Origin of the sequence: Paenibacillus xylanilyticus (assembly GCF_047246825.1) — a bacterium.
Lineage (GTDB): Bacteria > Bacillota > Bacilli > Paenibacillales > Paenibacillaceae > Paenibacillus > Paenibacillus xylanilyticus_B.
On record NZ_JBFOLB010000007.1, the window covers coordinates 115344 to 172891 of the forward strand.

At 47.4% G+C, this 57548-nt stretch carries 59 protein-coding genes (1 of these 59 only partly in view); 19 read left to right on the forward strand and 40 right to left on the reverse strand.

The window, feature by feature from the left end; translation table 11 throughout:
• Window positions 1–79: 79 nt before the first annotated feature.
• The 3 genes from AB3N00_RS26855 to AB3N00_RS26865 all read right to left on the reverse strand — a co-directional run bounded on the left by AB3N00_RS26855 (window position 80) and on the right by AB3N00_RS26865 (window position 1846).
• The gene (locus AB3N00_RS26855) at window positions 80–247 is read right to left on the reverse strand and encodes a hypothetical protein (protein ID WP_175395278.1); all 168 of its coding nucleotides are present in this window, start codon (window positions 245–247) and stop codon (window positions 80–82) included.
• A 195-nt stretch (window positions 248–442) separates the two neighbouring features.
• Entirely contained in the window at window positions 443–1186 is a 744-nt protein-coding gene (gpmA, locus tag AB3N00_RS26860; protein ID WP_413037297.1) for a 2,3-diphosphoglycerate-dependent phosphoglycerate mutase, read from the reverse strand.
• Window positions 1187–1261: 75 nt separating this feature from the next.
• Window positions 1262–1846 carry a DUF420 domain-containing protein gene (locus AB3N00_RS26865; protein WP_175395276.1) on the reverse strand — a complete coding sequence of 195 codons (585 nt, stop codon included), beginning with the start codon at window positions 1844–1846 and terminating at the stop codon, window positions 1262–1264.
• 378 nt (window positions 1847–2224) lie between these two features.
• Between AB3N00_RS26865 and AB3N00_RS26870 the strand changes: the two genes are divergently transcribed.
• Window positions 2225–3415, forward strand: a complete 1191-nt coding sequence (locus AB3N00_RS26870) for a cation:proton antiporter (protein WP_413037298.1) — start codon at window positions 2225–2227, stop codon at window positions 3413–3415.
• A 307-nt stretch (window positions 3416–3722) separates the two neighbouring features.
• Here the strand turns inward: AB3N00_RS26870 and AB3N00_RS26875 are convergent, their stop codons facing one another.
• From AB3N00_RS26875 to AB3N00_RS26920, 10 genes are all read right to left on the reverse strand, one after another.
• Window positions 3723–4208: a DedA family protein gene (locus tag AB3N00_RS26875; RefSeq protein WP_413037299.1), complete on the reverse strand. Its 486-nt coding sequence runs from the start codon at window positions 4206–4208 to the stop codon at window positions 3723–3725.
• A gap of 14 nt (window positions 4209–4222) precedes the next feature.
• Entirely contained in the window at window positions 4223–4768 is a 546-nt protein-coding gene (pssA, locus tag AB3N00_RS26880) for a CDP-diacylglycerol--serine O-phosphatidyltransferase (protein ID WP_413037300.1), read from the reverse strand.
• Between the two features lie 21 nt (window positions 4769–4789).
• Window positions 4790–6547 carry a sensor histidine kinase gene (locus AB3N00_RS26885; RefSeq protein ID WP_413037301.1) on the reverse strand — a complete coding sequence of 586 codons (1758 nt, stop codon included), beginning with the start codon at window positions 6545–6547 and terminating at the stop codon, window positions 4790–4792.
• Window positions 6544–7224, reverse strand: coding sequence for a response regulator transcription factor (locus AB3N00_RS26890; RefSeq protein WP_413037302.1), 681 nt, complete (start codon window positions 7222–7224; stop codon window positions 6544–6546). The genes AB3N00_RS26885 and AB3N00_RS26890 overlap by 4 nt, the downstream gene beginning before the upstream one ends.
• 238 nt (window positions 7225–7462) lie before the next feature.
• The gene (gene thiD / locus AB3N00_RS26895) at window positions 7463–8275 is read right to left on the reverse strand and encodes a bifunctional hydroxymethylpyrimidine kinase/phosphomethylpyrimidine kinase (RefSeq protein WP_175395270.1); all 813 of its coding nucleotides are present in this window, start codon (window positions 8273–8275) and stop codon (window positions 7463–7465) included.
• Between the two features lie 105 nt (window positions 8276–8380).
• Entirely contained in the window at window positions 8381–9082 is a 702-nt protein-coding gene (locus tag AB3N00_RS26900) for an ABC transporter permease (protein ID WP_413037303.1), read from the reverse strand.
• Window positions 9072–9995, reverse strand: a complete 924-nt coding sequence (locus AB3N00_RS26905; RefSeq protein WP_413037304.1) for an ABC transporter ATP-binding protein — start codon at window positions 9993–9995, stop codon at window positions 9072–9074. The genes AB3N00_RS26900 and AB3N00_RS26905 overlap by 11 nt, the downstream gene beginning before the upstream one ends.
• A gap of 127 nt (window positions 9996–10122) precedes the next feature.
• Entirely contained in the window at window positions 10123–11037 is a 915-nt protein-coding gene (locus AB3N00_RS26910; protein WP_413037366.1) for a sensor histidine kinase, read from the reverse strand.
• A 14-nt stretch (window positions 11038–11051) separates the two neighbouring features.
• Window positions 11052–11720 (reverse strand): response regulator transcription factor, encoded by a 669-nt coding sequence (locus AB3N00_RS26915; RefSeq protein WP_413037367.1) that lies wholly within the window; start codon window positions 11718–11720, stop codon window positions 11052–11054.
• Between the two features lie 223 nt (window positions 11721–11943).
• Window positions 11944–12786 carry a DegV family protein gene (locus AB3N00_RS26920; RefSeq protein WP_413037305.1) on the reverse strand — a complete coding sequence of 281 codons (843 nt, stop codon included), beginning with the start codon at window positions 12784–12786 and terminating at the stop codon, window positions 11944–11946.
• A gap of 305 nt (window positions 12787–13091) precedes the next feature.
• Here AB3N00_RS26920 and AB3N00_RS26925 point away from each other — a divergent pair, with 305 nt between their 5' ends.
• The 4 genes from AB3N00_RS26925 to AB3N00_RS26940 all read left to right on the forward strand — a co-directional run bounded on the left by AB3N00_RS26925 (window position 13092) and on the right by AB3N00_RS26940 (window position 16429).
• Window positions 13092–13868 (forward strand): ABC transporter permease, encoded by a 777-nt coding sequence (locus AB3N00_RS26925; protein ID WP_413037306.1) that lies wholly within the window; start codon window positions 13092–13094, stop codon window positions 13866–13868.
• Complete coding sequence (locus AB3N00_RS26930; protein ID WP_413037307.1) at window positions 13865–14665, forward strand: ABC transporter permease; 801 nt, start codon at window positions 13865–13867, stop codon at window positions 14663–14665. Before AB3N00_RS26925 ends, AB3N00_RS26930 begins: the two co-directional genes overlap by 4 nt.
• A 22-nt stretch (window positions 14666–14687) precedes the next feature.
• Window positions 14688–15656, forward strand: a complete 969-nt coding sequence (locus AB3N00_RS26935) for an ATP-binding cassette domain-containing protein (protein ID WP_413037368.1) — start codon at window positions 14688–14690, stop codon at window positions 15654–15656.
• A gap of 95 nt (window positions 15657–15751) precedes the next feature.
• Window positions 15752–16429 (forward strand): succinylglutamate desuccinylase/aspartoacylase family protein, encoded by a 678-nt coding sequence (locus AB3N00_RS26940; protein WP_413037308.1) that lies wholly within the window; start codon window positions 15752–15754, stop codon window positions 16427–16429.
• A 94-nt stretch (window positions 16430–16523) separates the two neighbouring features.
• Here the strand turns inward: AB3N00_RS26940 and AB3N00_RS26945 are convergent, their stop codons facing one another.
• The 5 genes from AB3N00_RS26945 to AB3N00_RS26965 all read right to left on the reverse strand — a co-directional run bounded on the left by AB3N00_RS26945 (window position 16524) and on the right by AB3N00_RS26965 (window position 19987).
• Entirely contained in the window at window positions 16524–17579 is a 1056-nt protein-coding gene (locus tag AB3N00_RS26945) for a serine hydrolase domain-containing protein (protein ID WP_413037309.1), read from the reverse strand.
• A 45-nt stretch (window positions 17580–17624) separates the two neighbouring features.
• Window positions 17625–18041: a MerR family transcriptional regulator gene (locus AB3N00_RS26950; RefSeq protein ID WP_413037369.1), complete on the reverse strand. Its 417-nt coding sequence runs from the start codon at window positions 18039–18041 to the stop codon at window positions 17625–17627.
• Between the two features lie 555 nt (window positions 18042–18596).
• Entirely contained in the window at window positions 18597–19037 is a 441-nt protein-coding gene (locus tag AB3N00_RS26955) for a FixH family protein (RefSeq protein WP_413037310.1), read from the reverse strand.
• Window positions 19038–19058: 21 nt separating this feature from the next.
• Window positions 19059–19508 carry a disulfide oxidoreductase gene (locus tag AB3N00_RS26960; RefSeq protein ID WP_145325871.1) on the reverse strand — a complete coding sequence of 150 codons (450 nt, stop codon included), beginning with the start codon at window positions 19506–19508 and terminating at the stop codon, window positions 19059–19061.
• A 128-nt stretch (window positions 19509–19636) separates the two neighbouring features.
• Window positions 19637–19987, reverse strand: a complete 351-nt coding sequence (locus AB3N00_RS26965) for a winged helix-turn-helix transcriptional regulator (protein ID WP_413037311.1) — start codon at window positions 19985–19987, stop codon at window positions 19637–19639.
• A gap of 125 nt (window positions 19988–20112) precedes the next feature.
• On the opposite strand from AB3N00_RS26965, the gene AB3N00_RS26970 reads away from it, so the two are divergent.
• Window positions 20113–20748 (forward strand): nitroreductase family protein, encoded by a 636-nt coding sequence (locus tag AB3N00_RS26970; protein ID WP_413037312.1) that lies wholly within the window; start codon window positions 20113–20115, stop codon window positions 20746–20748.
• A gap of 328 nt (window positions 20749–21076) precedes the next feature.
• Complete coding sequence (locus AB3N00_RS26975) at window positions 21077–21283, forward strand: hypothetical protein (protein WP_413037313.1); 207 nt, start codon at window positions 21077–21079, stop codon at window positions 21281–21283.
• An 11-nt stretch (window positions 21284–21294) separates the two neighbouring features.
• On the opposite strand, the gene AB3N00_RS26980 is transcribed toward AB3N00_RS26975, so the two are convergent.
• On the reverse strand, window positions 21295–22170 hold the full coding sequence (locus AB3N00_RS26980; RefSeq protein ID WP_413037314.1) for a phosphotransferase: 876 nt from the start codon (window positions 22168–22170) through the stop codon (window positions 21295–21297).
• Between the two features lie 221 nt (window positions 22171–22391).
• Between AB3N00_RS26980 and AB3N00_RS26985 the strand changes: the two genes are divergently transcribed.
• Window positions 22392–23495 (forward strand): stalk domain-containing protein, encoded by a 1104-nt coding sequence (locus AB3N00_RS26985; RefSeq protein WP_413037315.1) that lies wholly within the window; start codon window positions 22392–22394, stop codon window positions 23493–23495.
• Between the two features lie 197 nt (window positions 23496–23692).
• Window positions 23693–23968, forward strand: coding sequence for a WXG100 family type VII secretion target (locus tag AB3N00_RS26990; RefSeq protein WP_175395257.1), 276 nt, complete (start codon window positions 23693–23695; stop codon window positions 23966–23968).
• A gap of 72 nt (window positions 23969–24040) precedes the next feature.
• On the opposite strand, the gene AB3N00_RS26995 is transcribed toward AB3N00_RS26990, so the two are convergent.
• The 8 genes from AB3N00_RS26995 to AB3N00_RS27030 form a co-directional block, all read right to left on the reverse strand.
• Window positions 24041–24307: a DUF4176 domain-containing protein gene (locus AB3N00_RS26995; RefSeq protein WP_413037316.1), complete on the reverse strand. Its 267-nt coding sequence runs from the start codon at window positions 24305–24307 to the stop codon at window positions 24041–24043.
• 13 nt (window positions 24308–24320) lie between these two features.
• Window positions 24321–25058: a hypothetical protein gene (locus AB3N00_RS27000; protein WP_413037317.1), complete on the reverse strand. Its 738-nt coding sequence runs from the start codon at window positions 25056–25058 to the stop codon at window positions 24321–24323.
• Window positions 25059–26021, reverse strand: a complete 963-nt coding sequence (locus AB3N00_RS27005) for a hypothetical protein (protein ID WP_246310824.1) — start codon at window positions 26019–26021, stop codon at window positions 25059–25061.
• A 39-nt stretch (window positions 26022–26060) separates the two neighbouring features.
• On the reverse strand, window positions 26061–26885 hold the full coding sequence (locus tag AB3N00_RS27010) for a hypothetical protein (protein WP_413037318.1): 825 nt from the start codon (window positions 26883–26885) through the stop codon (window positions 26061–26063).
• 211 nt (window positions 26886–27096) lie between these two features.
• Window positions 27097–28791 carry a DUF6138 family protein gene (locus AB3N00_RS27015; protein WP_413037319.1) on the reverse strand — a complete coding sequence of 565 codons (1695 nt, stop codon included), beginning with the start codon at window positions 28789–28791 and terminating at the stop codon, window positions 27097–27099.
• 530 nt (window positions 28792–29321) lie between these two features.
• Complete coding sequence (locus tag AB3N00_RS27020; RefSeq protein WP_413037320.1) at window positions 29322–30974, reverse strand: extracellular solute-binding protein; 1653 nt, start codon at window positions 30972–30974, stop codon at window positions 29322–29324.
• 138 nt (window positions 30975–31112) lie between these two features.
• A complete protein-coding gene (locus AB3N00_RS27025; protein ID WP_413037321.1) occupies window positions 31113–32705 on the reverse strand; it encodes a response regulator transcription factor in 1593 nt (530 codons plus the stop codon).
• Window positions 32680–34440 carry a sensor histidine kinase gene (locus AB3N00_RS27030; protein WP_413037322.1) on the reverse strand — a complete coding sequence of 587 codons (1761 nt, stop codon included), beginning with the start codon at window positions 34438–34440 and terminating at the stop codon, window positions 32680–32682. The genes AB3N00_RS27025 and AB3N00_RS27030 overlap by 26 nt, the downstream gene beginning before the upstream one ends.
• A 248-nt stretch (window positions 34441–34688) precedes the next feature.
• Here AB3N00_RS27030 and AB3N00_RS27035 point away from each other — a divergent pair, with 248 nt between their 5' ends.
• A complete protein-coding gene (locus AB3N00_RS27035; RefSeq protein ID WP_413037323.1) occupies window positions 34689–35654 on the forward strand; it encodes an ABC transporter permease in 966 nt (321 codons plus the stop codon).
• A gap of 34 nt (window positions 35655–35688) precedes the next feature.
• Window positions 35689–36567: a carbohydrate ABC transporter permease gene (locus AB3N00_RS27040; RefSeq protein ID WP_183526211.1), complete on the forward strand. Its 879-nt coding sequence runs from the start codon at window positions 35689–35691 to the stop codon at window positions 36565–36567.
• 22 nt (window positions 36568–36589) lie between these two features.
• Here AB3N00_RS27040 and AB3N00_RS27045 read toward each other — a convergent pair whose 3' ends face one another.
• The 6 genes from AB3N00_RS27045 to AB3N00_RS27070 form a co-directional block, all read right to left on the reverse strand.
• Complete coding sequence (locus AB3N00_RS27045; RefSeq protein WP_413037324.1) at window positions 36590–36793, reverse strand: Spo0E family sporulation regulatory protein-aspartic acid phosphatase; 204 nt, start codon at window positions 36791–36793, stop codon at window positions 36590–36592.
• Between the two features lie 238 nt (window positions 36794–37031).
• Entirely contained in the window at window positions 37032–38048 is a 1017-nt protein-coding gene (locus AB3N00_RS27050; protein ID WP_413037325.1) for a hypothetical protein, read from the reverse strand.
• Window positions 38049–38067: 19 nt separating this feature from the next.
• Entirely contained in the window at window positions 38068–39066 is a 999-nt protein-coding gene (locus AB3N00_RS27055) for a hypothetical protein (RefSeq protein ID WP_413037326.1), read from the reverse strand.
• 27 nt (window positions 39067–39093) lie between these two features.
• Entirely contained in the window at window positions 39094–40014 is a 921-nt protein-coding gene (locus AB3N00_RS27060) for a helix-turn-helix transcriptional regulator (protein WP_413037327.1), read from the reverse strand.
• A gap of 89 nt (window positions 40015–40103) precedes the next feature.
• Complete coding sequence (locus AB3N00_RS27065; protein ID WP_413037328.1) at window positions 40104–40292, reverse strand: hypothetical protein; 189 nt, start codon at window positions 40290–40292, stop codon at window positions 40104–40106.
• Between the two features lie 140 nt (window positions 40293–40432).
• Window positions 40433–40756, reverse strand: coding sequence for an ArsR/SmtB family transcription factor (locus AB3N00_RS27070; RefSeq protein WP_175395244.1), 324 nt, complete (start codon window positions 40754–40756; stop codon window positions 40433–40435).
• 211 nt (window positions 40757–40967) lie between these two features.
• Between AB3N00_RS27070 and AB3N00_RS27075 the strand changes: the two genes are divergently transcribed.
• Complete coding sequence (locus AB3N00_RS27075) at window positions 40968–42359, forward strand: MFS transporter (RefSeq protein ID WP_413037329.1); 1392 nt, start codon at window positions 40968–40970, stop codon at window positions 42357–42359.
• 104 nt (window positions 42360–42463) lie between these two features.
• On the opposite strand, the gene AB3N00_RS27080 is transcribed toward AB3N00_RS27075, so the two are convergent.
• From AB3N00_RS27080 to AB3N00_RS27090, 3 genes are all read right to left on the reverse strand, one after another.
• Window positions 42464–42913, reverse strand: coding sequence for a nuclear transport factor 2 family protein (locus AB3N00_RS27080; RefSeq protein WP_127539728.1), 450 nt, complete (start codon window positions 42911–42913; stop codon window positions 42464–42466).
• Window positions 42914–43203: 290 nt separating this feature from the next.
• Window positions 43204–43611, reverse strand: a complete 408-nt coding sequence (locus AB3N00_RS27085) for an RrF2 family transcriptional regulator (protein WP_413037330.1) — start codon at window positions 43609–43611, stop codon at window positions 43204–43206.
• Between the two features lie 111 nt (window positions 43612–43722).
• Window positions 43723–44559 (reverse strand): helix-turn-helix domain-containing protein, encoded by an 837-nt coding sequence (locus AB3N00_RS27090; protein WP_413037331.1) that lies wholly within the window; start codon window positions 44557–44559, stop codon window positions 43723–43725.
• A gap of 118 nt (window positions 44560–44677) precedes the next feature.
• Between AB3N00_RS27090 and AB3N00_RS27095 the strand changes: the two genes are divergently transcribed.
• Both AB3N00_RS27095 and AB3N00_RS27100 read left to right on the forward strand, forming a co-directional pair.
• On the forward strand, window positions 44678–45682 hold the full coding sequence (locus AB3N00_RS27095) for a Gfo/Idh/MocA family protein (RefSeq protein ID WP_175395240.1): 1005 nt from the start codon (window positions 44678–44680) through the stop codon (window positions 45680–45682).
• 18 nt (window positions 45683–45700) lie between these two features.
• Window positions 45701–46651: an aldo/keto reductase gene (locus AB3N00_RS27100; protein WP_413037370.1), complete on the forward strand. Its 951-nt coding sequence runs from the start codon at window positions 45701–45703 to the stop codon at window positions 46649–46651.
• Window positions 46652–46898: 247 nt separating this feature from the next.
• Here AB3N00_RS27100 and AB3N00_RS27105 read toward each other — a convergent pair whose 3' ends face one another.
• Window positions 46899–47918 carry a Gfo/Idh/MocA family protein gene (locus AB3N00_RS27105; protein WP_413037332.1) on the reverse strand — a complete coding sequence of 340 codons (1020 nt, stop codon included), beginning with the start codon at window positions 47916–47918 and terminating at the stop codon, window positions 46899–46901.
• Window positions 47919–47984: 66 nt separating this feature from the next.
• The gene (locus AB3N00_RS27110) at window positions 47985–48761 is read right to left on the reverse strand and encodes a sugar phosphate isomerase/epimerase family protein (protein ID WP_413037333.1); all 777 of its coding nucleotides are present in this window, start codon (window positions 48759–48761) and stop codon (window positions 47985–47987) included.
• A gap of 206 nt (window positions 48762–48967) precedes the next feature.
• Between AB3N00_RS27110 and AB3N00_RS27115 the strand changes: the two genes are divergently transcribed.
• The 5 genes from AB3N00_RS27115 (at window position 48968) to AB3N00_RS27135 (ending at window position 55421) form a co-directional block, all read left to right on the forward strand.
• Window positions 48968–49786 (forward strand): helix-turn-helix domain-containing protein, encoded by an 819-nt coding sequence (locus AB3N00_RS27115; protein ID WP_175395366.1) that lies wholly within the window; start codon window positions 48968–48970, stop codon window positions 49784–49786.
• A 186-nt stretch (window positions 49787–49972) separates the two neighbouring features.
• Window positions 49973–50671, forward strand: a complete 699-nt coding sequence (locus AB3N00_RS27120) for a response regulator transcription factor (RefSeq protein ID WP_413037334.1) — start codon at window positions 49973–49975, stop codon at window positions 50669–50671.
• A gap of 24 nt (window positions 50672–50695) precedes the next feature.
• Entirely contained in the window at window positions 50696–52135 is a 1440-nt protein-coding gene (locus AB3N00_RS27125; protein ID WP_413037335.1) for a sensor histidine kinase, read from the forward strand.
• 122 nt (window positions 52136–52257) lie between these two features.
• Window positions 52258–53016, forward strand: a complete 759-nt coding sequence (locus AB3N00_RS27130; protein WP_413037336.1) for an ABC transporter ATP-binding protein — start codon at window positions 52258–52260, stop codon at window positions 53014–53016.
• 2 nt (window positions 53017–53018) lie between these two features.
• Complete coding sequence (locus AB3N00_RS27135) at window positions 53019–55421, forward strand: ABC transporter permease (RefSeq protein WP_413037337.1); 2403 nt, start codon at window positions 53019–53021, stop codon at window positions 55419–55421.
• Window positions 55422–55498: 77 nt separating this feature from the next.
• Here the strand turns inward: AB3N00_RS27135 and AB3N00_RS27140 are convergent, their stop codons facing one another.
• Window positions 55499–56698: a Ger(x)C family spore germination protein gene (locus tag AB3N00_RS27140; RefSeq protein ID WP_413037338.1), complete on the reverse strand. Its 1200-nt coding sequence runs from the start codon at window positions 56696–56698 to the stop codon at window positions 55499–55501.
• Window positions 56695–57548, reverse strand: the 3' portion of a protein-coding gene (locus AB3N00_RS27145; protein ID WP_413037339.1) for a GerAB/ArcD/ProY family transporter. It continues 244 nt past the right edge of the window; 854 of the gene's 1098 nt are visible here — the last part of the coding sequence; its start codon lies beyond the right edge, outside the window; its stop codon occupies window positions 56695–56697. The genes AB3N00_RS27140 and AB3N00_RS27145 overlap by 4 nt, the downstream gene beginning before the upstream one ends.

Here is a 57548-nt window from a genome sequence, read left to right on the forward strand (position 1 = left end):
ATAATGAAACAGAATCACGGAAAAACCCGGAACCTTGACAGCTCCGGGCTTCACTTTTGTAATCACTTTGTGACAGAAACTAATTTACATCTACACGTTGGACCTTTTTACTTCCATTAGACGAACTTGAGCTTTTCATCATTCCGGAAACCGTTGAGAACAGCTTATCCCTTGCCTGCTTGTTTCTCATCAGGTAGGTAACGCCTGCCCCTATGGCCGTCATAATAATTCCGCTTTTTTTAGACATGTGTTTTTCCTCCTTTAGGGATTAATGTACATCGTGTCTTGCTTGAAATTTACCCTTTGTGGGGAAAACGAAACGCAGTATGTAAGACCATCCATATCCTATGAGATTAGAAGAAGAACATGATTTGTGACCATGAAACGAAAAAAGATGACCTCTAAAATTCAGAGGTCACCTGCAATGCACATCGCCATTTGATTAATCCGACGGAGGTGCTACATGGGTCATTTCTTCATGTTTGTAAGTGGAACCATCAGCAGTCAGGTAAAAGTGACCAATAGGATGAAGGTTTTCATCCAACTCGTAAACCAGCGGAATGCCCGTCGGAATGTTGAGTGCCATGACATCAGCTTCCGACATTTCGTCCAGATGCATGACCAGTGAACGGAGTGTATTACCGTGCGCAGAGATCAGCACCCTTTTGCCAGCCGAAACCATGGGTTTGATCTCGCTGTTCCAATACTCCAGCACCCGCTTGGACGTATCCATCAGGTTTTCGGTACGTGGAATCGTGCAGCCAAGCCGCTTGTACTTGTCCAGATCCTGCATATAACGCTCATCCTTCTCATTCAAAGGCGGTGGAGATACGCTAACGGAGCGCCTCCACTCCATGACCTGGTCTTCCCCGTACTTGACTGCAGTCTGCTGTTTATTCAATCCCTGCAGTGCACCGTAATGGCGTTCATTTAGCTTCCACGTCTTCGTAATTGGAATCCACATCCGGTCCATTTCATCAAGCGCAATGTCCAGTGTTCGTATGGAACGTTTGAGCACCGAAGCATAGGCGTAGTCAAAATCAAAACCCTGTTCCTTTAAAATCTTGCCGGCTTTACGGGCTTCACCGTATCCGTCCTTTGTCAGATCGACATCGGTCCAACCGGTAAAACGGTTCTCTACATTCCACATACTCTGTCCATGGCGAATCAATACCACTCTGTACATAGCCGTACCTCCTTCCTTGAAACCATTACCCGCAAGCCCTGCGAGATATAACTTTATGAACTACAAGCTACATTATTAATAGTAAGGAGCCATCATCAGATAAACGACTACACCTGTGGAACTGACGTACAACCAGATCGGCATCGTCCAGCGTGCAATTTTGCGGTGTTTCTTCAGTTGATTTGTCCAGCCCCAGACGAGAGTGAACAAAGCCAGCGGCACAATAATGGCCGCAAGGATACTGTGAGTAATCAAAATGAAGAAATAGATGGAGCGAACGATACCTTCCCCGCCGTATTTGGACGTTTCGGGAGAAAGATAGTGAAACGACAGATATGTGACAAGAAACAGAAGGGTTGTTGAGAACGCGGCAAGAATAAATCTTTTATGCAGCTTTACATTCTTTTTGATAATGGCAATCAGTGCCGCAAGCAGGAAGATAAACGTGAAGCTGTTAAACACGGCATTGAATCGCGGCAGCACCGTAATATCAAAGGCCACATCCCCTTTGTAACCGATCGAAGGTGCGAAGAACAACAATAAAATAATGACATTGGCGAGAATGGAAATGGTAATAATGAGACCTGCAAAATTTTTATTACTGGTCGGGGCAGCCGAATTGGATTGAATATTCGAATCCCCTTTGTTATGTTTGCCCAATGCAAAATCCTCCTCATATACTAACTTCTATGTTCTATGTCATTATATCTCGCCACCTGTCGACTGTTAAGTGACAACACTCTGAACAAAAGCGCTTCATATCCATATAAAATGCCCTTAACAGCTCGTTTTCATCCGATTGCCTGCTGCTAATGGTTTACCCAAAAGAGTCTTTATGGTATAATTAATGCAATTAATCACATACGCGTTGAAATCGGAGGAGCCTGTCACCAAGGGCCCCTCTTTGTCTTTTTTATGGCATATTAGGGCACTGTTATTCACGCCTTTCTATGCCATTTTTTTGTTTTGTATGCATGGAATGAAGCGCCCTTGGTGGAGGCAACCTTATAAACGCTACTGCTGGAGAGGAGCACACCTATGGAATTTATTTTGTCTCTTGCTTTAATTCTGATTTTCACCAAGCTTGCTGGAGATCTCTCCGTAAGACTTGGTCAGCCCTCGGTGCTAGGGAAGCTCATTATCGGTGTTGTTCTCGGGCCTGCTATTCTGGGTTGGGTTCAACAAACCGACTTTGTCCACTACATGGCAGAGATCGGTGTTCTGTTGTTAATGTTTATCGCCGGACTTGAGACAGATCTGGAGCAGTTGAAGAAGAACTGGAAGGCTGCTTTTGCCGTTGCAGTCGGTGGAATCATTCTTCCATTTATCGGGGGATACGGTTCTGCTATCGCTTTTGGCATGTCCCAAACTCATGCTCTTTTCTTCGGACTTCTATTCTGCGCCACATCTGTAAGTATTTCTGTTCAGACATTGAAGGACATGGATCAGCTCAGTTCACGTGAAGGTACAACTATACTTGGTGCAGCTGTTGTTGATGACGTCCTGGTCGTTGTATTACTCGCTGTCATGATGAGCTTGCTGGGTACAGGAGCAGGTGACACTTCCATTAGTCTGCTTATTGGTAAGAAGCTGCTGTTCTTTATTATTATTATCGCTGCAAGCTGGTTCCTTGTTCCTCGAATCATGAAATGGATGGCGCCGCTTAAGGTTACTGAAACAGTCATTACGACTGGGCTGATTATCTGTTTCGGATTTTCCTATTTTGCAGAATGGATGGGTGTAGCGGGTATTATTGGAGCATTTGCTGCCGGTATTGCAATTTCCCAAACCACTTTCAAACATGAAGTCGAAAGCAAAGTGGAACCCATTGCCTACAGTATTTTTGTCCCCGTATTTTTTGTAAGTATCGGTCTGAATGTTACGTTTGACGGTGTCGGTTCCCAGATCTGGTTTATCATCGTGATTAGTTTAATCGCTGTGGTGACCAAGCTGCTTGGCGGCGGAGCAGGTGCACGGCTTACAGGGTTTGATCGGACTTCGTCCTTGGCCATCGGGTCTGGCATGATCTCTCGGGGTGAAGTGGCATTGATTATTGCTTCAACCGGACTCGCTTCCGGCTTGCTCGACTCTGAATATTTCACCAGCGTAGTCATCATGGTAATCGTCACTACACTGGTTACTCCACCTCTGCTCAAAATAACCTTTGCCCGCAAAAAAGGGGAAGCCCGTGTTGAAAAAGGGATTGAAGAAGCTCATCTAAATGGATAGTTAATCAATATCACCGGGAATGAAACCACTGTTGAATTCAGTGAAGTTTAAAGCTATGATTTCATCAGATTAACCATTTAGATCGTGAAGCACACGCCGCTTTGAACCATGGTTCACCTTCGAAGCCGAAGGAAGGAACATGTTCAAGGCGGCTTTTTGTATTGGCTTGGCATACTCCTTACATTCACTTTTTCTCGAAATAAACATTCTCAAGTTCGTTAAACGTCCACAGGCAACAAAAAAAGACCGCTCCATTTACAAGAGGTCTTTATTACCCTTAACCTGGATCTTACACAGGTTGTCCATTTTAAGTTAATACGCCTACGTAGAAACCAATCGAGATAAACACGACACACCAGATGAAGGCCCCGATACCGGAAATGAGTACATATCTCCCTAATGCCATTCGGCTGATGCCGGAGAAACAACACATCAGATGACGGATGCCTGGAATGAAGTATCCCAGAATGATGGACCAGTACCCATACTTCAGGAACCAGCCCTCCACCCTTCCCAGCCGTTTGGGGTTCACGCCTACCCATTTCCCGTACTTCACTACGAGAGGTCTGCCTGCCTTCTTGCCGATCGCATAGCTGAGCAGCCCACCCGTAAATGCACCACCAAAACTGACAATAATAGATATTGAATAATTAAGGACCGAGATGGATGCGAGATAACCGACAAAGGTCATCATCACCTCATCCGGAATGGGCATGCCAATGACACCAAGAGCGAGCAATCCATAGATTGCAAAATATCCATATTGACCAATAAATTCTTTAGCAATTTCCATGACTGACTCGCTCCTTATTTCGGTTCCACGACGTCCTTCTCATGAGGCGCCAACACCTGTTTCAGAGATGGGAATCGAATTTGGCTAACCATTAGACCGGATAATACAACGATAACAAGATAGGCTACACCATGGGTGAAATAAGGACTCCAGAGTGCGAAAAAGGACATCAGTCCGCCTGCGAATGTAATTGGCATTCCGACAAAACCCGTGCTTGCTGTCTTCTGACAGTTGTAACGGGCCAGACGCAGCGCGCCGCACACCGGAAATAACGCCGTCAGTGCCATGCCGAGCACACTCACTTCGTTCATGGAATTCAGATACAGAATCAGCACAGGGGCTGTTCCGAAGGAAATAACATCAGCCAGGGAATCCAGCGCCTTGCCAAACTCCCCCTCACAATGCAATTTTCGTGCGGCAAAGCCGTCAAACAAATCAAAGAACATGGCAACCCAGATCATGGTCACCGCCAGCGCGAACTCGCCATGAATAGCCATAATGACTGCGAGCATGCCTGATGTTAAATTGCCCAAAGTTAAGATGGACGGTAAAGATTTCATAAGACTTGACTCCCTTTCTTACTAAGCATTAGGAAAAATGATATAGAAGCGGACTCCGTCCGGCGTGTTCTCTACTCCATAACTGCACCCATGCAGATCCAGAATCTGCTTTGCTATGGCCAGGCCCAGCCCGGTTCCCCCCATTTTGCGATTACGTGATCGCTCTACCCGATAAAACCTTTCCCAGATATACTGGCGTTCAGCTTCCGAGATCCCTTCACCTTTATTCTCGATGGAGATTCTTACCTGGCCTTCCAGTCTGCTGATCTCAATCATTATATCGGTCTGTGGCAGCGCATGACGTATAGCATTCATCATCATGTTATAAAACACTTGCTCCAGCTTGCTGCGATCTCCCTCAACCGTCTGCTCTGTGGTGGAGACAAGCACGATATCCAGCCCTTTTTCCTTCAGCTGCGGGGCGAGACGACCGGCGATTTCCTCGATCATGTCTCCAAGGACAACAGCACCGGTATTTAGCTTGATGGCCTGGGACTCCAACCTAACCAGATCCAGCATTTCTTCTACCATGGTTTCCATTTTGACCGCTTCATCGGCAATGACCTCAATGTAACGTTCGCGCTTGTTCTCGCTGACTCCATCCTTCAGACCTTCCGAATACCCTTTGATGATGCTGATGGGTGTTTTGAGTTCATGTGATGCATCCGCAAAAAATTCACGCTGCCGCTGTTCAATTCGCTGCTTCATTTCCATATCCGTCCGCATTTGGCGATTTGCCTGCCTGAGTTCTTCCAAGGTCTGCCCAAGCGTAGTTGAAAGAGCGTTCAAGCTGTCGGACAAACTGCCAATTTCATCATTGCGTTTGATCGGTGATTTTACAGTGAAATCAAGGGTCGACATCTTTTTGGCAACATGGTTCAAGGCCAGCAGAGGTTTCGTGACAATTCTGGACAATAGCAGGGACAGGAACAGGATCAACACAAACGCACCCATACCAAAGTATGCATAAAACAAACGAGTTGCTTCATTCGCCTCTCTCATTTCCTGCAGGGACGTCAGGGAGAAAATAAGCTGCTGCTGTGGCCCGTTCTTATGGACCGGAGCTATAGTAATCACATTCCGGACTCCACTCCAGCTATCGGTCCATTCTTCCGTAAGCATTTTACCGTTGGCCAAACTTAGCTGGTCCTCCGTAGTGAGCGGGAAGCGGCTGTTCAGTGCCTGCACAAGCAAGCCCTGTCTCTGACTCCATGTGCCCAGATTGGGAAGCACCACTTCGGTTAACACACCAGACCATTCCTGAACCGGCTCAGAGAGCTCCATGAAATCCTCTGTACCTCGCACAGCAGAGTTTGCGTCCTGGATTTTCACCGGATAGACCATCGGTTTGTTCAACCCACTGGCTGGACCAGTGACGGTCAGTTCCTGACCGTACTTCAGATGTGTCGCAATCCAGCCCGCATTCTCACTATTAATAAACAGGGACAGCGACACGTTCACCTGACTGCCGTCCTCACGGAGCAGTGTAATGTGAAACGGGTCATTGACCAGTTTTCCCGTGCTCGTCAGAATCACCAGATGTGACTGATTTTGACGCATAAATTTCCCGGTTTCCTTGGCCAGCTGTACACTATCCCAATGCGCGGTAGAATATTGCTGTTCAAATTTCGCCAGTTTTTTCTTCATACTGCTGATCTTCTGATGCTGATAAAAGTCCGGGAACCAGACTAACTGGGCAGTCACCGTTGTTCCGTATAGCAGGAGCAGGAAACCCGCCATCACCAGAAACAGCTTCATCGTTACACCATTACGTCTCATGCCTCAGCCTCGAATCGATATCCCGTGCCGATGACTGTACGGATACACTTGGCCTCATCTCCGAGTTTGCTGCGCAGCTTCTTGATATGTGTATCTACAACGCGAGAGTCACCGTCAAAATCATATCCCCATACCCGGTTGAGGATGGCATCCCGGGATAAAACGATTCCCTGATTGCGTGTCAGGTAGAGCAGCATTTCATACTCTTTCGGAGCAAGCTCTACCTCCACTCCGTCCTTCTCCAGTCGTCTTGCCCAAGGATCAAGCACCGCGTGACCAAACCGGATCACGCCCTGTTCCCTGGTGATCGCACCTTCGACTCGCTTCATTAATGTCTCCGCACGCGCGACCAGCACACGAGGGCTGAACGGTTTCGTTACATAGTCATCCACACCAAGGTTAAATCCATGGATCTTGTCATCATCTTCAGACCTTGCGGTCAGCATTATAATAGGTACGGTGGATTGGGACCGAATATGCCCGCATAGCGTCCATCCATCCATTTCAGGCATCAGCACATCCAGAATGACCAGATCCACTTCATGCAGATCCAGCAATTGGAGTGCTTCAACTCCATGTTCCGCCTCAATCACATTCCATTGTTCCTTTATAAAATAATCGGCCACAATTTCACGAATGCGGCTTTCGTCTTCCACGAGAAGCACTGTTCTAACCATGGCCGACTCTCCTTTTATCTTTCTTTTGTTAACATAACGATTTCATGTGTCGTTCGTGTGTCCATCCATGTTCTGGAATGAACTCCATCTTATATACGATTAATAACCATCATAAGTTACCGAATTTTCAACAATCCACACAAAAAGGCGGTTACCAACGAGCCACCTTCGCCCATTGACAACCACCCTTTAGCTGAATCCTAAGTTCTCTTTCCGGTACTACCTACAGCATCCGCTATTAGCGTTGGTGCTCCATGCGGTGTGCCGCGTGCAACGTCGGGCCGACAAAACGATTAAGCGGGAATCCGCCAGCAATCGCTTGAGTAATGAAGGCTTTCCCTTCACGTACAGCCTCTTTTACAGACAGACCGCGCGCCAAACCTGCGGTGATCGCTGCAGAGGTTGTGCAACCCGCACCATGCGTATAACCGGAACCAACAACATCGGCTTCATACCATTCGTAGTTTTTGCCATCATAGAGAAGATCCATCGCTTTGCCTGGGGTAATGACGCCTCTGTCCTTGATCAGGACATGCTTCGCCCCATGGTTGTGAATTACAGCAGCAGCGGCTTCCATCTGTTCCTTGGAACGGATCGGTCCGCTCTTGGCCAGTTGGGAAGCTTCAAACAGATTTGGAGTTACAAGGTCCGCACCCGGCAGCAAAAATTCAATCATCGCTTCCGTGTTCTCAGGCTGCAGCACCTCATCAGTACCTTTGCAGACCATTACAGGATCAATGACGATCTGTGGCAGGCCGCTGCGGCGGATATGCTTCGAAACCAGTTCAATAATATCTACAGAACCCAGCATACCCGTCTTCATCGCATCAAAACCGATTCCGTCCAGAACGGTACGGAGCTGTGCTTCCACTACATCCAGAGCCACAGGGAAGACCTGGTGATCCCACGTCTCAGGCTCCATGGCCACAACTGTAGTCAGTACGGTCATACCGTATACACCAAGCTCCTGGAAAGTTTTCAAATCAGCTTGAATTCCTGCACCGCCGCTCGTATCGGAGCCGGCTATTGTCAAAGTTTTTGGAATCGTCATGGTAGTCGCATTCTCCTTCGTGTTTCAGTTGACATTATCCTATCCCTTGTACGAGCGGATGTCAATGGCATCTGAAGCCATACGGAGCATGGTTTTCAGGGTCATTCAGTTCACATCTTTTGTCTCCAGGCGAACCATGGACAGCGACGCAATCCACAATCCAATCGCTCCGAGTGCCAGCGGAATAAAGATGATGGAGTTAATTGAAACCGAAGGTCCATTAATTCCGGAACACACGACCAAAACAAGCAGAATGGAAGATACCATTGTCGTTGTAACCGAATGTTTGCGCATCCCAAACAGCAGAGGAATGAGGGCCATACATGCAGCAGACAAGGAGCTAATCGTGTATTTTATCAACAGCGTAACCGCCTCTGTATTTGATAATGAGTCCGGGATGAAGGAATAGAAATGATCTACGCCCAGCAAAATGGCACCCATCAACAAGTCTGTAAACATGATCATCACAAAGGTGAACACAAACACAATCACCAATTTGGCTGCAATCAATTTATGACGCTTTATCGGATAGGTGAACATGACGTTCATCGTTTTATTTCTATACTCACCAATAATCATCTTGGATAACAATGCCCCCGCAAAAATGATAAAGGTCGCTCTCGCACAAGTATCAATCAACATGAAGGACACCTCATAGTTGGCAAAAGCATAATCCTTCGCACCCCAGTCCGTGAATCCGATCAAGAGCAGAAATAGCAGGATGGCCACATTGGCAATGGCAGCACCTCCGATATAACCGGCAAGCCGATGTTTTCGCATTTCCAGCAGGATCAGTCTAAGCAACATTGTCATCCCCTTTCACCAGTTTCATGAAGTGTTCCTCCAATGAATGAGCCCGCTTGACGATCGACTCAATTTGAACACCATGCTGGACCAGCTTGCCTGTCAACTCCGAAGGGACCACGCCGGAATCATAGATGCGAACCGTACGGTCATCGACCAACTTATAGTTTTTCAGATCAAGCTGATGTTCAATTACATAGGTCGCCTTGCGCCCATCAATGACCTGCAGCTCAATATACTCGCTCTGAGTTCCGCGAATGCTCTCCATAGACACTTCCTCTACCAGACGACCACCGCGAATCACCCCAACCGTATCGGCAATCTGCTCAATTTCGCCCAGAATGTGACTGGAGATCAAGAGGGTAATGCGGTACTGCGAACTTAGACGTTTGAACAGATCACGCATTTCCTTGATCCCAACAGGATCGAGTCCGTTAATGGGTTCATCGAGAATGAGGAATTCCGGGGTGGTAATCAGTGCGCGAGCAATGCCCAGTCTCTGTTTCATCCCCAGTGAGAAATCCCTTACCGGTTTTTTGCCCGTATCCCTCAGACCTACGTTTTCCATCATTTCGCCGATGACCTTCTTATTGTGGAATCCCATATACTCGCAATGGAGCTCCAGATTCTCTCGGGCAGACAGTTTGTCATAGAAAAACGGATATTCAATGATGCTACCCATTCGCTTCAGCAGTTCATAGGAAGTGGGTGTCAACTTCTCCCCGAAGACTTCGATCTCACCCGAGGTCGGCTTGACCAGATTGGTCAGCATTTTCATCATCGTCGTTTTGCCGGCTCCGTTTGGGCCCAGAAATCCATAAATTTCGCCTTGCCTGATATTCATATTAACGTTGGACACGACTTCCGTGCCTGCATAGGTTTTGGTCACACCGATGGTGCGTGCAATATATGTCATCTCTTCTTGTTCTCCTTTACGATCCCTGACGGGTTCTTATATCTGTATTGTAAAGAGAAAAGTCTGCTTTTTTATTAATCAAATCTTACAAAAAACTTAAGTTCGATAAGAGCATACCAAAAAGCATTTAACAAGGTTTCAGAACTATCGAAAAAGTTGTTCGCTCATAAGGTATGCTGCGCAGATTGATGCTTCCCCCCATTCGTTCCACAAGCCGTTTGGTAATGGTCAGGCCTAGCCCGCTGCCATGATAGAGACGGTTACGGGAATCCTCCAGAGTATACATGCGTTCAAAGACACGGTCATGTTCCCTTTCCGGAATGCCTTTGCCCCTGTCCCAGATTTGAAGCATGACCTCTCCGTTATTCGTTTGTTCAAGCAAAAGGCCCAATACCTTACCATCCGCACCATATCGCATCGCGTTGGTAATCAGATTATCCAGCACCCGGTCGAGTGCATCCTCATTACCGGTCACGAAGAAATCCCCCTCAGGAATGGACAGCTCTACCTGCAGACCCTGATTCGTTAACATTTCATAAAAGGAAAGCATCTTCACCCTGCATAGTTCACTAAGATTTACCCGAGTTAATGCAAGTTCGGTATCCCCAGACTCCAGTTTTGCCAGATCAAAAAAGGAATGTATCAGACGCAGCACCTCCTGCGCCTTATCCTGAATCTTGCTGATCATCACTTCCCGCTCCTCATCAGTTAATGAAGAGCTGTGCAGCAATGTCTCACTGTAGCCCAGCACTACCGTAAGTGGTGTCTTCAAGTCATGCGAGATATTGGACAGCATGTTGCGTATCTCCTTCTCCTGATTGGCATACCGGGCTCCGGTCCGGTGTGCATAATCCAGTAACTCGTTAATGTCGGCCAAAAGCTGACGGATCTGGGCATCGCTGCTGAACACCAGCAGCCGTTCATACGTCCCTTCATCCAGAATGCCTGTGAGTTTCTGATGAATATATGCCAATTGCCGGCTGCGTTTGGTCAGTCTTATCGCCAGTAGAATGATAACAATGATGAGAACGCCAACCAACATGCCAAAAATCAATGTCACTTCTGTTCCACCTCCAGCTTATAGCCGATGCCCCACAATGTCTTGATGTATTGTGGTGCCGATGGGTCAGTCTCAATCTTTTCACGCAGACGGCGCATATGTACGTTAATAATATTCTCGTCCCCGTAATACGGATCGTTCCAGACAGACGCATAGATCTGTGCCTTCGTAAACACTCTGCCAGGATGTGTAACAAACAGCTTCAGAATGCCAAACTCCTTGGAGGTCAGTCTTACTGGCACGCCGTTCCGCTCCACCTCGTAGGTTTCCATATCAACCACCAACCCGCGGATTTCTATACGTTGATCCTTGGCTGCCACTTCATTAACAGATGATACAGCATAGTTGGCACGACGAATGGCGGCCTTGATTCGGGCAGTCAGCTCAATTAACGAAAATGGCTTACTCAGATAGTCGTCTGCACCGAAACCCAGTCCAAGTGCCTTGTCCACTTCCCCATCCTTCGCGGATAGTATTAATACGGGTACAAGACTGGCAGCCCGTATGGTCTGCAGCACTTCCATGCCGCTTCGGTGGGGCAGCATAAGGTCCAGAATTACAAGATCATATGCAGGCTGCGCCTCCTGAAACTTGCGCTCTGCCTCTAATCCGTCATATGCATAAGTGACGTTGTAGCCCTCTTTTTCCAGATATGGCCCAACCATCTCACTAATTGAACGATCATCTTCTACGAACAGTAAACGGTAACTTGACACGTAAATTCCCTCCAGCCTCTCTATTTCTTTTATTACCTCACAGTTCAGTTGAATTGGCAATGCGTGGAATGACACTTCTTCAAACGTCACTTCAAAAATGAATCACAAAAAAACCGGCAGGAGAGCCACCTGTCTTCAAGTGTGGCACCCGCCGGATCTATGGTCAAACTCTTTATACCGTCTCACTTCGTATCCAGCATAGTCCAATCGTACCCGCACCTGCATGGATGCCCACCACAGGGATAAAGGGCATAATTTCAGTCTTCAGCCGGGGAAGCAGATCGGCAATTTGCTGTTTGATCGTGAAGGCTTCTTCCTGGTTGTTGGCATGCATGATACATACATGCTTAACTTTCTCCATGTCCACCTTGAGCACCTCCAGCATGCGCTGTTTGGCACGTTTAAAAGTTCGAATCTTCTCGCCTACAACAACTTTGCCCTCATCAAACCGCAGGAGCAGGTGAATCTTCAATAATTGGCTGAGCACCAGCTGTGTGCCAGACACGCGGCCACTGCGGTGAAGATGCTGGAGGCTGGCCGGAATGAGGTAAAAAGACATGTTATCCATCATCTGCTCAATGTGCAGCTTAATTTCAGATACCGTACATCCCTGCTTCTGCTTTTCCAGGCCTTGCAAAATCATCTCCCGCAGCGGGTAGGCTCCTGCTCTGGAATCAATTGCAGTCACCGACACTCCAGCAATCTCTGCGGCCTGCATCGAAGTATGCAGCGTTCCGCTAAGCGCGGTTGAGCAGTGAATGGTGATGATCTCGTCATACTGTCCTTTTAGCGATTCATACAGTTCGATAAATTCACCTATAGGCGGCTGAGAACTGCTTGCTCTTGAAACCTCAGCAAGCCTCTCATAGAACTGTTCTGATGAGATATCCTCCGTCTCCCGATAACATTCTTCTCCTAATACGACGCGCAGCGGTACAATGTATACGTGATTCTGCTCTGCAAACAGCGGATCAAGCGTGCTGGTACTATCGGTAACCCATGCAATTTTTTTCATTCCAACCTTCTCTCTTGCCGGATTGTTGAAGCTGTATCCTCCATCGTCAGGCACATGCCCGGCGGATTATTTAAAATTTGAATAGTTCATATTGTAAACGTTTACGACCCTGCTCCTCCATTATAAAGGACTGAACAGACCGCTGTCTTGTGGCGCATTGTTGAACAGCCCTGTTTCTTCCGAGATATCCCAAAAAAATGTCTTGCCTGTGAAGGAATAAATTGGTATGCTGTTGTCCTTCTCTCTTTTTCGCCTTGACTGAAGTGAACGGAAACGCCGTTCAATCCACTTATCGGAGGTGTCATATGCTTTATCTTACTCTGGCTGCCAAAGCCTACTCCCGGAACCTGCAATACCGCGGGGCACACATGGTACATAACCTGGCAAGCGCCATGTTCGGTTACATGTACGCCTGCCTCTGGATCGGCATCGGGGCCGACCACTCTCTCGGGGAATACGGGACACAAGGGATGGTCAGTTACATTGCGTTTACGCAATCCTCTCTCTGGATCTCTGGATTTCTCACCAATGGACTGGGCATTCCACTTACCGTCAGGACAGGGCAGATCGCGCTGGATCTCATGAGGCCGGTGCATCTGTTTCCCCACCTGATGGCACGTGAATGGGGGCAGATTGCCTACCAGTTCGTGTACAAAAGCATTCCGATTTACGTGCTCTTTTCCATTGTTTTTTCCTTGCAATGGCCCTCGGAAGCTTCAACCCTGCTATTTGCCGCACTAGGTCTTGCCGGCGCATCCTACTTATCCATCTGCATGAATTACATTATTGGTGCCACAGCAATGTGGACAACGGAGTCCTCCTGGCTGCATTGGGGCAATCATGCCATGATGAATCTGCTCGCCGGTTTCTTCATTCCGCTGGAATGGCTGCCTGACTGGCTGGAACGTCTTGCCTGGCTGTCACCCTACCCTTTCCTTCTCTATGTACCTACCCGAATCTACCTTGGTTTTGAAGACGGCTCCTTGCTATGGGGAACCTTGCTTTGGTGCGTCTTCATGACGTTGATCTGTCTTGTGATTACCCAGGTGTTACGTCGTAAAGTGGAGGTGCAGGGCGGATGAAGCAAACTTCCTGGTTCAATTTATATAAAATGCTCATTCGAACAAGCATCCGCAGCCGGATGCAGTACAAGTTCAATTTCATACTGGCGTCCATTCTGGCCGCGCTGATTCAAATCTCCGAGTTTCTCATGGTTGCTCTGGTGCTGCACAAATTCGGAGCGATTAAGGGCTGGTCTCTTCATGAGATTGGTTATCTCTTCGCGATCATGACACTATCCAAAACGCTGTACCGCACATTCGGCAATGAGGTTCACCATCTGGAAAAATATCTGGTGGGTGGTGAGCTTGATCAACTGTTAACACGCCCCATGCCCGTATTGTTGGCCCTGTTGCCGCAGAACTTCCGCATCATGGCTGGGGAAGTCTTGCAAGGTGGGTTCATTCTCTGCTGGTCTCTGGCAGGCATGATGCACAGCGGACAGATCGGCTGGATAGCCATCCCTTTCTCCCTGCTCATTATCCTGACGGGGGCAGTCATTCTCTTTTCCATCGGACTCGCTACCGCCACACTCGGATTCTGGACCACACGCATCGAGGAATTACAGACGATCACTGAAGATGCAGCACGAACGGCTGCCCAATATCCACTAACGTTATATCCCAAATGGATGTCTGGCATTCTGCTAACGGTGATTCCAGTGGGATTCGTCAATTACATTCCGTCACTCTATCTGCTGCGGGGTGAAGGAGGAGCGTGGGTCCTTGTTGCTGTTGCGGCGGTTGCCGTACTGAGTTTGGCTGCAAGTCTGCGTTTCTGGCACTTCGGCATGACCAAATATCAAAGTACAGGTAGCTAAGGAGGCGAAACGTATCATGAACATGATCACAGCACGGCATCTGCAAAAGGAATTCAAGGCCCCTGTTATTCGGGAAGGACGTTTCTCTGGGTTACGTACGTTATTTTCACGTGAGTATGTGTCCAAGGAAGCGGTACGCGATATCAGTTTTGATATCGGGCAAGGGGAGTTTGTGGGCTACATCGGTCCGAACGGGGCTGGCAAGTCTACCACGATCAAAATGCTGACAGGTATCCTCCATCCAACCTCGGGTGAGGTACTACTTGGCGGTATGAACCCGCATCAGGACAGACGCAGAACCGTCAGTCGATTTGGCGTCGTGTTCGGGCAACGCAGCCAGCTCTGGTGGGATCTACCCGTGAAAGATTCATATGATATTCTGGCTGAGATGTATGGCGTCCGTGCAGAGGATAAAAAGAAAAGGCTGTCCCAGTTCGCGGAGCTGCTGGACCTTGAATCCTTCTGGGCCACGCCTGTCCGCAAGCTCTCGCTTGGACAACGCATGCGTGCGGATCTCGCAGCTTCCATGCTGCATGACCCGGAACTGCTTTTTCTCGATGAACCAACCATTGGACTGGATGTGAACGCGAAGCGGAACATTCGCCAGTTTCTACGTACATTAAATGAAACGTTTGGCAAAACGATTTTGCTGACGACACATGACATGGACGACATCGAACAGTTATGCAGCCGGGTCATGGTGATTAACCATGGTCAACTGACATATGACGGCACGATCTCATCGCTTCGCGAAACCATCGGACTGCCTACGTTAATTCGGATAACGTTCCGGGGAGCGTTTCACATCCCAGAAGTTGTGTCACCTGCGATACACATTACAGGAGTGGAAGGACAGATCGTCACCTCCCTGGTGAACCGGAAGGAATGGAGCACAATGGACATTCTGAAACAGTTGGAACACTGGGGAGAAATTGAAGATGTAGAGATGAAAGAACCGGATTTCGAAGATATCATTCATCAAGTCTATTAAATGGCCCTTTTGTGATGAAATTGGATGAAGACCTGTTCTTCTGCCGTTACATGAAAGAGGGACATGACGTACTGTAATAGCGGAGGTGAAGCGTCATGCTTGTGACCAAACATATACTTGCGGCATCCAGCGCACACGCCACTCCCTATTACATCGTACGTGGCATGATGCCGGGACCGGTAATGTTCATTACATCCGGGGTACACGGGAATGAAACGGCGAGTATGGCCGCTGCACAAAAGCTCGCAGATGATTGTGCGTCAGGTCGCCGTGTCATTCAGCGAGGGCTGCTGATTATTGTGCCGCGCGTGAACCAGAAAGCCTACGCAAAGAAAATCAGAGGCAAGCCAGATCTGAATCGTACGTTTCCACGCCGTATGTCAGGCAAGGCCAAGCATCCACTGGCTGCAGCGGTTTTTCAGCTGGCACGTGAACATTTGGCTGACTGGTGGCTAGATCTGCATGAAGCTAACGGCCTATCGCAGCTTAGTTCGCGAGTGCTCGGACAGACGCTGATTACCAATCCCGGCAGTCGGACCATTCCAGCTTGCAGAAGAGTGATCGAACGGATGAATCGGTCGATTGCCATTCGTGATCGTCATTTTAACCTCAAGCAGCATGAATTGCCGGGATCTGCCCGCACAGCGGCTTCAAGAGTATTACAAGCCCGTTCTGTTACGGTGGAGACCTGCTGGAGTCTGAAGCGCGCGACCCGTATCAAGTATCAGACGGAGATTGTGCACCATTTTCTGCGTGAAGCGGGCTTAACATGATTGAGATTATTAAGACAGAAATAAAAGACACCTTCAGAAGAGAGCGCCCGAGGATGCACTTCGGGAGTTCGCTATGGAGGTGACTTTTCTGCGTTTATCTCAGCGTCATTGCTTCCAGTATTTGTTTACCCACAGGCTCTAGCGGCGTGAATGGATAAAGATCTTTTTTAGTTATAAACTTGTATATCGCATCCAGATACTCATCCACAATGGAGGCTGATCCAAAACAATAATTGGACAATAATACAACGCCTATACTCTGTTCCTTATTTATAGCCAAATAACTGCTGAAACCAAATGTGCTGCCGTTATGCCAGAGAATTTCCTGATCTGAGATGGTATCACTAAACCAGGCGTAACGATGGCTCGAATCTCCAATCATTATAGGAACGTGACTTTGTTGTATTGCAGAGGCTAGCGGATGATCTTCATTCAGATTGGCCTGTACAAATAAACACATATCGTGAAGAGATGACTTGATCGCCCCTGCCCCTTCATGTACACCACTATCCCAGTGAGGCATTTTTTTCCCCGTTGACGTATGTCCATCCACAAATCTGGCATTCTGTTCTGCATTCAGCCTAGCAGCTGTCTCCGTCATGTTTAATGGACCTGTGATATATTTTTTCAGCAGATCGTCATATGTACAGTCTGTCACTTTACATAGGATATAGCCAAGTAAGCCCACGCCGGTATTGAAATACTCAAATGAACCCATCTGATCTGTAAAAACAGCATCGGATAAAAAAGCAAGTAAATCATCCTCCGTATAAGTTGAAAACGGATTGTATCGGTTTTTCTTCGAGGACAGGTTTGTGGCAAGTCTGGGTAATCCAGAGGTATGCGTAGCAAGACTTTTTAAGGTAACCTTATTCAAATAATCGTTTTTACCGTTGTGTATGTACTTGCCAACCGTGTCATCCGTGGAAAGCTGCTGTTGACATTCCAATTCTAATAGAAGGATAGATGTAAAAAGTTTGGTTAAAGAGCCGATTTCGAACAACCTGTGTACAGGAGCAGCTGCGCTCTTCTTTTGGGTATTGCCGAATGAATGATATTCGATTTCTCCCTTCGTAATCATGCCAATCTCAAGATGCAGATGTTTCTTTCCATTGATGTAATCGGATACAAAACGTTGTAAATCCCTCATAGAAAATACTGCTCCTCTTTTTGCTCTTTCCCTATTCAACGAATTTTATGGGTTAATCTCATCCGGCTCTTTCTTGGTCACCCTGAACGACTGAATATAGTTGTGAATATCATCTTCTGGCGTCTTAAGCAATCTGGCCAGATGAATCTGCATCTGTTCAAGGTGATCAATATGCTTCTGAATATCTGCGATTCGGTCAGAGACGAGTGTTTTCAGCGTATCACTTTCCATATCCTCCTGGCTGAGGAGTTCCAGAGTCTCTTGTATTTCTTTTAGAGAGTAACCCAGCAATTGGGCATCCTTAATGAACTTAATTTTGACCAGATAATCCTCGGTATACAACCGGTATCCGTTCGAGGAACGACGAGGAGCAGGCAGAATCCCACTATCCTCGTAATAACGGAGGGTTGCCATACTCACACCGGTACGCTTGGCCAACGTTCCTCTTGTCATGGTTTCCATGCCTACCCTCCACCCTTCTGCGAAATTATTGCATTTGTTCGTTGCGTGTCTTGGTATATTGGGCATCATAGGTGGCCTCGGGGAAATTCGCCGAAGACCCTTGCAGCCAATCATTGTCATACTCTGAAAACGGGCTGAGCGGATACCCGGCACATTAATCATAAATTCACGCTTGTCTCCTGCCTCGGGTGTTTTGGTCTCTTCGCGAGATTCATCTGTATCATCTGCATGCGAAATGAATTGATTAAACCATGCAGAAGCACTGCCAGAACCAAAGCTGAGAGTATGCCCATGGTCATTGCTCGGTGCCTCGGAAACACCAGCATACATACCGTAGCAGCTACGGTTACCAACACGACATCCATTCTAAAATCCTCAGTATTCTGCCTCCAATATTTCTTGATAAGACAAGAATAAACCTTGAAGTATACTTCAAGGTCAAGGCTGAATATATGAACGGAAAATGGATGAATCCAATCCATTAAAACACCCGATAAATATGCCATACAGCTTGGAAGAGCTTGTACGGTATATTCATCGGGTGAACCACAACGATTACTCCACGGTTACCTTTGTTCTCGGCATCGTATGCATCGCCCCTGAGGTCACATGCGCCTGAACGACATATACCCCAGGTTCCTGAAACGTATAATTCACTTCATATACACCATCGCCTATAGATACAGCCTTCGTCGCTCCCCGAGATTCAAGCTCTTCGGCACTCATCATTCCTTGATCAAGTGAAGCTTCGGGTTCATCCTGTTCATTCCATACCTGAAATTGTACATGATCCGCATCATTTACAGGCTGATCTCCCTGGGTCAGCTTGATCTGCAAAGCGACATCTTCCTTGACAGACACCTTATCGGGAATCATAAGCTGCACTTTGATCATTTCTGGCATCTCACCCGATGGGGACTGTTCCTCATAGGAGCATCCCACGGTCAGGAGGATCAAAACAATGAAGGGCATGAACCAACGGACTTGTCCACTCATTCATCATCTGTCCTTTCTTATTTAAGAAGATTTTGATGTTTTGCCGATGCCCCACAGCATCACGATGATAATAATAAATGCAATTAGTGCCAGCAGCGGAATGGTGATAAAACCAAACCAGTTCAGATAGTCGGTGTAACATGGAACCTTACCGCACGCTACGGCGTTGCCTGTAGCTGAAAAAATACGTTGAATCGTTACATGATATAACGAAATGCCGCCACCGATAAAACTAAGCGGAAGCACGTATTTCGCGATACCCGCGTCATCCTTAAAATAGGCAATGCCCAACAAGATCGTTAGCGGGTACATAAATATGCGCTGGTACCAGCACAGATCACATGGAAGATAGCCCTTGATCTCACTAAAATAGAGACTTCCCCCTGTTGCAATAACCGAAACGGCCCAAGCAACAAATAATCGGGTATCCACACTTTTCGCCGGACGCTCCGATTTTGATGATGTACTCATTCCTCTGGCCTCCTCTGGATTTTGCTCATACCGAAATATCATACCTCATTCATGACGCGCAGGGCTATTGTAGCCTTTATGTAGGTGTTACACGATGATCATTATACCAAAAATTTGAACTTTTGGTTTCATTTGTGTTCACATTGAATATGTTCTTCCTGCTCCATACCTTTGGACCTGGCGTACGTATTGCCCCAGTCGCACATCGTGTTTAAGACCGGAACGAAGGATTGTCCAAGTTCAGTTAAACTATATTCTACTTTTGGCGGGACTTCCTTGAATATTTCCCTATGAACAAGTCCATCGCCTTCCAACTGTTTCAATTGATCGGTTAGGACCTTTTGTGTAATTCCAGGTATCAATTCATAGAATTCCTTGGTTCTTACCGATTGTTGACTCAGAAAGAAAAGGATAAGACACTTCCATTTTCCGCCGGCGATATCCATAAAAATATTTATTCCGGTATTATATTTAACCAATGTGCCGTCACTCCCCAATAGATACTTTAATGTGGCTATACCACCTTTTTGTGCGTTATTTTCTCATTAGTTATTGCCTACTATAATTCAAATGAGCCATAAATAACAACGATGGAGATGGTCTTATGAGTGTACAAACTATTTTGGAACAAAGACGTTCTGTTCGGCATTTTGATCCAAGTTATACGATAAGCACAGAAATTCTGACTAACCTCATTGAATCTGCAAGTAAATCACCGAACGGGAATAATATTCAAGCCACCCGATACCTTATTATCGATGACCCTACATTGCGAAGTACTTTGCTGCCTATAGCTTTTAATCAACAACAGGTGGTCGATGCTTCGGCGCTGGTGGTCATGCTTGGAGATTATCGGGCATTTGAGCAAGATAACATCATCAAAATCCACGAAGAAGGCTTCCAGGCAGGTTTTTTTGATGAATCGCTCAGAGATTATCTGGCGAATGCTGCAATACAGTACTATGCAAATAAATCGGATGAAGAGCTAAAGTTGGAGTTAACCCGAGATGTAAGCCTGGCCTCGATGTCATTTATTCTGCTCGCAAACGAATCCGGCTTTGAAACCATTACCATGTCAGGTTATGATTCCGCCCAATTAAAAACCAGCCTGAATATTCCCGAAAGATATTTGGATGTCATGCTGATCGCGATTGGCAAAGGTACGAAAAATGGACATCAAACAGTACGTCACCCTGTAAATAAAATTATGTATCGAAACTCCATTACCTCTTTAGTATAACAACAAAAAAGCTGCCGTATGGGGCAGCTTTTTGCTTTTTGCCTGACTGTATTATTTTGATTCTTACTATTACATTGATTTCGTCAGTGCTTGTTGCCCTGCTGCTTGAGGCAGGTTGCCTGCTGTAGCCGAATCCAGGAAAGTCGCAAACTCGGTTGTGAATCCAGCAATACGCTTCTCTACAGCTGTACGGGCTGCCGATCGTTGTTTTTAACGGCTAAGACAGGCACTTTATTTCCCTTTATCTCACAATCACACCTTACATCACAGGTCATCCTGGGGTACAATAAAAACATAAAGATCAACCCTTTTTGAAGGAGGTCTACTCATGTCATGGCTGCCTTATATTTTAATTGTTGGTATTGCGCTGGTCGGCGGAATTGCTACAATGATCATCGGAAATTCCAAAGCCAATCAGACCAGCAACCCTGAATATGACCGCCGAACCAAGCAAAACTTAAGTCGCTTAACCTATGTATACGTTGGTGCAATCGTGCTTGGCATGGGCGGACTGATCCTGTACCTAGTGAACTAAACCAGCAGGGTTCAGTTAAGTATGGCTTTAAACGTTTGTAATACTTCCAAATTCCGTCGTACATATGGGATGGTTTGGGGAACAATTCCCCTCTCCCTGATTACCGCCAGCAAGCCCCGCAGCATCCATATATGAATTTGTTGAAATAAATCTCTCCTGTTAAAGACAGCATCTCCCTGCACATATCCGCGTTCAAAGTCTGCCACGATGGTTTCCAATTCTCTTACAGTTACGGATGGACGTATTGTGGAAGTCAGCACAGCCGCCAGATCAAAATGATGATTGCCCCTTCTCACTTCGCCCATATCAATAATCTGAACAGCCTCCTCTGTAAACAAAAGATTCCAAATCCCCAGATCTCCATGAATGACCGCACTGTACTCCATGTTGTACTCCATGCATTGCTCGGTATGCCCCACTAGTGCTCGTATTTCTTCGGATAATGAATTGTTCACTTTAGCGGATACTTCGCTCCATAGTTGGGGTAATGCAAAACGATCTTCCTGTTGAGGGACATCCAGATGTTCCGTGAATTGATGAAAGTTGGAGATCACTTTTCCTAACCGGACAAAATCAACGCTAACCTGATCATGCGGAATCGTATGGTCTATGTAGGTTTGCAAATTATAAATCTTGTGGTTGTAGAGAATATAGGGCAGGCCATCTCTGGCTTGGAGCATGTTTGGAGAAATATGAACAGATGCTAGTACCTTATAAAGTTGATGTTCAGCCAGCGCCTGCTGTTCATTCCTGAGCTCACGCAGCACATATTTGCCCGTGGTTGCAAGGATCAGCATTGCGTTCGAACTGCTGCCTTTCTGCAAGGCCTTTCTGCTTAAAATTTTGCCAATATCATAATGCTCCGCCACAAAATCGATGTCAGCCATAGACTCTTCCCTCCTTTACTTTTCTTTGGAGTTTTGTCCGGATAAATAAATGTACGATGTTTACAAGTTGGAGATAATTCAGAATTATTATGGATACCTTCCGGGTTTAATATAAAGCCATAAGGGACAGCGAGCCCATTCAAATTACAACCATATAAGTTGATCCTGACATTTTACACTAAAACGTAGAGTGCAGAACCAATCTGAAGGAGAGATATAAAATGAAAAAAAACCTGAAGACATCCGCAGTAACGATGATGGTACTTGGCATGACACTAACAGGAGCTGCGGGCGTATTTGCCGGCACTCAACTGGAAAGAATCTCGGCATATCTTAATCATGGCATCAGCTTCAATGTAGACGGTGCAGCCTATACACCAACCGATGGCAATGGCAACAAGCTGGCTCCGATCACCTACAACAATTCAACTTATCTGCCTGTACGTGCCATTGCGGATGCGCTGCATGTGCCTGTATCGTACGACGGCAAAAAAGGCCAAGTCATCATCGGCGAAGCGACAAGCAATCCCTCGACGCTGGCCAATGTATCCTATAGCGCTGCACAAAAAGAAGCCATCCAAAAAGCATTTGCACAGTTTGATGGTTTTGAGACTGCGTACGCACCTCAGCAAAGCGTCTCGGGTGATACTTTTAAAAGTGTAGGTGCTGGTGGCGATGGTGTAAGCTTTATCTTCAGCCATATGAAAGTAAGTGTATCTCCGAGAGATTACTCGGATGGTTATAGCAGCAAGGATGTAAAATTGTCTAATGGCGTTAGCGCCAAATGGTACACACCGGATCAAACGGGCATGCTCACGTTCCAGTTGGATGACCGTTATGTAACGCTCAGTTCCCCTGATCATAAGCTGACTCAGGCACAGCTTGCACAAGTAGCCGTATCTGTTCAGAAAGTAAACAGCAATGATCAAGGTGTTACCGGGTTTGCTGATGTAAACTACACCAAGAATCAAACAGCAACCATCCGTAAGGAGTTTGCCAAATTCCAAGGGTTTGAGACAGCTTACGCACCTCAGCATATGACTGCAGGTGATGCATTCAAAAGCGTGAGTGCCGGCGGGGATGGCGTAAACTTTGTATTCAAAAATATGAATGTGACGGTATCGCCGAAAGACTACTCCTTCAGCTATGATGGAAAAGAAGTAAAACTGTCCAATGGCATAACTGCCAAGTGGTATACACCTGACAAAACAGATATGCTCACGTTTAAACTGGATGACCGCTATATAACACTCAGCTCGCCAAATAACTCACTGACCCATACACAACTGGAGCAAATGGCCATGTCCGTGCAAAAGTTGAAATAAAATAAACACATCAAGCACACATCATTTTGCTTCCCCACATGCTTGGGGGCAGATTTGATGTGTGTTTTGTCCTATTCATGACGTTACAACTGCTGAGAAAACAAGGCTTTCGTCCAGCTTCACTTCGTAAAAGAAGGGGTTATAATGAATGGTATATGTATGATTATCAGACGTATAACAGATAAGGAGTGAACCCGATGAACCAGCGAATCGATCTTTCGCCTGAGGAGCTGCAGCAGCTGGCAGGTGAATTCAGCAAGGCATCCCAGAACGGTAATGATATTCTCGCTCAGCTCAAAACGATGGTTGAGCAGGCCGAAGGCCAGTGGGAAGGTGAACGGCAGCGTGAATTCATGCAGCGCATCAATGATAGCATGACATCGATAAGCAATTACCTGCTTGGTTTGCAGGAAACCAGCACCAGCCTGCAGCAGACGGCAACCCGTTTCCGTGAAACGGATCAGTCACGCTAGTGCTGATCCGTTAGGTTCTATTCAAAGAATTTGCAGCCGTTGCAAAGGTAGCATTCTTTTTTTCCAAGTAAATCACTCACTCAAGCTAGCAGCAAACACTTCTTCTTCCTCATCCACATATCCTCTGAAAATAATCTCCTCAATATCTTCATGATTGAACACATACGTATAATCCGGATTAATGTATCCTTCCGGGTACAAACAGCCAATATAGTCGAACTGCCGAGGCGGTTCGGTCATTAACATCTGCTTGCGTCCATAGATGACAAGCTTTTTGGTGCCTTCCTTCAGCCGGATCACGGAGCCGTTGGGCAATAATGTCGATGTTTCTTTTTCCATGCTGTAACCTCCATTAACTATTCTGTGTTTTGTGGACAGAAGTTCCTTGGGCGATGCTCATTACCCGGCGAAGCCAGTAATAACGATGCACATCCATGATAAAGTGAAATACAACAAAAGCAAGCATAATATATACGCACATGAGGACAACCGCAACCGTCTGCTGCGTTACAAAGGCCAGTGATAGGTTGGCCAGCAGATACCCGGCTCCGGTTAACATGGTCAGCGTGGCCACAGGCATGCGTGAACCAGCACCCGCTTTTGGGCGATGCGGGGACTGCTGCAGTTTACGCAGGTGAAACTTGGCATATTGATACAAGGCGAAACCGTACACGGCAAACGACCCAATCGCATACCACGGAGTTGTCAGTCCGAGCATGCCATAGGCAAACTTTTGCACGATAATCATGAATCCCAAGGAACAGACAATCCCGAATACTCCCCGGAACAGAACATAATTCAACTGCAGCCTGCGCGGGGCCACAATCAGGGCTACAGCCCACACATTCATTACCGCCAGAGGAGGCAGCAAAATATAGACGTATAAGGACTGGAACGGCACACTGAACACGGGGATTAAAAGGAATACGTTAAGAAAGAACAGCACAAGCGTACCTGCACTGAAACGTATTCCATCCGCCGCATATACAGCAAGATAATTCTCAAACGCATTCTGATGGAAGGAGGTTCCTTCAACTTTTTTTGTAACTGAAGCGGTCGTCGATGACGTGGAACGTTTCTTGCGCGCCATCTATTTGAACCATCCTGAGACGGTAGACCAGGCCTTCTTCGCTCCGTGTTTCACCACATCTTTCACGGAATCATCCTGTCCATCGCCATCAAGGTCCATGTTCATGGTTACCCCTTCCGCGAGATAAGTCAGACCTACGGATACGCCCAAACCAACTGCACCTACAGCCAGCACGGGTGCTGCTGCAGGCAATATGGCAGCTGTCAGAAGCGTTGCCCCTACCGTCGTTGCCCCACCGACAACTACGTTTCCGATGATATCCCCGGCGATCTTGTCACTGGATGCATTCTGGCTGATGTTCTCCTGGGTATCCGTAAAAACATCAATCCCTACGCTGGCCCAGCCCAGTTTATCCGTTAATGCTGACCTGACCGCATAACCTGGTTTAATCATCGAGGCAATTTCCTTAATCTGTGGCGTAGCTGTTCCGTTTGCGATTTTGGCTTCAATGTCACGGACATAATGGATTTTGTAATCCCTTGGTCTGCCGTTGACTACCGTGTTGCCTTTAACCGAATCATAACTTTCACGAACCAAAATACGAGGCGTATTTCGATCGAGCTGCTGCTTCACCATATAACCATTCCTGACCCGATATCCCAGCTTGGCAACGGCCGCAGCAGCGGTCACTGTCCCTACCGTGCTCCCCGGCCCATCGAATGGAGCAAGTGGATTAAAGCCGGTAAGCCCGAATGTACCCCCGGATTGGTCCTCCTGCTCCATTCGCTCACGTGTCGTTTTCACATATGCAGCCAGCTGCTGCATGCTCTGTCCAGCGGTCTGAAACCGCTGCTGGTGCGACTGGTACAGACCGATAATGGTCTGCCGATTCCCTGACTGCCAGGCTGCTCCCTGGATGGAGCGCTGAAGAACACCATCTACCTGCTGCAGCTGTGCAGTAACCTGTTCAATCTGCTGTGCGAGCGAATTCAAGTACTCTGCCTTCATGACAATTTTGGTCAACTGGATTTCCCCCTTTTAGCTTACCTACGTTCTATGGGATTAAACTACAGGCAAGATCGATAAAGAACGAGTCGTCAGCAGAAAAAGGCTTTGAATCAGTTCTTCTTCCGTTATCTTGAACGCTGTAAACGTCTCTCTTTGTTTGTTTTCCTTGTTTTCAATGAATAGCCAGTTACCTGTACTGCTGCCGATAAAACAAATCATTTGTGGGCTGTCCTGCATCCCCCGTGTGGATACCTCAAACTGCCCTTGTTTTTGGATGTTTGCCAATGCCTGGGCCAGTTCCTGGATTGCATTTGAATGCACATGCTGATCCTGGCGCAGCGCGAATGTTATCCTTTCCATCCCTGGTTGTTTCAGTGTCAGCAGCTTCTGTAATGTGTCCTTCTGAATGGAGGTATGCAGTGATTCCTCGGCAGAGTCAGGCAATTCAATTCGATTTCCCATGATGTGGTACAAATCCTGCAAGCTTTCAAACGTAGTCAGAGTTACCTGGTCCCGTGCAGGGCGCCAAACCCATTCAACAATGTTCGTACCGGATATGAAGCCATATGTCATCGATGGATCACTCTGCTCAGCGCTTGTTGTATGCAGGTGGAGCTTGATCAATGCACTACTGAGCTTGCAGCTCTGAAGCAGCTGATTCACCTGTGGATGTATGGTAATCTCGCTATCCTCGGATTCTATAACTCCATCCTTGATCAGATCGTTTTTAATTTCTTCATAAGTGTGCTCGGCCTGCTCACCCTGTAATGCCACATCATTCAGATGTGCCAAGAGTACCTCAGCTTCCGGAATATTCATTAACTGAAACAGAAACAGGGCCTCCCGGCCAGAGCAGGTAAACGATGTATATGTAGGCACAGTCATTCCTCTTTTCCATGATATGTGCAGCCAACTCCAATGGAAGAGCCTATCTTTTTATTGTAAAAGGATAGGCAATCAGGCTCAATGCGCCCCCACTCCTGTTATTGGGACGTTAAACCTGATTATATTTACCCATTAGGCTTTGGAACGGCACAGGGTTGTACTGCATCTGTACTGTAAAATTGGGATATCCCATGTTGGAAAAAGTCTACTTTCCTGCGGCATGCAGCAGCTCCAGCAGCAGCTCTTTCCGTTTCCCTTCAGCCTTGCGGGCCAGAGCTGCAAGCTTCTCCACTTTACCCCAGATCGGATACAGCACACGCTCTACTTCATAGGTTTCCAATCCCTTTATCTGCTGCACATATAGGGCCAGCTTCTCTTCGTTTTCCAGTTCCGGCTGGATTTTCAGCTTCAAGTAATCCGTCGAACGCCGTAAACAGGCAACCAATGCAGGTACAGAGCTGGCAGTTATGCCGTGTTTTTCAGCAAAGGCAACGGTGAATTTGTCCTGCACCAACTGGTGCTCATCGTCCACTTCTCCCATATAAAATTCAACCAACGGGAAATACCGCTCATCTGCGAGTCCAAGGCCAAATGTGGCATAGGTGCCCGGCATGCAGCTCTTTTCGCCTTCCGTATCTGCATACCATTCGAATTCTTCGATGGCTTCACGAGCGTACTCTTCAAGAAGAGGATGCAAGTCCGGGTACGCCAGTGCATTTGCGAAAAATCGGTGAGTGTCCGACTTCGCGAGTCCCTTAACCGGCAAATACTGCTTCACGCTGGATTTGAGCTTGATCTTGTAATTTTTCGGAAAGCCTTGCTTCAGCAAACGAATAATAAAAGCAAGAGCCTGTTCATAGGCAGATGCTTCCTCCTTGCGAATCATGATGGTCATGATGGAGAACACATCGTTGGCAGTGCATTCCACCTGTTCATTTTTCACAAGAATATCTTCCTCCGCATAGGTGCCGCTGCCTTCTGTCATCATCCGTGCTGCACGGTTGCTGCCCAGTTGTTTCGCCAGCTCCAAAAAGGTAAGCCCTCTCGGTTTGCTGTAGCTGGGTTCATAACGGAGAATCATGACAGCTGCGTACAGCAGCAGATCAATTGGCTGTGCAGCCTGCTGTTGGCTCTCACCCCCAGCCCGAGACTCGTTCTGTTCCAGTACTGCGCCTGGCTTAAGTGTATATTCATTGGACCTGTACACCGATGACTGGACATCATAATACTGAGGCAAAAACTGATTCTCCGCCCAATCCGTCAACGCACGAATAATGTTACCTCGATGCTCTGCCAAGGCATCCTGACGCCCTTTATTTAATTCCTGGATGCGCTCATATTGAGCGATGACCCAAGCAATATCCAGTTCCGGAAAGAGTTCCGGGTCAACCAGATGACGCGTCAAAAAAAAGGATTCCAGCGGCTTCGTTGGATATGTACCATGTTCCAGCTTTTTATCTACGTACGTATGAATTCGTTCAAGCAACTGCTCTTTCTTCTCTTCATTGATATATTCAAGCAGCGTCAATTGCAGCTTTCCTTCGGTTGTCGGGAATTTTCCGCGAAAGGTGAAGCGGTAGTCGATCAACGGTGAGTCCGTCAGCTCGTCCAATCTTTCCTGAACCACTTTTACAAGCTGAGGCTGGAATTCATTACGCACCTGCTCTTCGGTAAAGGGGCCCGTGTTCTTTGATTTCAACCCGTCATCCAAACCAAGATCCACACTGTCAACAATGGTACGCCCTGGCTTGTATTCCAGTAGAATATCATCGAAGATACCCATCTGCAGCGTGGTTCGCTTCACGGTCTTCTCCAAGTCGTTCCGCTTCGCCTGTTCGTCAAACCATTCATGAATGGCCTCAATCATCTCTTCCATCGCCTGGTCATAAAGTGTGCTCATCTAATCTCCCTGCCTTTCAACATCTAAATTCCCTGAGTAATATTCATTGTTCTATTCATCCAGGATCGCTCCATATCCATGCATGTTCAAAATGCGTATTGATGTTCGCATAACACCTATTATTTTACCCTCCCATGTACAGCCGGAACAATAAGACCTAGGCACGGTTGTTCGCTGAGCAAAAGGAATGATCCTTTCTTCTGCACATGTCTATGCATCCTGTATTCAAAACAAATACACCGGAATCAGGCGATTCTCCGCCCAAATCCGGTGTATTCACGAAACGTGCTTCTCACTTGTAATACTTTAGTATGATTCCATCTGCATAAATAGAAACAGATTGTACATATAGCCACTGCGAGTACAGAAAACCTTCCGATTGCTGTTATCCCCAGATTTCTTTGATCCCATTACCAGAGGAAGAAATCCGGTGATAAAGGCAAACGCTTCGCTTCTCCAGGTCTTTTCTGTTCTCTCCGTTCTCATGTCAATTTCCACATTTCCATTCATACCATGAACCATTCACCGTATTAATTCACGGTTTTATACCATTCGTTCACTTCGGCGGTAATATCATCGCCACCCATGGACTTCCACTTCGTTACAAAGGCATCGAATTCCTCAATGCCGACTTGGCCATAGATAATTTTGCTGAACGTATCCTTTTCCAGCTTGTCGAGTGCATCCTTCTTCATCTTCATCGTCTCGGTAGGCGCACCCGTGAATTTGTTCTTGATGGCATCATCCTTATGGGCCACCACGACTTGAGCCGCTGCGAACACTTCCGGTTTGTTGGCAATACTCGTATTTTTCTCAAAAGGTGTCTCAGGCTCCTTGCCTGTCGCCAGTTCTGCAAGCGTATCCATCATCAGGTCGGGAATCCGTGCACCATCATAGGTAATCGTGTATTTCAGCGGCGATACGCCATCTTTTACTTCAGCTTCGCCAATGACTTTCCCGTCCACAATGTCAAAATCATACCCTTGGGCAAAACCATGCTCAAATTCACTGCCCACTTCCGGGTTGGCAAAGTTGTCGAACAGATAATTCTGATATGTGAAGAACACTTCCGGGTTAGCCATATCCTTGTTAATCAACACAACCCCGTTGCTAGCGCCCGAACCATGGTGATGGCTCTCGCCAGTTGGCCCGGTTGGCAGGGCAATGGCTTTGTATGTGGCACCGTCCACATTTTTCTTTACATCATCAATCGGCCAGTTCGGCATCCAGTGCGGACCCACAATGATTCCGGCTTTGCCTGCTGTAAACAGCTCTGCCGCCTTGATCTCATCATATACGCCAGCTTCCTTAGGCAGATAGCCTTTGGACAGCCAATCTTTCATCGTGGCAAGGCCTTCCTTCACTCCCGGTTGTACCGAGCCGTATTGCAGTGTTCCGTCCTCTGCCTCATTCCATTGCCCAGGCATCGTGTTATACATGCCGAAGATCCAGCCGGACTCGGTCATCCACGTATTGAGGGCATTTTTCATGCCGACAGTCAGACCATACGTATCCTTCTTCCCATTGCCGTCCGGATCCTGATTCGTAAATGCATCCATGACCGCAACAAGCTCATCGATCGTTTTTGGTTCTTCCAGTCCCAGCTTTTTCAGCCAATCTTCCCGGATAAACATCACCGGATCGCCGTTATAGGCATAATCGAAAATTGGAATTCCGTAACGCTTACCCTCATACATGTAGGGGTACCATTCTTCCGGTGCCGATTCGGAGGCCTGTTTCCACGTGTCGGAAGCATATTTGTCAAACAGTTCACCTGCATCGGCAAATTTGCCGGATTCGATCAACTCACGCACCAGATTGTAGTCCCCACGGATGGAGACAATATCCGGCAGCTCTTCGTTGGCCGACAGGGACAGGCGCAGTTTCGTATAAAATGCATCATTGGTCACCGATACAGCCCATGGTGTGGTCAGGTCGATGCCAAGCCGTTCCTTGGCCCATTTGGTATGCACATTGCTCTGTGCTGTTTCGCCATTTTTGAACTTCGTATCATCGTTCCAGGCCCGCAAATAGCTCATCTGCACGGCTGGTTCGTACTTCCCGTCCTGCATCGCAAGTGGCGCAGCCGCTTCCTTGGCTGGCTCCTCTTTGGCCCCTGAACTGCATGCCGTTACAGCAACCATCGTCAATGCAAGCAACGCCGTCATCATCTTTCTATACATGAACAAACCCCTCCTCAGGTAACTTTGAATACCCTTCTGCATTTTGCATCATTCAATGCTTAATGCACCTTACATGAAAAGGATAGTGCAGCCGGGGAGGCAAACATATATCACAATTTCAATGTTCATATTGATTTGTTAACCGTTCCGAAAATCCTGTGGTGTCAGACCATAATGTTTGCGGAACACCTGAATGAAGTAGGGGGTGTTGTTATATCCCACTTCCTGGCCGACTTCATAGATCTTCATCCCGGTATGCTTCAGCAAGTGCACGGCACGTTCCATTCTGGAACGAATAATGTAATCGCTGATGCCTTCACCAGTGGACTGTTTGTACATTTTGGACAAATACACCGGATGCAGATGCACTTCTCCCGCAATCACCTGCAGGGACAGATCATCTGCCAGATGATGGTCAATCCAGTGCTGTACCTGCCGAATCAAGGTAGACCCACTCGCTTGGCCCGCGTCTTGGGTACGCTCTGTCCACTGCTGCATGACGTTTCGGGTCCATGCCTCCAGACTGCGCAGTGATACGCCATAACCGTCCTTCAGCAGCTGCTGATACTGTTCACCAAGCACATCCGTTAGCTGTTTGCCTTCCCGGTGAGCCATGTAGGAGAAAGCAGCCGCCAGATAATGAAAGGCAACGTAGACATGCTCCGGAAACACACTGTCCGCTAACTCGGCAAATATCTGATCAATCTTGCGATGTGCATCGTCCATTCTCCCGGCTTCCAACAGCGTTGTCAGGCCAGGTGGCTCATACAGCGCCGCAAGTGATTTCAATGTAGCTCCATGTGAGCTGGCAGCGGCATTAAGATGCAATCCTTTTCCTGCTTCAGCCTGCTTCCGCAGGGCACTTACGGCCTGATGATACAGCTGCGGAACCTGGTGCGGAAAACGACCAGTCCGGCTGACCGACAGCGAGATGGTGGCATTCAAGTACTGTTTCACACTGTGAATCAATCGTTCGCCAAGCCGGCTCAGCAGCAATTCGGAATCGGACTGTGCCTGTCTCGGACAGGCCATAAACACCAGATCATCATGCGCATCATCGGTATGGCAGAGATGGTAGCTGCTGCTGAAGATTTCTTCCACCACATTGGATATGGCATATTTCATTAATCGGAATGCCTTGTGCGTTGGCTGAGGGTCATCATAGCGGATGAGCAGCAGCTGCATTTTATCCTGGGGACGGAAACCGATCTCCAATTGTTCCAGCTTGCTCACGAGTTCGTCTTCGGCAAATTTGCGACCAAGCAGCACATCCTTCATTAATTCCGCCCGTTTTTCCGGCAGATGTTCCCTTACCGAATACATCGCGCGCTGATGCAGCTGCTGTTTCTCTCCTTCCAGTCGGATCTGGACGGAGGCCTGCTGCACGGCTTCGATCAGTTCCTCATCCCGTACCGGCTTAAGCAGGTAACTTACCGTTCCATGCTTCAGTGCCTGCTTTGCATAATCAAAAGAGGCATGACCCGATAAAATAATGCATTTGGTCCGCTCCCACTTTTGCCGAATATGACTCACAAGATCAAGCCCCGACAAACCCGGCATGCGGATATCCGTAATGATAATATGGACCTGATGTGCAGCCATCTGCTGCAAAGCTTCCTTGACCGAATATGCCTTGTATACCTGACCGATTCCATATTCTCTCCATGCAATGGAGGATGCGATAGACTCCACCGCCGAATGTTCATCATCCACGACCATCAGATTCATCATGAGACTTTCCCTCCTCAAACCATCGTATTTCCACACTAAGTCCCCCGTAAGGAATCGCTGCAAAATGAAGCCCGGACGAATGCCCATACCGCGTAACGAGACGCTGATGTACGTTCCAGGTGCCTGTGCCAATCTCCTCGCCCATAGGCTCATTGACCTCTCGTTCCAATTCTGCAATTTCTTCAGGTGTCAACGTAACACCATCGTTATCTACAAACAGACTGTATCGTATAAGCTGTTTGCCATCGATCTGCTCCCTTGTCGACATCCCCGTTACCACGATATGACCGCTGCCCTCACTCGGCTCAATACCGTGAATTACGGCATTCTCCACAATCGGCTGAATGAGCAGTCTTGGGATCTGCTGCTGCATCAGCTCCTGCGGGACGGCAATTTCATAGGATAAACGGTTGGTCCGCATCTGTTGAATGGACAAATAATTGTCCAGCAGCCGAATTTCCCCTTCCACTGTCGTCATGTCATTCTCATCCCGGGTGATGTACCGGTAGTAGTCACCAAGACTCAGCGACATCGCAATAACGGCTTTCGAATGGCCGAGCTGGGTCATATTTTTAATATAAAACAGGCAGTTGTACAGGAAGTGAGGATTAATCTGTGATTGTAAATGCTTGAGCGTTGCTTCCCGGGAACGAATTCGTTCCTCATACACCTTTTCGATCAGTTCCTGAATCTGTTCCGCCATGTGGTTGAAGCTCTGAGTCAGATACGCGAATTCATCCCGTGAATGATCCACCGGAATCCGGGTCGACAGCTGGCCTTTGCGAATCTGCTGCAGCCCCTGCATCAAGCGATAGATCGGAATCTGGACTTTGCGGTAGAGCAGCAGGGCCGCCCCAATGCTTAGAACCAGCAGCAGCAGAATGGACGTAATAAACATGTTCCGGCTCTTGTCCATCGGGGTGAGCAGATCATCCAGCACAACGGGGTTCACATAGACGCCATGAAGCTGTTTGGAGCGAACATAGCTGACCAGATACTGCTTGCCACCTGCCTCCAGCTGATGGTTGCCCTCACTGCCCAGTCCGTCCAAAGGCATATCCTCCATAATGGCTTTCACCAGTTCAGGGTCCGCACTGCGGTTTAATAAAGGCTCATTCCCCGGCACAAACAGAAAGGGATCTCCTCCCTGCGCCTCCTTGAAGTCGTCCAGCATGGCTACAATATTCATCGGATCAAAATTAATCTCCATCACGGTTCGAACACCCGTGGTTACGGGTTTGGCACTCCACTCATAGTTATCTGTGAAGAAAAAGGTAAAACTCCCGTCTTCCAGCTGCCATTGTCCAGGCTGGGGAAACTTCAGCATGTTTTCATTAAAGACGGTTCGGCTTGCCTTGGTGGATAACACAAGCTCTGCCTGCGGAAGCAGGATCGTAATATCGTTCTTCCAGCGGCTGGTGGACTGGTACAGCGATAACTTGTCGAGAATATCGAGATAAATGCTGTTCTTTTCATACTGGCTGGTCGTTTCCGTCATGTAACGGTAGTGCAGTATGCTGGGGTCCCTGAGCAGGGTAAGCCCGTAGAGCGAGAGCTGCTCAATATTTTTATCTACCTGGGAGCTGAAATAATTGAACTGGTTCAAGCTCGACTGCTGTTTTTCCTCCACCACCATGTCCACATTTGCCTGGTTGGCGTAAGTATAGAGCAGCAAGATGGGCACCAGCAGGCAGATCAGCAGAATGACCGTTTTTGCAAATACTGTGAATTTCATCGTTTCACCCTGTCCCGAAATAGTATCGAATGTTACCGAAGTCCTATTTTATATTGAAAACCCTTTCATATCTATATGGATTTTTGAAATCATCGTTTGCTTCAACAGGTTAACAAATCAACATTCGCCTTGAAATGTTGGTCTATAGGCCACCCTTTTCCGTTGCTATAATTCAGTTGCTCCACTTTTTGCAGAGGCTGAGATGCCTCACAATGCGGAGGCTGGACGATACATAAGGAGGGACAACGATGGCTATGGAACAACCATTAACAACCAACACTCCGGTGCGGCAGGCGGTACATCATCCACGCAAACGCACACGCTGGAACTTCAAACGTACGTGGCCGCTGCATCTGATGCTGCTGCCTGCTGTACTGCTCACATTGCTGTTCGCCTATGTGCCTATGGGCGGCATTATTATTGCTTTTCAGGATTTTAAACCGTGGTTGGGATTCACTGGCTCCAAATGGGTGGGATGGGATAACTTCCGGTTCATGTTCGAGTATCCGGACAGTGTACAGGTGATCTGGAACACCGTGCTGATCGCTTCGATGAAAATTGTGGCTGGCCTGGTGGCGCCAGTGGTGTTCGCCATTCTGCTGAATGAGGTACGAAACTCTACATTTAAACGATTCTCGCAGACTCTAGTGTATCTGCCCCACTTCCTGTCCTGGGTTGTCCTTGGCGGCATTCTGCTCGATATGCTGTCCCCGGAGGGCGGACTGGTGAATCAGGTGCTTGCGGCTGTCGGGATTGAACCCATTTTCTTTCTCGGAGATGGTGACTGGTTCCGGGTAACGGTGGTCATCAGTGATGTATGGAAGGAATTTGGATTTGGCACAATCGTATTTCTGGCAGCACTGGCGGGGATTAATCCGGCTCTGTATGAAGCTTCCGAAGTGGATGGCGCAACACGGCTCAAACAGACGCTGCACATTACACTGCCTGCCCTGGTGCCGATGATTATCGTGGTGGGTACACTTTCCCTTGGTAATATTCTGAATGCAGGATTTGACCAGATTTTCAATCTGTACAATCCGCTTGTGTATGAGAAAGGCGATATTATCGATACGTTTGTGTACCGGATGGGGATTTTGAATGGCAAAATGAGCTTCGCCACAGCTGTTGGATTATTCAAGTCTTTTGTCGCGATGTTCCTCGTCATTTCTGCATACCGGATGGCTTACAAAATCGCCAATTACCGCATTTTCTAAGGGGTTTAGCATATTGCATTAAGGGGGAATCAAGGTGTATCACAAAACGACCGGATACCGGATATTCAACGGCTTTAACCTGTTCTTCATTGCGGCCGTTTCACTGCTCTGTGTGCTGCCGCTTGTCCATATTTTGGCGGTCTCTTTCAGCGGCAAGGCAGCCGCCTCTGCCAATCTCGTCACACTGTGGCCGATTGATTTTACGGTAGACGCCTATACCAAAACATTTGGTAACAGCAATTTCCTGAGTGCACTCTGGATCTCGGTCCAGCGTACCGTTCTTGGCACACTGCTCAGCATGGTGCTGGTCATTCTGACTGCATATCCTTTATCGAAGGAGAGTCTTCATTTTAAGGGACGTTCTATGTATGCTTGGTTTTTCATCTTCACGATGCTGTTCAGCGGCGGGCTGATTCCGTCCTACATTTTGATCCAAAAACTCGGGCTGATCAATACGCTGTGGGCACTGATTCTGCCGGGAGCGGTGGCGGTCTGGAACCTGATTCTCATGATGAACTTCTTCCGTAACGTTCCGAAAGAGCTGGAAGAGGCGTCCTTCATTGATGGTGCTAACCATATTACGACCTTGTTCCGAATCTATCTGCCCGTGTCCATGCCTGCGATTGCGACGATCTCGCTATTCACCATGGTAGGCCAATGGAACTCCTGGTTTGACGGATTGATCTATATGAATGATGCTTCCAAATATCCGCTGGCTACGTTGATGCAGACCATTATCGTGCAGCAGGACTTCTCCAATATGAACGTGGATGCTACGCAGCTTCAGAACATGTCACAGCGTACGGTTAATGCTGCACAGATTTTCATCGGTGCTCTGCCGATCCTGCTCGTGTATCCATTCCTGCAGCGTTTCTTCGTCAAGGGGATTGTGCTTGGGGCGGTAAAAGAATAGAACGAACGCGGAATATTCCGCATCATCTCATCCCGGGGCTTTCGTCTCGGGTTGTTTTGCCGTGTATGCGAATGGCCTTGTTATATTCATTAATTAACTCATCCAGAACCATCGATTGACGAATGACCTCCGGATGCATTAATTCCGCATGTGAATTTGCGATCTGGTAGAGCCTCTGCCGTGCCTTTTCGATACATTCCTGAATGGTTTCCGGATTATGCACCATACTCCCGCCCCCTGTTGTCCTTCAATATCCATCACCCAAAAAAGACCATCTATTATAATATTCGGAACAAAGGGGGCTGCCGATTACCCCAAATTTAAAATTTGTATATTTTTTCTTGTAAAGGCTGAAATAAGTATGTGTAATTCTACAACAATACAAATAAAACCGGATAGGCTGCATTCAGCCTTCTCCGGTTTTTTTTACTTCTGTATGAATTTCGCCTCTACAATGTTCAGGCTTATCTCAGTCCGATATCCTCAAAGCGATTGCCAATCGTTTCTGGAAATGCATGCTTAATCGCATCAATGGCGCGTTGTTCCGTTTCTTTTGCTTGATGGATAAGCGCTATCACCCGCTGCACACATCCAGGTTCCTTAGTATTCCACCAGATTGAATGCTCCAACATTTCAATTATCTCTGAATAAAGATCTGACAGGGACACATACTCCCGCATGACATGAACCATCTGATCCGACAGGTGCCCAAGCCCTGTGACATAGGAAGCGATATCTTGTCTTGATTTGGCGTAATATCGAAGAACGATGGCAGCTTGATCGGTGTCATAAACTCCAGATTGCAGGACCGCAGCAATGGTCGAATATGCAGCAGCTCCACAGGTGTAATCCCGGGGCGGCAGCATATAATCATGGGTCTCCCATTTGTACACAGCCTGAATCAACGATTCCTTGCAGACCTCCCACATATCCACGGTTTGATGGGATTCGAGCACCTGATAGTACCAATAGGGTGTACTGTTTTGTCCAAAAGAATCATATGGCAATCGAAAGACTTCACGCCCTTCACTTTCACAGATGTACAGTACCTTCTCCAGATCATCATACCCAACACAAACAACAAATTGATCATGCCACAAGATGGCTCCCACACCACGATCAATGGATGCCTTAATATCCAGAACAGCCTGCTTCTGATACAACGAAAAGGTCGGTTCGAACGAAAATCCAGCTGCCTGACTCGCCGTCACACCAATGAAATCAGCCGCTACAAAGTTCTCTGCCATCCAGTTGTACGCCGAGATCGATTCTATAGTTAGATGCTGATCCACCACCAATCGAAATCCACTTGCTGTCATGCCCGCAATCATGTGACGTGGAAAATTCGTCCACTGTTTGTGCACTAAAATGCGATACATCGCATCTGTATATGAACCCATACCATGCCAAGATGCGTGTTCACCCGCAGAATACTGAGCATATGGGGATTGAATCAAATCCAGCAGTTCTCGGGTTGCCATCTTCCGTCCCTCCCTCTTCCTATCTTGCCGAGTGCGCCCCCCAGCGTGGCACAGTAGAACGTTTACGATCAGGAAACTTCAGGGATATTATGCGAAAATAATGGATCGCCTGCTCCTCCAGTTCTTTCGCCTTCAATAGATCCTGTATCAGTTCATCTGTTGCATCTGGCCGGAGCATCCTTCTGTTATCCTGCTGAACCATGCATCCCTTCATCCGGTGAATTAACGTTCCAAGCTGGTCATAGCAAGCGCAGGCCTGATCTAGTTCGTTCCATATTCCTCGGAAATCCTGCAAATACATGTGAATTTCAGTCCGGGACTGGCAATAGGATTCCAATAGATAAGCTGCACCGGATTCATCGTAATCCCCACTCTGAAGGGCATGCACCCACACATCATATGCCATTCTCCCGGAAGCAATATTTCGATCAGGGAGCAGACGATACGGAATATCCCAATCCTCAATCGCCAGTCGTAAGGATTCCAATAACATATCCTTTTCGGAGATATGGACCTGCTCACCAAAAACCTGACAATACCAGAACCCCGTGAAGTTTAGACCGAAGTTGTCATACAGCAAAATTTGCGGTTCCTTACTCCACCCGTCTTGTACATAAAAGATGCGATCAGCGTCATCATATCCATGGATGACACCGAATTCAGGAATCCAGTAGATCACCCCTTTGCCCTCATCAAGACTGCGTTTAACCCAATTTACTGCCTCCCGCTGGTAATATTCGAATGTGGCATGGCGTGTACGTCCCCCATCCCAAATGGTGAATATTCCCAGGTTATCAATTCCGGATCGATGTGCCTCGCCCCATTGTCCGTACGCTGTAACCGACATGGGGAGTAACCTGCAATGCACCGAAAGTTTGAAAGCCATGCCCGTATATCCGGCGAGTAAATACTTGGTACCTTGAAACTGACCCGTATGGGTCAATATCGCGTACAGGCTATCCACATACGATTTGGACTCCCGCTTGACCATTAGATTATCCAACCATACTTCAGCCAAAGGAATCTCTCCTCTCTAGGATGTGGTCTACTCGACATTTGCTTTACTTGGCATGGCAAGTCTGTCGATCATTCTTTCTGCACTTTGCTGAAGCTTGCGTTTGAGCCACCCAGGAGATAACAGTTCCTCCCACTCGTTAACAAACAAATGCTGCAGGAAAGCATCCGTGTCATAAAACTCAACGGAATGAATCTGATCTTGCCTTGCTCGAATTCGATACCCTTGCCATAGCTCTGTTTGCTGCACTTCCTTTAGTCGGATCTCAGCCACAAACGGTTTACGAACAGGCAGTGGTTCTTCCCACCCACCCAACAATGAATCTGATCTGCACTCAAATGTCTCATTCGTAATCCGCACATGAATGATGCCCTCCAGACGGATGGCTGTTTGCTGAACAGGATCCGTTTCATAGCCAACGACGTAATCAGCGTTGTACTGGGATATCATCTTTAATGGGCACCACGAAAATTGCCGCTCCCCGGCGTGATCCCTATAATGCATATGTACTTTACGTGATTCTGTTATGGCGTGGGACATCAATTCAAAGTGCTGAAGCTGCTTAGGAGGTGCTGCGAATACAGGAAGTGGACTCTTCCATGTTTCCTGATCTTCCAGCGTAAAACGTTCCAGCAGATGAGACACACGCTTCACCACTTCTGATTGTTCGTGATCATAATGGCGATAACGATGAGCCAGATATTTAAGCACTCGTTGTTCTTCTTCGGTCATATATAGATGGGGTAGTCGATAGGTCTGATCCTCGTAACAATACCCCCGATACTTTGCAATATATACTAAGGGGGCACGTAGGGAGATTGCCATATATTCAATATCACGCTGTGCCTGACGCCGGGATATTTCGAATTCACGGGCAAGCCAGCTGCTGTTCGGAAAATGTCCGTTTCGAATCTGCTCGTCAAACCAGTGAATGCGATGCATGTTGCTCATCTTTTGCGCCCCCTTTAATTCTATAATGAGCAAATCTTAGATCCATTATATCAAAAGACATGGCCCGTTCCGAAGAACAGGCCTGCATGTTATACGGTCGCTATATCCACCCTGGATTGCACAGCTTTGGAACATTTCTTGCAAACTTTCAGACTTGTGCCATCCGTTTTCGTTTGCGAGTACAACAGTTTAATCCGGGTACTGCTACATACCGGGCATGTTCCCCGCCCTCTGGAAGGAAGACTCCACAGGACGCGTCCTCTTTTGGTTTTTGCCAATGTGTGTGAACCTCTTTTCGATATGGTTTGTGTGTTCACCGTTATTATAGAGAACATGGTACGACATAGAATGTCACAGCAGTATGCTTATCTTTTAAAATAAAAAATGTCCCCTCTTCAGCCTGAAGAAAGGACAAATCTTAGGAATGATGGGTGGACGCCTGAGCAGCGGCCTGCAATAAAGGCTGCAGGAGGCCCGGGAATCGTGTTTCCAGATCTTCCGATCTCAGTGTAAGGAAGTGCTGGGTTCCCTGCACACGCACCCGAATGACTCCGGCTTCCCGCAGTGTGCGAATATGGTGGGACATCGTGGATTTCACAACAGGTGCATTAAAATGACTGCAGGGCTGCTCTCCGCTCCTGGCTGCTTCCGCAACAATACCAAGACGGGTTGGGTCGCTCAAAGCGTACAATACGGAAGAAAGTTCAATATCCTCCACTTGAGGATGATGCAAAATTTTCATGCTGTAGTCTCCTTTTTTCAGACTATCCATTGTATTTTAACACAGTTCCATGATATATTTCTAATGTTCGATACCAATCGAACTTTAACAATGATTTCGTCAATGTAACCCCTGCTGTCTGGCATGGGATTCACCGTATATCACATTTTGCAAATGTTACATACCGTTTCTGAAATGTTGCGAAATTACTTATTCTCTCAAGGAGGTTTTCATGAACAACACGGCAACCGCATCATCCGGGGAACGGACGACCGGGCTCCAGGAAGGTTTAATTGTAAGTTTGCTTGGCTTCACGGTAGTCCTCGTCGTCATGAATACGATGATGTTCAATCTCGCCCTGCCCAAGATCGCAGCCGAGTTTCAGCTCTCATCCGTTGCTTCTTCCTGGATTGTAACAGGGTATTCCATCGTTTTTGCCATATCGTCGATCACATTCTCACGCCTATCGGACTTTGTCCCGATTCGGACCCTGTTTACAACCGGTCTTACCTTGCTGGGGGCTGCATCCGTTCTGGGATTCTTCAGTAATCATTTTATTATCCTACTCTGTGCGCGCCTGATTCAGGCAGCGGGTGCCGCATCTGTACCGGGACTCGCGATCGTACTCATTACCCGTTATGTTCCGAGTGACCGGCGGGGTAAATCCATGGCCGTCATCATGTCCGCCAGTTCCCTTGGACTTGGACTCGGTCCAGTCATCGGCGGAAGTATTACACAGTTCCTCGGATGGCATGATCTCTTTATCGTCACCGGGTTGACGTTATTCCTGATCCCTGTATTTTTCAAGCTGCTTCCGAGTGAAATGCCGCAAAAGGGGTCGTTCGACTTGCTGGGTGCACTGCTTCTGGCGATCGGAACAACGGGCGTTCTTCTATTCCTCACCTCACGCGAATGGCTTACCCTCGTCGTTGGTGTCGCAGCGCTTCTTTTGTTCTGGCTCCGGATTCGCCGTGCAGCTGATCCATTTGTTCAGCCTGCCCTGTTCAAAAATAAAAAATATATGATGCTCAGCTCGCTCGGGATCGTATCCTACATCAACAACTTCTCGACCCTGTTCCTGCTTCCGCAGATTCTGGCTCACCTGTATGCCTTGACTCCAGCCCAATCCGGACTGGTCATCTTCCCTGGTGCAGTGGTATCCATGCTGCTATCCAACCGGATTGGCCGAATGATCGACCGCCATGGCAATACATTGCTGCTCAGATTCGCACCATGGCTGCTGCTGGCAGCCGCCGGATTGTTCGCTCTGTTTGCAGACAACAGCATTTACGCCATTATGGTTGTCTATATCCTGCTGAGCGTAGGTTTCTCTGCTCTCACAACCAGCGTTTCCAACGAATTGTCCAATAACCTGACCATGGATCAGGTGGGCGCAGGCATGGGTCTGTTCCAGCTCAGCCAGTTCTTCAGCGGTGCCTTCAGTGTTGCCGTAACGGGCGTGGCTCTGACTGCGATGCAGCAATTGCCATTATCGTCAGCCTACACGAATATTTTCTGGGGCATGACCGTGGTTGCTCTGGCCTCCGTTATGTTCTCCTGGGTATATCTGAGCATGCAGTCCCGCAAAAAAGACTCTTCTGCTTCGTCTAATCTAAGCTCGTAAGAGCTGCAGGCAGGTTGCCTAATACAAGAAAGCCCCAAGGACATATCCATCATGTTCTTGGGGCTTTTACTATTCTGATTTTACTTTTATAAATCTATTATGAATTATTCAAACAGATCCAGACGAAGACGCTTCAGGCTTGTATGCTTGATGTACCATTGACCGTCAATTTGGACAAACGTCTCATGGTAATGCCCAAATCCATGGAAGGATTTGTTTTCATTGCCTTCAGGGAACGTTACCCAATCTTCCATTGGAGAGATGACCTTGGCTTCGTTCTCGGATACAAATTCAACCTCGGCGCTATGCACGTGATGTACAGTGACAGCAACATCTACCAGATCACGGAATACCTGTACGATGGTGTCACGGCCCGTTAATACCGGGATAGGGTTGCCTTCTGTACTGAAATCAGCCACTGCATCCGGAGCAAACACATCACCCAGTGCGTCCCATTGCTTCGTATCAATAAAACGGCAGTAGCGTGCTTTGGTGTTGCGGATGTTTTCCAGTGCAAGCAATTGTTCCAGTCCTGTGATGGTTGATTGGCTCATGTGTTGTCCCTCCAGAGATGTAATTCGTTTAAAATATGTACTATTAATCTTCCTTATTGTACCATTACGTTTGGATTAGGCACAACGGCTTATTATACGGATGCATATTGACCCACTAACCCTGTCTAGAAATATGGCTATGACCCTGTTTCTCGTACATCCTCCACTGCACAATCCCATTCACTCATAAATTACTCCAACGAAAAAAGTCCGGGAGCCCGGCAATGTTCTTCATGCCAACTCTCAGACTTTTTTACAACCAAGATTCAGTTATTCGTTAATTCTGCAGGCTACACCGTATGTGCACCTTTCATCTGGGCAGCCAGCTCGGACATTTTCTTATTGTTCAGATAGTGCTCCATCTGTTCTTCGGCATGAACCATGACCTGCTGAATCAAACAGCCTTCATTATGGTTCTGCGAGCATTCAAACAGGGAAGCCTGTCCTTCAATGGCATGAATGATCTCCAGAAACGAAGGATCCGGATTTTTGCGACTCAGACGATAGCCACCATTGGCTCCGGAAGTCGATTCGATCATGCCGGCCTTGACCAGCTTGGTCAATATTTTGGACAGATAGGTTGGAGATACTTTCTGCAAATCAGCGAGTTGATGTACACTAACCAGCTGCTCCGGTTCGGTAATGACAAGATGGAGCATGGTATGCAAGGCATAGTTCGTTGCTTTTGAATATTTCATGAGGGCACCTCATTGTATACGGATTTAATTTATCCATAATAGACTTGATCGGGCTCGCTGTCAAACCCCGGGATGAATCGATCCCGCGGTCACAACAGACCCGCCCATTCATTAATTGTGGTAGAGTCCTCGGTACTCTGTGGGTGTCATGCCTTCATGCGCCATGAACTGCCGGTTAAAATAACTGGCATTAGGGTATCCCGCCTCCTCCGCAATCTGCCCAATGTTGGCTGTTGGACGCTCGAGCAGCCACTGCTTCGCCATCTGCAGCCGGGAACGGGTTACGAATTCCATCGGCGTCATCTCGACTGCACTCTTGAACAATTTGCAGAAGTAGTACGAGCTGACCCCCGCCAGATCAGCCCAGTCCTGCAGCAGAAACGGCTGACATGCCTCCTGCTGCATCTGGGGAAGCAATCCCAGGATCCGATTCTCCGCTTGACTGGTACGTGTATTTTTCAGGGGTACCGCATGCTGGACGAACTCGGCCAGGACCGCATACGTCAGAGTGGATAACTGGGCCGGGCGCAGCATCCGGTTCTGCTCGGCTTCGTCGAGCAAGGCCAGATGTGCTTCTTCCCAAGGGGCCTGCTGCCGCAGCGTCCACAGGAGATTGCGGTGCAGCCCCCGTTCAATCATATAGTCATGAAGACGTTCGCCGTAAAAATGAACCCAGCGCACATCCCACGGATCATCCTCACTGCTGTAATAGTGCTGCCGTTGCTGGGGGAAATAAAGTACCGCCTGACCTGCACGAAGCTCGTGTATAATCCCGTCCACTTCCACATATCCCTTACCAGAAGCTACATAGTGAATATTGAAATTGTTGAGTACACCAGCCTCCCGCAATACGGAGTGCTGCGGATGATTCATATAATGCCCGACCGACTCGGGATAACAAAAATATGGAATATCCTGAAGGGTAAGCAATACGGTCTGTCTATTCATGAATAATTCTCCTTGACCAGCAATATTGTGTTAAGAGATCTCAATATATTATCATTTTCATTCATTGATCTATTCCTTATAATCACAATATACATTCATCCACAGGAGGAAACAACTCATGAATTCAGATCGAAAATTACGCTGGGGCATTCTTGGTAGCGCTAGCATTGCCAAAGGTTCTGTCATTCCTGGTTTGCAACAATCGGAGTTGAATGAAGTGGCGGCGATTGCGAGCCGGGACGAGGAAAAAGCGAAACAGACCGCCGATCAGCTTGGAATTGCCCAGGCTTATGGAAGCTATGAAGCACTGCTTGCGGATGACACCATTGACGCTGTTTACATCCCCCTCCCCAATCATCTCCACCGGGAGTGGACGATTCGTGCGGCAGAGGCGGGCAAACATATTTTATGCGAGAAACCGCTCGCGTTAACCGAGCAGGAAGCCCGTGAAATGGCGCAAGCCTGTGATGATGCCGGGGTACTGCTTGCTGAGGCCTTTATGTATCGGCATCATCCCCGTTATGACCAGATCAGAGACGTGATCGCCAGCGGCGAAATTGGTGAAATCCGCGGCATTCATAGTACGTTTTCTTTTAATAATTCCGGTTCATCGGGCAATGTCAGATTCAAACGTGAATGGGGCGGCGGCGCTCTCTATGATATCGGCTGTTATTCCATTAGTGCAGCGCGGTTGCTGCTCGGCCAGGAACCCTCTGCGGTCACGGTCATTGGCATGTTCTCCCCGGAGCATGACCATGTCGACATGATGGCCTCCGGATTGCTCGAATTCAATGACCATGTTGGCGTAACCTTTGACAGCAGCATGTGGGCAGCCTTCCGCAATACGCTGGAGGTGCTTGGATCAGATGGCATTATCGAGGTACCGTCAGCGTTTATCAGCAACCCGGACCGCAGCTCGAACTTCTATGTAACCGCTGGCGGTGAGCGCAGGGAGATTGAGGTACCACAGGTCAATCATTATTCCCTTCAGGGAGATGATATGGCACGGGCAGTACTCCAAGGTAAAGATCTGCGTTTTGCATCTTCCGATGCTGTGGCTAATATGAAAGTACTCGAAGCTTGTCTTCGTTCCGCTGAGGAACGTACACGGATTACACTATAAGCGAGGATGGTGGATAACATGGAATTCATTACGATTGATGGTGCAGGCAAACAAATCTCCCGGTTAATTAAAGGTACCGATTATTTTGTACACGATGCTTACGAGAAAGCCGCTGCGAACATGGATGCCTTTCTGGCGATTGGCGGCAATACCGTGGATACGGCTCACATCTACTGCGGCGGGCAGAGTGAGGAAGTTCTCGGACGCTATATGCAAGAGCGAGGCAATCGTGATCAGGTTGTCATCCTCACCAAAGGTGCCCACCACGACATGAACGGGCCGCGCGTCAATGCCGATGCCATTCGCAGTGATCTTCTTGACAGCCTGGAGCGTCTTCAAACCGATCATGTGGAATTGTACGCACTGCACCGGGATGATCCCAATATCCCTGTTGGTGTAATTCTTGAAGCACTGAATGAGCATATTGAATCTGGCAAAATCGGTGCGATCGGTGCCTCCAACTGGACTTGGCAGCGATTAGAGGAAGCAAACACGTATGCGGCTGATCATGGTCTGAAAGGGTTTACATTCAGCAGCCCGAATCTCAGTCTCGCCAAGGCGAACGAACCGTTCTGGGCAGGCTGTGTGTCGGCAGATGCGGAGACACTTGCATGGCATGAGCGGACCAAACTTCCCCTATTGTCCTGGTCCTCCCAGGCACGTGGCTTCTTTACTGGCCGGTTCACGCCTGAGGTGCGGGACAACGCCGATCTGGTTCGTGTCTTCTACAGTGACGGCAACTGGGAACGTTTGCACCGTGCCGAGCAGCTCGCCGAATTGAAGAAAACCTCTCCAATTCAGATTGCACTCGCCTATGTTTTAAATCAACCATTCCCAACCTGCGCACTGATTGGTGCCCAGAATCAGGCGGAACTGCTATCCTGTGACGAAGGTTCACGGATTACGCTAACTCGCAAGGAGCTGGATTGGCTGGACCTCGGCAGTGACGTGAAACCGGCAGTCGTGTAAAACTGTAAGGTTCAATAATAGTCAGCACATGAGTATTCATATATGACAGCTTTTTCAGGGGCCACCTCTTCTACATGAGGGAAAGGTGGTCCTTTTTCCTTGCCACACCAGCAATTTCAATACAACTACAATATGCACCATTAAAAAAAGAGGCAACGATCCAGATTAGATTCTGGATCGTTAGCCCCTTTTTGACCATAAGTTACATATAATAAGTCTTGTTATTTGAACAGGCCTTACCCTGTCATTACAGTTTAATGATCTGACCCGTTTTCTCGGATTCGAACGCTGCCAAAATAACTTGCAGGGAACGAAGACCTTCTTCACCGGAAATGGTTGGAGGCGTTTGAGTCACAATGGATTCCACAAATGCATCAATGACACCACTTGGTACTTGTTTCTCGTTGGTAGCCATGGCGCCAACTTTGTATGTTTCAACCGTACCGTTAGTCAGCTCAACGATAACTTCGTCGCCTTCTACCGTTCCGATTTTCATGACGCCATTTTCGCACCACAGAACCGTACTGTTATCCCCTGCTCTGTATTGAGTCCAGCTGGCAACGAGTGTACCGATTGCACCACTCTTCATACGCAGCAGGCAAGTTGCATTGTCATCGACTTGAGTGCCTTCTTTGTGCAGCGTGCTGATGAATCCAGCCACTTCGGACACTTCATCGTTCAGCAAATAACGGATAAAGTCAGACTTGTGTACGCCCAGATCTCCCATGGCACCCATAATGGCTTCTTCCTTACGGAAGAACCAGCTCTCTGCCCCGTCTACACTCCATGCTTCCGGACCTGGATGGCCAAAGGAAGTACGGAAGTTCAGCACTTTACCCAGTCTGCCGGAATCCAGAATTTCTTTTGCTTTTACGTGTGGAGGCATCAGGCGCTGGTTGTGACCAACCATCAGATACACGCCGTTTTTCTTCGCGGCTTCAATCATCTGCTCGCCTTCCTCGGTTGTAACAGCCATCGGCTTTTCAACGAGCACGTGCTTGCCTGCATTCGCAGCAGCAATAGCCATTGGAGCATGCAGATAGTTAGGCGTACACACGCTAACGGCATCAACCGTTTCGTTTGCAAGCAGTTCCTCATAGCTGGAATAAGCTTTACCGCCGTAAGTTTCGGCCATTTTCTCCGCACGCTCCACAATCGGATCGGCAAAAGCAACAAGTTCTACGTTTTCATTAGCAGCGTATTCTGGAATATGTCTGCGTTCAGCAATGGCTCCACAGCCGAAGACAGCAACTTTAATTTTACTCATGGTTTAAAGGTCTCCTTTGACAAATAAATTCAGCATTTTGCATGGATTCAATTCAAATCGCTTCAATTAAAACTGGTTCAGGTAATTCTGTTTCAGCCAGTTATAACTGTTGGCTACGCTTTCAAGCGGAGGATTCTGACATACATCCTGTTCAACGATCAGCCATTCCACACCTGCATTCGTCGATGCTTCAATTACAGCTGGCAGGTCAACCGAACCTTGTCCCAGTTCCAGTGTTTTCATCTGTCCCTGTTCGTCTTTGCTGAAATCCTTCAGATGGAGCAGCGGCAGTCGGCCCGCATATTGATTAATATACTCGATCGGATTTTGTCCCGCAAATTGTACCCAACATACGTCCATCTCAACTTGTACAGCCTCAGGAGTAGTCTCTGCGAACATCGCATCAAACGCGTTTTTGTCGCCCACTTGGCCATGGAATTCGAAGTCATGGTTGTGATAACCAAAGATCAGACCTTGCTTGGCTGCTTCTGCACCGTATTGTTGCAGTTCAGCGAACAGCTTGGTCCAGCCTTCCGCATTGTCAGGACGATCTTCAGGCATGAGGTAAGGACAAATCATATATTGAGCCCCAATGGTTTTGAGGTAATCAATTTGTTTTTGCAAATCTTCACGCATCGCGTGCAAGGAAACGTGGCTGCTAAAGCCTTGGAGGCCAAGCTCATCCAGCAATGCTTTCATTTCTTCAGCAGGAATGTCACCATAACCAGCGAATTCCACACCTTCATAACCAAGCTCTGCTACCTTGCGCAATGTTCCACGAAAATCTGCTGCAGTTTCATCACGGAGGGTGAACAATTGCAAACCAATATTAAGTTTTTTCATGAATGATACACCTCTGCTCTCAAATTTGCTTTCATTGCTCTATCTGGTATCATCCTACCGCAAAACAGGCTAGAATGAACATATACAATATCGTCAGAACATGAACTATCTGATCGAATTTTTATTCCAGTATTTTGCATCACCCAAATATCATTCTTCAGGTGCATGCAGGATACGTATATTGGAGGATTGCATCTTTGGAACCAATGGAGACTTCAGTACTGATCTGTGACTACTCTTATCACTACAAGGCATTTAACCACAACATGAAGGGCGAGCTGCAGACTTACCTGTTTCGTTTGCAAACCGAAGGCTCTTGCAAGGTATATGTGCAGGATGAAGAATTTAAGATGACCAGCGGGGATTTGCTTTTATTGAAACCAGGTGATGACTATCATCTCGTGGTCGAAGAACCGCACAAGGAAGGCCGATTATCCAGCGGGGATTATTATTTGTTCTGTGAAGGATCCTGGATTGATCAGTGGTGGAAGCGAATACAGCGCCCTACCGTGAACCGCATTGGTCTGGATGATAAGCTGGTCAGCCTCTGGCGTAATCTTTTGCTGGAAAAGCGCCGGGGACCTCTTGAGGAAAATGCGGAGTTAAAAGATGTGCTGCTGCGTGGACTCTGTCTATACATCGACCGGGCCATCAATGAGAATCTTCAGACGGATCGAAGTGTCTCCTCAGCCCTGAAACTGAAGCGTTTCATTGAGGAACACGCAACCGTCACGTTCAAACTCGAAGAGGCCGCTCGTTACGCAGGTTTAAGTCTGTCCCGGGCAGTGCGGCTATTCAAGGAGCACTATGGCAAAACCATGATCCAGTACGCCATCGAAATTCGTCTGAATGTGGCTCTGGAACGCATGAAGTACAGTGAGATGACGCTGGAGCATATTGCCGAGACATGCGGCTTTGCCAGCTATTCCTATTTCCATCGGGTATTCCGGGCTCACTTCGGGATGTCTCCCTTGGAATATTTGAAGTCCCAGTCTCACCCTTCCTTTGATCTAGAGCGTGTATAACGACCTCAATTCCCGAACCCATGACGACCTGTAGACAGGTAACGTTTATGGGTTCTTTACCATTTTCGATGCTCTAAATTTACTCATGACTCCTCTCACATAACCCTGTATAGTTAAAACCATAGTAATTTACAGATTCATACATCATTAGCGGAATTTCCATCAACCTTAATTGGAGCGATACATATGCATGTTCCACGGAAAATACTCATAATTGAAGACGAGCAGGACATTTCACGCATTATCAGAGACTATCTGAACAAAAATCAATACGACGCCGCAGTTGCAGCCACTGGGCAAGATGGACTGCAGATGATGGACATGCTTCAACCGGACTATATCATTCTGGATATTATGCTGCCTGATCTGGACGGTATTGATGTATGTCGTGAAATCAGGCGAAGAAACAATATCCCCATCCTCATCCTGAGTGCAAGGGGAAGCGATACAGACAAGGTGCTCGGTTTGGGTTTTGGAGCAGATGATTATATGACCAAACCATTTTCCCTGAGTGAGCTGCTTGCACGAATCAATGCCCATTTTAGACGTTATGACAGTCTTAAACCCAAGCTTGAGGAGACACATCTGCTTCGTCTGTCCAACCTGGTGATCGATAAAAAAGCGTACAAGGTTACGCTGAACGGGACTGAAGTTTCGCTCTCCGCCAAAGAATTCGAACTGCTGTACTACCTGGCAAGCCACAAAAATCAGGTGTTTTCCAAGTCACAGTTACTGGATGCAGTCTGGGGATATGATGCTTACGGAGATGAAAATACCGTTACGGTATATATTCGAAGACTGAGAGAAAAAATTGAGGCTGCCCCTTCCCATCCAACCGTTTTGAAGACAGTCTGGGGTGTTGGCTACAAATTTAACCATGAATAAGAAAGATGGGAGACGACAACCTGCATGTCATTATTTAATGGGTCCAAACGCTGGCTGACCACTACACTGATTTTGCTTATGCTGCTGCTTGGAAGCAGCCTGACACTTGCGGTGGATCGGTTAGTTAACCATACAGGCGAGTCTAACTTATCCATTAATAAGGTCCGCCTCAGGGTTAATCCAATTATGCTTGCTATAGAGCGTAATTATCATCAACTAAACACACCGGAAATTCAGGAAAACATTCGTTCCATGGCCAGAGAACAAGGCATTCAGCTATCCTTGGCCGGATTGGACGGGACAATCAGGCTATCTTCAAACCCATCCTCTGAAGGGCAGCATATCCATCTGGCATCCGCCTTGCATTATGATCTGAACCATGCCGCGTATGCCAAGGATGGGGAGGATCTGTTGGACATTGCTTTCCCTGTCATACCTGCTGATGAGGGAAAGCAGATTGGTAATGCCATCTTTACAATTCCTAAATCGATGGTTACAGTGCAGCCTTCTTCAACGCTCCCCCTCCTGGCTGTAGGCACCTCACTCATTATTGCTCTTATTTTGGGGACTCTCCTGATCTCCATGCATCGCAATCTGCATAAACGGTTACTGTCTCCTGTAAACTTGCTTCAGCATCATGCTGAGTCCATTCTTAAAGGACAATACGATCAAAGCATTCAATATCAACATGCAGACGAAATAGGCGAACTATATGCCATGTTCGATCTGATGCGTACAGAAATCAAATTTTTGAGTGAACAGCGTATTCAGCAGGAACAGGCACAAAAAGAGCTCATCACCAATATCTCGCATGATATCAAGACTCCGATTACGACGGTTAAAGCATACATTGAAGCCATTATCGAAGGCATATGTACAGATGAGAAAACACTCATGGAATATATGAGAATCATGCAGACCCACACGGACAAAACAGCCCAGCTGGTTGAGGATCTGTTAATCCATGCGCTGCAGGAGCTAGGTCAAATTTCGGTGGAGCCGCGTGAAGTTTATAGTGGTCCCGTCTTCGAAGCCATGCTTGAATCGTTTGGACATGCTGTCAAAATTAAAGGCCTAACGTATGAAACACCAGATTCCGTCCCAAATGTATTAGTCCGTATGGATACGACAAGGATCGAGCAAGTTCTGTCCAATCTGATATCCAATGCACTGAAAAACACCCGTCCCGGAGATGTCATTCGTGTCCTTACAGAGCTGGATGCGGATCAGTTCATTGTAAAGATCGCGGATACCGGCCAGGGAATACAGCCACAGGATATGCCTTTTGTATTCGAACGATATTTCCGGGGACAGGCATCTCCTGTGTACAGTCATGTGCAGGATGGCACAGGCCTCGGCTTATCCATTTGCAAAAATATTGTAGAGGCACACGGCGGACGTATTTCCTTCTCAAGCAAAGAGGGGCAGGGAACCCTCTTTCAATTCAGTCTGCCGATCTGCTAAGTTTTTCATAAACCGTTCAAGCAGACATCTGGCCCTGTAATACTTTATTCATAATTTGATAAGACTTCCTCAACATCCCCCCGCTAGAATAAATCGTATACTGCACCTGAGGAGTGATCTGCTTGACCAAAACAACCATTATTCGTGCGCATAACCTATGCAAAACATATAGCACTGGCCCGGAGCAATATCATGCCATACGCAATGTGGATCTGGATATCTATGAAGAAGACTTCACGGTCATTATGGGCAATTCCGGCTCGGGAAAATCGACCTTGCTCTATCTGCTGAGTGGTCTGGATCATGTGACAGCCGGTGAGGTTTATTTTTATGATCAACGGATTGATGCTTACAGTGAACGGGAAATGTCCGATTTCCGGACTCGCCGCATTGGTTATATCTATCAGAGTATTAATCTGGTACCGGATCTCTCCATCAAAGAGAACATTGCATTGCCGGGATACATTGCCGGGACCAAAAAGAATGAAATTCAAATTCGGGCAGCCCAACTGATGAAAGCCTTGGATATTGACGGACAGAGCAGCCGTTTCCCCTCCCAAACTTCAGGAGGTCAGCAGCAACGAGCCGCCATTGCACGTGCTTTGATTAATACACCGGATGTGCTCTTCGCCGATGAACCTACGGGCAGCCTGAACTATGAGCACGGTAAGGCTGTTCTCGACATCCTGACCGACATTAACCGAAAAGGGCAGTCCGTTGTCATGGTTACGCATGATATTCAGGCTGCCTGCCGTGCTGATCGTCTTATCTTGATCCGGGACGGCAAGGTTGGAGGCATTCTCGAATTTGATAAATATAGCGAACATCAGATGCATGACCGTGAAGCCGTCATATTTACTTTTGTATCGGGGAAGGCGTAGCGATGGCTGTCATGTTGAAACTTAGCCTCTCCTACCTGAGCAGAAGCAAAATACAAAATGGTTTTATCGCTCTGCTCATTCTTCTATCCACGCTCCTCGTGTCTACAGCTGTTATGATCCTGGCCAACACGGGTAACCAGTTTAGGGAAATGCACAACCGCACCAATGGGTCGCATCAAATTCTGACCTTTGAAAAAGGTCTTAATGATCCGCAGGCTGTGCACGACTGGTGGGCTTCCGAGGATGGCGTTGAAGTGTCCTCATTGTTAACGTATCGCACGTTATCAGGGATCGCTTTTAATGGCATGGATATTCCTAATCTTTACCTTTACATGATAAGCACCCCTTCTCCTCCATGGGTTGTGGATGAACTTATTTTCTCCAAGGGAGCACCTGAAGCTGCTCCGAAACAAGGTTCGGTCTGGATTCCAACATCCATGGCCAATGCCTACGATATATCGGTAGGAGATACAGTTGGTTTCAAAACCGGGGCCGCTGCCTTGAATCTGAAGGTGTCCGCCATTGTCGTCGATGTGCCTTATGGAGCACCATTTACCAATACAGCACGGGTCTGGATGAATCCCTTGGATTACCACCATGATGTCCAGTCACTTGCGGGAACCGATCATCACATGATGGGAATCCATTTCGACGATTACAGTACGAATTCAAGGTATTGGGAACGTTACACGCTTGAGGCAGGCGGACCATTTCTGGAAACCAAGATGGAGTTTGAGGGCATTTCCTCTTTTTATCTGATCATTAACCAGATCGTTGGGTTCATCATGATTTTCCTAGGTGTTGTCATGCTCGCCATTGCTCTTATGACGATAGGATTCACGATTTCGGATGCCATTCTGGCCAACTACAAAACGATTGGCATACTCAAATCATTGGGATTAACCTCAGCCAAAACGATCGGCACCTATGTGATTCAATATTCATTGCTTTCCTTCATAGCCATTATTCCAGGGCTCGCATTCAGTATATGGGCATCCAAATTCATCATTAACATTTCCGTGTCTTCTCTTCGCGTGGGCAATAGTGACATTTCGGTCGAAGGAATAGGCTCGGCCATGCTGGTGGGCGTGTTTCTGTTCGCATTGATCATACTGTTCGTTGTGCTATATGCCAGAAAAGCACGACATATCCAGCCGGTGCAGGCCATCCGTTATGGCATGTCGGAGACGGACCATACCCGGTTGGCACGCAGAATGAATTCCCCGCTGGCGGGCTTAATCGGGTTTACACGCCTGCCTGCAGCTGCAGTTCTCGGATTGCGCCATTTGTTGAAGAACACCAAAAGTTCCATTCTCATGCTGCTGCTGACGACCATTGCCTCGTCCGTACTGGTTTTGGGATATGTTCTGTTAACCAGTATCACCGGAATTGTTCAGACAGCTGCCAAATGGGGCTATGACAATGCCAACATTGCTGCTGTCGTTGTGAACAAGAGTACCTTTCCCAAAGACGAATTAAAGCAAAGGTTACAAGAAGATCCAAGAATTAAAAATGTCGGCTGGCAAGGGAACATTACGGGTGTACTTCATCCAGATTCTTCTGCTGATATGCAGGGGCAATCTACCAGTTTAGCTCTGAGTGTATTGGATGGAAGTTATCAGGACCTTGGATTTGAAACACTGCAGGGGAGAAATCCACAACAGGAGAATGAAATCGCCATCGGTGTAAGTGTAGCGAGAACATTAAACAAAGCTCCGGGTGACTTCTTGGAACTTTATATTGAGGGAAAAAAGCGAACATTCCTCATCACAGGCATTTATCAAGCCATCGCCAACATGTCTATCTCGGGACGGATTACGACGGAGGCCATGAGTGCCATACATCCTAATTTTGGCAATTTTGATGCTGTATTCATTAATCTGAATGATCCTATGCAAGCAAATCAAGTCGCCGAGGAATTAAATGATCAATTTAAAGATTCCGCTTCGGTTGTAACTCAGAAGACACTGCTTGATTCCGTCTACGCAGAAGCGGCAGCCGTCCTGATCTACCCCATGAGCCTAATCGGGCTGCTATTCCTCCTGGTTACATTTATTATCATTTTCAGTACCTGCCGGATTAGTATCCGCAAAGAAAGCAGAACCTATGGAATCTACAAATCGATTGGCATGACATCACGGCGTATTCGAGTGTCTGTTTCAATGGGAGTGGCAGCCCTTGCTGCCATTGGCGCCGTACTTGGAATCCTGGTAGGCGTTTACATGCTGCCTATTCTACTTGAGATGGTCCTGGCGGGTTACGGTATTGTTCAGCTTCCTCTTATTCTCCATTGGGGTGGGATTGGTCTATTCACTTGCGTAGGCATGATTGCAGCAGCCCTTGGCTCCTGGTTCTCTTCCCGTGTGATTCATGAAACATCGCCACGTATGCTGGTTATTGAATAACGTTGGCAACATGCAAAAAAAACAGCCCTTTGGAGTCCTTTATGGAATCCGAAAAGGCTGTTTGGTTTGTCCTGATATTACTCTGTCGATGATCCCTGATTGGTAATGTTGATTTTGATATCATAGGTAATCGGGATTTCACTAAACATTTTATCCCAATCCGGTTTAACTTTCTGCCATACTTTCGGATATTTAATACGAAGCCGGTCTCCAAATCCACCTACATCTACCTTATACACATGCTGCATTTTATACAACAACTGCTGTATCTGTTGTTTGGCCAGTTCGCTGAACTCCTGCTCCAGTTCGTCCAAATACTTCTCAGTGCCCTCTTCCTCCGGTGAAGTCCAGTCTTCCATAAACCAGCCATCGGATTCCACCTTTACATGGAATGAGATGTCATCTCCTTTGACTGTGGGGATGATTTTGCTCTTGGTGTGTTTAATTTCATACGTGACGGTACTCCCTGATTTTTCCCGATACGTTTTGATTACTCCCCCTTGTGCCCTCCCTTGAATCCAGGATAACCCCTCCATATCGGTCTGGCTCAGACTCCCAATCCACCGGTTGGTCTTCCCACTGTAGATGCCTGCTCCTGAGAATTTGTGTTCTCCTTCAAACGAAATGACATTTTGTAATAAATAGCTTGATCCCGACTGCATGGTAGCATCCAGCTTGGTGAGCGACATGGCCGGGAGTATCTTGTTGGTTCGATTCACATTGTCAACCAGGCCTGTAAGATAGAATGATGGAATCTCACCAGGATCATTGGTCGATAGTGCTTCCAGTGCTTTTCGGTGACTGACCACAACGAGACAGCTTGGCCGAATGTCGTTATCCCGCAGCACAAAATCAAGCAGCTGATCCAAACTGTATTTTCTGGATACCTCGGTCGAGACGACAATGACTTTAAGATGGTGACCAATCAACGGTCGATCTCTTCTGACTGCAAACTGGCGAAAAATTTGTATCAGTGAATCTCCTGTTAGCCGTTCATTAAAATAGGATTTTCCTGCTCCTGCTGTTCCCGGTCCGGACTGTTCTTTGGCTGTTCCTCTCGGTACAATCTGTACCGTGGCCGTAATATTGTTTTTCTTGGGGTAGTGTCCTCCCTGTTGGTTAATACTTTTTTCAAACGGAGATTCATTCTCCAGATCAATTCCAAGTCCAACATATACACTAAGGTCCTCGATTTCCTTGCTGCTCCAGCACCCAGCAGTAAATAGCAGCAGAAGTAATCCGGGCAGGAACAGGCCGATTCGAATGGTTCGATTCATGCGTGCTTCCCTCCCTTTTTACGGATAATGCTGATCAACAGCAGGACGGTGGGGAGTATGCCGAATAGGTAGATGGACACATTACCCACCATGTCACCCAAGGTAAATGTTTCGTTCACATCCTTGGGTAGTACAGCAATCAGGTAACTTACAGGTAGTAATGCGTACATGATGGGAACCGTGTTTTTTATTTTGAACGTATGTGCAACACCTACTGCGGCTGCATAATGCGTGATGGTGAACGTTGAGAATATTTGCATGACCCAGATGACAAGCAGCAGGGATTCGAAGCGTTCAAAGATTAACCCCTGGATTTCGAAACTTCGCATCAGATCCAGCGTTGGCCACGTGCGGGTTTTCATGCCCTCAACGGACAGGCTCCCAATAACCATAACGACTGTAATGAGATAGATGACCATCGGCACTGCCGTTCCCCAGACCATCGCTTTGATGCCTTTTTCTGGTTTTTGCATGTATGCCATGATGACAATCATAATTTCATAGCCTGTATACGCAAGCAAGGTCGATTTCAAACCTTTAAATATGGGTAGAACCCCTTCTCCCAATACAGGACGGAGATTACTAATATCAAACAGTTGACTGCTAAGCAAAATGGCAATGACAAAAATAACGAGGGTAACCGGCAAAATAATCTCAAATAAACGGGCAATGGTAACCAGACCACCGGACATCAGATAGATCCCCACCCACATGAAGACCATGACAATAGCCCACACTGGTGTGCCTTCCAGCAGATAGAGTCCGGTAACTTCCGCCATGACCCGGATTTCAAATGCCGAAATGATAAGAAAATATAGGACCGTGATGATGCTAAGTGCATAAGCAATCC

Excerpts from the sequence above, each read along its gene's own strand:
- AB3N00_RS26855 (WP_175395278.1), bottom strand. The coding sequence starts at position 247 with ATGTCTAAAAAAAGCGGAATTATTATGACGGCCATAGGGGCAGGCGTT.
- gpmA (WP_413037297.1), bottom strand. The coding sequence starts at position 1,186 with ATGTACAGAGTGGTATTGATTCGCCATGGACAGAGTATGTGGAATGTA.
- AB3N00_RS26870 (WP_413037298.1), top strand. The coding sequence starts at position 2,225 with ATGGAATTTATTTTGTCTCTTGCTTTAATTCTGATTTTCACCAAGCTT.
- AB3N00_RS26875 (WP_413037299.1), bottom strand. The coding sequence starts at position 4,208 with ATGGAAATTGCTAAAGAATTTATTGGTCAATATGGATATTTTGCAATC.
- pssA (WP_413037300.1), bottom strand. The coding sequence starts at position 4,768 with ATGAAATCTTTACCGTCCATCTTAACTTTGGGCAATTTAACATCAGGC.
- AB3N00_RS26885 (WP_413037301.1), bottom strand. The coding sequence starts at position 6,547 with ATGAGACGTAATGGTGTAACGATGAAGCTGTTTCTGGTGATGGCGGGT.
- AB3N00_RS26890 (WP_413037302.1), bottom strand. The coding sequence starts at position 7,224 with ATGGTTAGAACAGTGCTTCTCGTGGAAGACGAAAGCCGCATTCGTGAA.
- thiD (WP_175395270.1), bottom strand. The coding sequence starts at position 8,275 with ATGACGATTCCAAAAACTTTGACAATAGCCGGCTCCGATACGAGCGGC.
- AB3N00_RS26900 (WP_413037303.1), bottom strand. The coding sequence starts at position 9,082 with ATGTTGCTTAGACTGATCCTGCTGGAAATGCGAAAACATCGGCTTGCC.
- AB3N00_RS26905 (WP_413037304.1), bottom strand. The coding sequence starts at position 9,995 with ATGACATATATTGCACGCACCATCGGTGTGACCAAAACCTATGCAGGC.
- AB3N00_RS26910 (WP_413037366.1), bottom strand. The coding sequence starts at position 11,037 with ATGTTGGTTGGCGTTCTCATCATTGTTATCATTCTACTGGCGATAAGA.
- AB3N00_RS26915 (WP_413037367.1), bottom strand. The coding sequence starts at position 11,720 with ATGGTTGGGCCATATCTGGAAAAAGAGGGCTACAACGTCACTTATGCA.
- AB3N00_RS26920 (WP_413037305.1), bottom strand. The coding sequence starts at position 12,786 with ATGAAAAAAATTGCATGGGTTACCGATAGTACCAGCACGCTTGATCCG.
- AB3N00_RS26925 (WP_413037306.1), top strand. The coding sequence starts at position 13,092 with ATGCTTTATCTTACTCTGGCTGCCAAAGCCTACTCCCGGAACCTGCAA.
- AB3N00_RS26930 (WP_413037307.1), top strand. The coding sequence starts at position 13,865 with ATGAAGCAAACTTCCTGGTTCAATTTATATAAAATGCTCATTCGAACA.
- AB3N00_RS26935 (WP_413037368.1), top strand. The coding sequence starts at position 14,688 with ATGATCACAGCACGGCATCTGCAAAAGGAATTCAAGGCCCCTGTTATT.
- AB3N00_RS26940 (WP_413037308.1), top strand. The coding sequence starts at position 15,752 with ATGCTTGTGACCAAACATATACTTGCGGCATCCAGCGCACACGCCACT.
- AB3N00_RS26945 (WP_413037309.1), bottom strand. The coding sequence starts at position 17,579 with ATGAGGGATTTACAACGTTTTGTATCCGATTACATCAATGGAAAGAAA.
- AB3N00_RS26950 (WP_413037369.1), bottom strand. The coding sequence starts at position 18,041 with ATGGAAACCATGACAAGAGGAACGTTGGCCAAGCGTACCGGTGTGAGT.
- AB3N00_RS26955 (WP_413037310.1), bottom strand. The coding sequence starts at position 19,037 with ATGAGTGGACAAGTCCGTTGGTTCATGCCCTTCATTGTTTTGATCCTC.
- AB3N00_RS26960 (WP_145325871.1), bottom strand. The coding sequence starts at position 19,508 with ATGAGTACATCATCAAAATCGGAGCGTCCGGCGAAAAGTGTGGATACC.
- AB3N00_RS26970 (WP_413037312.1), top strand. The coding sequence starts at position 20,113 with ATGAGTGTACAAACTATTTTGGAACAAAGACGTTCTGTTCGGCATTTT.
- AB3N00_RS26975 (WP_413037313.1), top strand. The coding sequence starts at position 21,077 with ATGTCATGGCTGCCTTATATTTTAATTGTTGGTATTGCGCTGGTCGGC.
- AB3N00_RS26980 (WP_413037314.1), bottom strand. The coding sequence starts at position 22,170 with ATGGCTGACATCGATTTTGTGGCGGAGCATTATGATATTGGCAAAATT.
- AB3N00_RS26985 (WP_413037315.1), top strand. The coding sequence starts at position 22,392 with ATGAAAAAAAACCTGAAGACATCCGCAGTAACGATGATGGTACTTGGC.
- AB3N00_RS26990 (WP_175395257.1), top strand. The coding sequence starts at position 23,693 with ATGAACCAGCGAATCGATCTTTCGCCTGAGGAGCTGCAGCAGCTGGCA.
- AB3N00_RS26995 (WP_413037316.1), bottom strand. The coding sequence starts at position 24,307 with ATGGAAAAAGAAACATCGACATTATTGCCCAACGGCTCCGTGATCCGG.
- AB3N00_RS27000 (WP_413037317.1), bottom strand. The coding sequence starts at position 25,058 with ATGGCGCGCAAGAAACGTTCCACGTCATCGACGACCGCTTCAGTTACA.
- AB3N00_RS27015 (WP_413037319.1), bottom strand. The coding sequence starts at position 28,791 with ATGAGCACACTTTATGACCAGGCGATGGAAGAGATGATTGAGGCCATT.
- AB3N00_RS27020 (WP_413037320.1), bottom strand. The coding sequence starts at position 30,974 with ATGTATAGAAAGATGATGACGGCGTTGCTTGCATTGACGATGGTTGCT.
- AB3N00_RS27025 (WP_413037321.1), bottom strand. The coding sequence starts at position 32,705 with ATGATGAATCTGATGGTCGTGGATGATGAACATTCGGCGGTGGAGTCT.
- AB3N00_RS27030 (WP_413037322.1), bottom strand. The coding sequence starts at position 34,440 with ATGAAATTCACAGTATTTGCAAAAACGGTCATTCTGCTGATCTGCCTG.
- AB3N00_RS27035 (WP_413037323.1), top strand. The coding sequence starts at position 34,689 with ATGGCTATGGAACAACCATTAACAACCAACACTCCGGTGCGGCAGGCG.
- AB3N00_RS27045 (WP_413037324.1), bottom strand. The coding sequence starts at position 36,793 with ATGGTGCATAATCCGGAAACCATTCAGGAATGTATCGAAAAGGCACGG.
- AB3N00_RS27050 (WP_413037325.1), bottom strand. The coding sequence starts at position 38,048 with ATGGCAACCCGAGAACTGCTGGATTTGATTCAATCCCCATATGCTCAG.
- AB3N00_RS27060 (WP_413037327.1), bottom strand. The coding sequence starts at position 40,014 with ATGAGCAACATGCATCGCATTCACTGGTTTGACGAGCAGATTCGAAAC.
- AB3N00_RS27070 (WP_175395244.1), bottom strand. The coding sequence starts at position 40,756 with ATGAAAATTTTGCATCATCCTCAAGTGGAGGATATTGAACTTTCTTCC.
- AB3N00_RS27075 (WP_413037329.1), top strand. The coding sequence starts at position 40,968 with ATGAACAACACGGCAACCGCATCATCCGGGGAACGGACGACCGGGCTC.
- AB3N00_RS27080 (WP_127539728.1), bottom strand. The coding sequence starts at position 42,913 with ATGAGCCAATCAACCATCACAGGACTGGAACAATTGCTTGCACTGGAA.
- AB3N00_RS27085 (WP_413037330.1), bottom strand. The coding sequence starts at position 43,611 with ATGAAATATTCAAAAGCAACGAACTATGCCTTGCATACCATGCTCCAT.
- AB3N00_RS27090 (WP_413037331.1), bottom strand. The coding sequence starts at position 44,559 with ATGAATAGACAGACCGTATTGCTTACCCTTCAGGATATTCCATATTTT.
- AB3N00_RS27095 (WP_175395240.1), top strand. The coding sequence starts at position 44,678 with ATGAATTCAGATCGAAAATTACGCTGGGGCATTCTTGGTAGCGCTAGC.
- AB3N00_RS27100 (WP_413037370.1), top strand. The coding sequence starts at position 45,701 with ATGGAATTCATTACGATTGATGGTGCAGGCAAACAAATCTCCCGGTTA.
- AB3N00_RS27105 (WP_413037332.1), bottom strand. The coding sequence starts at position 47,918 with ATGAGTAAAATTAAAGTTGCTGTCTTCGGCTGTGGAGCCATTGCTGAA.
- AB3N00_RS27110 (WP_413037333.1), bottom strand. The coding sequence starts at position 48,761 with ATGAAAAAACTTAATATTGGTTTGCAATTGTTCACCCTCCGTGATGAA.
- AB3N00_RS27115 (WP_175395366.1), top strand. The coding sequence starts at position 48,968 with ATGGAGACTTCAGTACTGATCTGTGACTACTCTTATCACTACAAGGCA.
- AB3N00_RS27120 (WP_413037334.1), top strand. The coding sequence starts at position 49,973 with ATGCATGTTCCACGGAAAATACTCATAATTGAAGACGAGCAGGACATT.
- AB3N00_RS27125 (WP_413037335.1), top strand. The coding sequence starts at position 50,696 with ATGTCATTATTTAATGGGTCCAAACGCTGGCTGACCACTACACTGATT.
- AB3N00_RS27135 (WP_413037337.1), top strand. The coding sequence starts at position 53,019 with ATGGCTGTCATGTTGAAACTTAGCCTCTCCTACCTGAGCAGAAGCAAA.
- AB3N00_RS27140 (WP_413037338.1), bottom strand. The coding sequence starts at position 56,698 with ATGAATCGAACCATTCGAATCGGCCTGTTCCTGCCCGGATTACTTCTG.